General features: G+C 74.0%; 56 protein-coding genes and 1 riboswitch (1 of these 57 only partly in view). Of the genes, 39 read left to right on the top strand and 17 right to left on the bottom strand.

The features are described 5' to 3' along the window. From ABEB00_RS14790 to ABEB00_RS14800, 3 genes are all read left to right on the top strand, one after another. A partial coding sequence (locus ABEB00_RS14790) for a carbohydrate ABC transporter permease (RefSeq protein ID WP_345620058.1) occupies window positions 1–931 on the top strand: 931 nt, incomplete at its 5' end. Continuing rightward, window positions 928–1,800, top strand: a complete 873-nt coding sequence (locus ABEB00_RS14795; RefSeq protein WP_345620059.1) for a carbohydrate ABC transporter permease — start codon at window positions 928–930, stop codon at window positions 1,798–1,800. The genes ABEB00_RS14790 and ABEB00_RS14795, both read left to right, overlap by 4 nt. A 2-nt stretch (window positions 1,801–1,802) precedes the next feature. Next, window positions 1,803–2,837 (top strand): hydroxyacid dehydrogenase, encoded by a 1,035-nt coding sequence (locus ABEB00_RS14800; RefSeq protein WP_425586494.1) that lies wholly within the window; start codon window positions 1,803–1,805, stop codon window positions 2,835–2,837. Between the two features lie 49 nt (window positions 2,838–2,886). On the opposite strand, the gene ABEB00_RS14805 is transcribed toward ABEB00_RS14800, so the two are convergent. Continuing rightward, window positions 2,887–3,177: a zinc-ribbon domain-containing protein gene (locus tag ABEB00_RS14805; RefSeq protein WP_345620060.1), complete on the bottom strand. Its 291-nt coding sequence runs from the start codon at window positions 3,175–3,177 to the stop codon at window positions 2,887–2,889. 159 nt (window positions 3,178–3,336) lie between these two features. On the opposite strand from ABEB00_RS14805, the gene ABEB00_RS14810 reads away from it, so the two are divergent. Further along, complete coding sequence (locus ABEB00_RS14810) at window positions 3,337–4,770, top strand: WGR domain-containing protein (RefSeq protein WP_345620061.1); 1,434 nt, start codon at window positions 3,337–3,339, stop codon at window positions 4,768–4,770. 64 nt (window positions 4,771–4,834) lie between these two features. Here ABEB00_RS14810 and ABEB00_RS14815 read toward each other — a convergent pair whose 3' ends face one another. Then, on the bottom strand, window positions 4,835–5,257 hold the full coding sequence (locus tag ABEB00_RS14815; RefSeq protein ID WP_345620062.1) for a DUF350 domain-containing protein: 423 nt from the start codon (window positions 5,255–5,257) through the stop codon (window positions 4,835–4,837). A gap of 192 nt (window positions 5,258–5,449) precedes the next feature. On the opposite strand from ABEB00_RS14815, the gene ABEB00_RS14820 reads away from it, so the two are divergent. After that, window positions 5,450–5,887 (top strand): Fur family transcriptional regulator, encoded by a 438-nt coding sequence (locus tag ABEB00_RS14820; protein ID WP_345620063.1) that lies wholly within the window; start codon window positions 5,450–5,452, stop codon window positions 5,885–5,887. 96 nt (window positions 5,888–5,983) lie between these two features. Beyond that, complete coding sequence (gene katG / locus ABEB00_RS14825; protein ID WP_345620064.1) at window positions 5,984–8,203, top strand: catalase/peroxidase HPI; 2,220 nt, start codon at window positions 5,984–5,986, stop codon at window positions 8,201–8,203. Window positions 8,204–8,526: 323 nt separating this feature from the next. Here katG and ABEB00_RS14830 read toward each other — a convergent pair whose 3' ends face one another. After that, a complete protein-coding gene (locus ABEB00_RS14830) occupies window positions 8,527–8,739 on the bottom strand; it encodes a hypothetical protein (protein WP_345620066.1) in 213 nt (70 codons plus the stop codon). A 1-nt stretch (window position 8,740) separates the two neighbouring features. Between ABEB00_RS14830 and ABEB00_RS14835 the strand changes: the two genes are divergently transcribed. From ABEB00_RS14835 to ABEB00_RS14845, 3 genes are read left to right on the top strand one after another with little or no spacing between them, the layout of a single operon-like run. After that, window positions 8,741–9,109: a hypothetical protein gene (locus ABEB00_RS14835; RefSeq protein ID WP_345620067.1), complete on the top strand. Its 369-nt coding sequence runs from the start codon at window positions 8,741–8,743 to the stop codon at window positions 9,107–9,109. 53 nt (window positions 9,110–9,162) lie between these two features. Continuing rightward, window positions 9,163–9,852 carry a response regulator transcription factor gene (locus ABEB00_RS14840; RefSeq protein WP_345620069.1) on the top strand — a complete coding sequence of 230 codons (690 nt, stop codon included), beginning with the start codon at window positions 9,163–9,165 and terminating at the stop codon, window positions 9,850–9,852. Further along, complete coding sequence (locus ABEB00_RS14845) at window positions 9,849–11,153, top strand: ATP-binding protein (protein WP_345620070.1); 1,305 nt, start codon at window positions 9,849–9,851, stop codon at window positions 11,151–11,153. The genes ABEB00_RS14840 and ABEB00_RS14845 overlap by 4 nt, the downstream gene beginning before the upstream one ends. A 51-nt stretch (window positions 11,154–11,204) precedes the next feature. Here the strand turns inward: ABEB00_RS14845 and ABEB00_RS14850 are convergent, their stop codons facing one another. Continuing rightward, window positions 11,205–12,122, bottom strand: a complete 918-nt coding sequence (locus ABEB00_RS14850; protein ID WP_345620071.1) for a CAP domain-containing protein — start codon at window positions 12,120–12,122, stop codon at window positions 11,205–11,207. A 337-nt stretch (window positions 12,123–12,459) separates the two neighbouring features. Then, window positions 12,460–13,044 carry a tellurite resistance TerB family protein gene (locus ABEB00_RS14855; protein WP_345620250.1) on the bottom strand — a complete coding sequence of 195 codons (585 nt, stop codon included), beginning with the start codon at window positions 13,042–13,044 and terminating at the stop codon, window positions 12,460–12,462. Between the two features lie 337 nt (window positions 13,045–13,381). On the opposite strand from ABEB00_RS14855, the gene ABEB00_RS14860 reads away from it, so the two are divergent. From ABEB00_RS14860 to ABEB00_RS14940, 17 genes are all read left to right on the top strand, one after another. Further along, entirely contained in the window at window positions 13,382–14,374 is a 993-nt protein-coding gene (locus ABEB00_RS14860) for a sporulation protein (protein ID WP_345620073.1), read from the top strand. Between the two features lie 164 nt (window positions 14,375–14,538). Further along, a complete protein-coding gene (locus ABEB00_RS14865) occupies window positions 14,539–15,414 on the top strand; it encodes a protein kinase family protein (protein WP_345620074.1) in 876 nt (291 codons plus the stop codon). 5 nt (window positions 15,415–15,419) lie between these two features. After that, window positions 15,420–17,600, top strand: a complete 2,181-nt coding sequence (locus ABEB00_RS14870) for a protein kinase domain-containing protein (RefSeq protein WP_345620075.1) — start codon at window positions 15,420–15,422, stop codon at window positions 17,598–17,600. Between the two features lie 77 nt (window positions 17,601–17,677). Then, complete coding sequence (locus tag ABEB00_RS14875; protein ID WP_345620076.1) at window positions 17,678–19,777, top strand: protein kinase domain-containing protein; 2,100 nt, start codon at window positions 17,678–17,680, stop codon at window positions 19,775–19,777. 83 nt (window positions 19,778–19,860) lie between these two features. Further along, complete coding sequence (locus ABEB00_RS14880) at window positions 19,861–20,712, top strand: STAS domain-containing protein (protein ID WP_345620077.1); 852 nt, start codon at window positions 19,861–19,863, stop codon at window positions 20,710–20,712. Further along, entirely contained in the window at window positions 20,709–21,080 is a 372-nt protein-coding gene (locus ABEB00_RS14885) for an STAS domain-containing protein (RefSeq protein ID WP_345620078.1), read from the top strand. Before ABEB00_RS14880 ends, ABEB00_RS14885 begins: the two co-directional genes overlap by 4 nt. Further along, the gene (locus tag ABEB00_RS14890; RefSeq protein ID WP_345620079.1) at window positions 21,077–21,499 is read left to right on the top strand and encodes an anti-sigma regulatory factor; all 423 of its coding nucleotides are present in this window, start codon (window positions 21,077–21,079) and stop codon (window positions 21,497–21,499) included. Before ABEB00_RS14885 ends, ABEB00_RS14890 begins: the two co-directional genes overlap by 4 nt. Continuing rightward, entirely contained in the window at window positions 21,487–22,551 is a 1,065-nt protein-coding gene (locus tag ABEB00_RS14895) for an ATP-binding SpoIIE family protein phosphatase (RefSeq protein ID WP_345620080.1), read from the top strand. The genes ABEB00_RS14890 and ABEB00_RS14895 overlap by 13 nt, the downstream gene beginning before the upstream one ends. A 105-nt stretch (window positions 22,552–22,656) precedes the next feature. Then, window positions 22,657–24,036 (top strand): sensor histidine kinase, encoded by a 1,380-nt coding sequence (locus ABEB00_RS14900; protein ID WP_345620251.1) that lies wholly within the window; start codon window positions 22,657–22,659, stop codon window positions 24,034–24,036. After that, window positions 24,026–25,630, top strand: a complete 1,605-nt coding sequence (locus ABEB00_RS14905; RefSeq protein WP_345620081.1) for a SpoIIE family protein phosphatase — start codon at window positions 24,026–24,028, stop codon at window positions 25,628–25,630. Before ABEB00_RS14900 ends, ABEB00_RS14905 begins: the two co-directional genes overlap by 11 nt. A 99-nt stretch (window positions 25,631–25,729) precedes the next feature. Then, window positions 25,730–27,067, top strand: coding sequence for a phosphodiester glycosidase family protein (locus ABEB00_RS14910; RefSeq protein WP_345620082.1), 1,338 nt, complete (start codon window positions 25,730–25,732; stop codon window positions 27,065–27,067). A 339-nt stretch (window positions 27,068–27,406) separates the two neighbouring features. Beyond that, window positions 27,407–27,685 (top strand): acyl carrier protein, encoded by a 279-nt coding sequence (locus ABEB00_RS14915; RefSeq protein ID WP_345620083.1) that lies wholly within the window; start codon window positions 27,407–27,409, stop codon window positions 27,683–27,685. After that, a complete protein-coding gene (locus ABEB00_RS14920) occupies window positions 27,682–28,968 on the top strand; it encodes a beta-ketoacyl-[acyl-carrier-protein] synthase family protein (protein WP_345620084.1) in 1,287 nt (428 codons plus the stop codon). Before ABEB00_RS14915 ends, ABEB00_RS14920 begins: the two co-directional genes overlap by 4 nt. Before the next feature lie 33 nt (window positions 28,969–29,001). After that, window positions 29,002–30,012, top strand: a complete 1,011-nt coding sequence (locus ABEB00_RS14925; protein WP_345620085.1) for an ACP S-malonyltransferase — start codon at window positions 29,002–29,004, stop codon at window positions 30,010–30,012. 31 nt (window positions 30,013–30,043) lie between these two features. Then, a riboswitch (cobalamin riboswitch) is annotated at window positions 30,044–30,253 on the top strand. Window positions 30,254–30,311: 58 nt separating this feature from the next. Further along, complete coding sequence (locus ABEB00_RS14930; protein ID WP_486389427.1) at window positions 30,312–31,364, top strand: ABC transporter substrate-binding protein; 1,053 nt, start codon at window positions 30,312–30,314, stop codon at window positions 31,362–31,364. After that, a complete protein-coding gene (locus ABEB00_RS14935) occupies window positions 31,361–32,377 on the top strand; it encodes a FecCD family ABC transporter permease (RefSeq protein WP_345620086.1) in 1,017 nt (338 codons plus the stop codon). Before ABEB00_RS14930 ends, ABEB00_RS14935 begins: the two co-directional genes overlap by 4 nt. Window positions 32,378–32,433: 56 nt before the next feature. Beyond that, complete coding sequence (locus ABEB00_RS14940) at window positions 32,434–33,225, top strand: ABC transporter ATP-binding protein (RefSeq protein ID WP_345620253.1); 792 nt, start codon at window positions 32,434–32,436, stop codon at window positions 33,223–33,225. On the opposite strand, the gene ABEB00_RS14945 is transcribed toward ABEB00_RS14940, so the two are convergent. Then, on the bottom strand, window positions 33,207–33,827 hold the full coding sequence (locus ABEB00_RS14945; RefSeq protein ID WP_345620087.1) for a TetR/AcrR family transcriptional regulator: 621 nt from the start codon (window positions 33,825–33,827) through the stop codon (window positions 33,207–33,209). The genes ABEB00_RS14940 and ABEB00_RS14945 overlap by 19 nt on opposite strands. 50 nt (window positions 33,828–33,877) lie before the next feature. On the opposite strand from ABEB00_RS14945, the gene ABEB00_RS14950 reads away from it, so the two are divergent. The 6 genes from ABEB00_RS14950 (at window position 33,878) to ABEB00_RS14975 (ending at window position 40,440) form a co-directional block, all read left to right on the top strand. Then, the gene (locus ABEB00_RS14950; protein ID WP_345620088.1) at window positions 33,878–34,564 is read left to right on the top strand and encodes a siderophore-interacting protein; all 687 of its coding nucleotides are present in this window, start codon (window positions 33,878–33,880) and stop codon (window positions 34,562–34,564) included. 481 nt (window positions 34,565–35,045) lie between these two features. Further along, window positions 35,046–36,113, top strand: coding sequence for a phytanoyl-CoA dioxygenase family protein (locus tag ABEB00_RS14955; protein WP_345620089.1), 1,068 nt, complete (start codon window positions 35,046–35,048; stop codon window positions 36,111–36,113). Then, window positions 36,095–37,414 (top strand): DUF6271 family protein, encoded by a 1,320-nt coding sequence (locus ABEB00_RS14960; RefSeq protein WP_345620090.1) that lies wholly within the window; start codon window positions 36,095–36,097, stop codon window positions 37,412–37,414. Before ABEB00_RS14955 ends, ABEB00_RS14960 begins: the two co-directional genes overlap by 19 nt. Then, window positions 37,411–38,661, top strand: a complete 1,251-nt coding sequence (locus ABEB00_RS14965; protein WP_345620091.1) for a type III PLP-dependent enzyme — start codon at window positions 37,411–37,413, stop codon at window positions 38,659–38,661. Before ABEB00_RS14960 ends, ABEB00_RS14965 begins: the two co-directional genes overlap by 4 nt. After that, entirely contained in the window at window positions 38,648–39,214 is a 567-nt protein-coding gene (locus ABEB00_RS14970) for a GNAT family N-acetyltransferase (protein ID WP_345620092.1), read from the top strand. The genes ABEB00_RS14965 and ABEB00_RS14970 overlap by 14 nt, the downstream gene beginning before the upstream one ends. After that, window positions 39,214–40,440 (top strand): MFS transporter, encoded by a 1,227-nt coding sequence (locus tag ABEB00_RS14975; RefSeq protein WP_345620094.1) that lies wholly within the window; start codon window positions 39,214–39,216, stop codon window positions 40,438–40,440. The genes ABEB00_RS14970 and ABEB00_RS14975 overlap by 1 nt, the downstream gene beginning before the upstream one ends. Here the strand turns inward: ABEB00_RS14975 and ABEB00_RS14980 are convergent. From ABEB00_RS14980 to ABEB00_RS15030, 11 genes are all read right to left on the bottom strand, one after another. Further along, window positions 40,409–41,152: a L,D-transpeptidase family protein gene (locus ABEB00_RS14980; RefSeq protein ID WP_345620095.1), complete on the bottom strand. Its 744-nt coding sequence runs from the start codon at window positions 41,150–41,152 to the stop codon at window positions 40,409–40,411. The two genes, ABEB00_RS14975 and ABEB00_RS14980, sit on opposite strands and share 32 nt — an antisense overlap. Before the next feature lie 27 nt (window positions 41,153–41,179). Continuing rightward, complete coding sequence (gene ssuE, locus ABEB00_RS14985) at window positions 41,180–41,794, bottom strand: NADPH-dependent FMN reductase (RefSeq protein WP_345620096.1); 615 nt, start codon at window positions 41,792–41,794, stop codon at window positions 41,180–41,182. 73 nt (window positions 41,795–41,867) lie between these two features. Beyond that, on the bottom strand, window positions 41,868–42,647 hold the full coding sequence (locus tag ABEB00_RS14990; protein ID WP_345620098.1) for an alpha/beta hydrolase: 780 nt from the start codon (window positions 42,645–42,647) through the stop codon (window positions 41,868–41,870). A 75-nt stretch (window positions 42,648–42,722) separates the two neighbouring features. After that, a complete protein-coding gene (locus ABEB00_RS14995; protein WP_345620100.1) occupies window positions 42,723–44,063 on the bottom strand; it encodes an LLM class flavin-dependent oxidoreductase in 1,341 nt (446 codons plus the stop codon). A gap of 72 nt (window positions 44,064–44,135) precedes the next feature. Further along, window positions 44,136–45,008 (bottom strand): ABC transporter ATP-binding protein, encoded by an 873-nt coding sequence (locus tag ABEB00_RS15000; RefSeq protein WP_425586495.1) that lies wholly within the window; start codon window positions 45,006–45,008, stop codon window positions 44,136–44,138. Next, the gene (locus ABEB00_RS15005; protein WP_345620101.1) at window positions 45,005–45,973 is read right to left on the bottom strand and encodes an ABC transporter ATP-binding protein; all 969 of its coding nucleotides are present in this window, start codon (window positions 45,971–45,973) and stop codon (window positions 45,005–45,007) included. The genes ABEB00_RS15000 and ABEB00_RS15005 overlap by 4 nt, the downstream gene beginning before the upstream one ends. Beyond that, window positions 45,970–46,860: an ABC transporter permease gene (locus ABEB00_RS15010; RefSeq protein ID WP_345620102.1), complete on the bottom strand. Its 891-nt coding sequence runs from the start codon at window positions 46,858–46,860 to the stop codon at window positions 45,970–45,972. Before ABEB00_RS15010 ends, ABEB00_RS15005 begins: the two co-directional genes overlap by 4 nt. A gap of 1 nt (window position 46,861) precedes the next feature. Continuing rightward, the gene (locus ABEB00_RS15015; protein WP_345620103.1) at window positions 46,862–47,980 is read right to left on the bottom strand and encodes an ABC transporter permease; all 1,119 of its coding nucleotides are present in this window, start codon (window positions 47,978–47,980) and stop codon (window positions 46,862–46,864) included. After that, on the bottom strand, window positions 47,977–49,539 hold the full coding sequence (locus ABEB00_RS15020; protein ID WP_345620104.1) for an ABC transporter substrate-binding protein: 1,563 nt from the start codon (window positions 49,537–49,539) through the stop codon (window positions 47,977–47,979). The genes ABEB00_RS15015 and ABEB00_RS15020 overlap by 4 nt, the downstream gene beginning before the upstream one ends. Before the next feature lie 493 nt (window positions 49,540–50,032). Beyond that, window positions 50,033–50,938 carry a DsbA family oxidoreductase gene (locus ABEB00_RS15025; RefSeq protein WP_345620255.1) on the bottom strand — a complete coding sequence of 302 codons (906 nt, stop codon included), beginning with the start codon at window positions 50,936–50,938 and terminating at the stop codon, window positions 50,033–50,035. A gap of 101 nt (window positions 50,939–51,039) precedes the next feature. After that, complete coding sequence (locus ABEB00_RS15030; RefSeq protein ID WP_345620105.1) at window positions 51,040–51,522, bottom strand: RrF2 family transcriptional regulator; 483 nt, start codon at window positions 51,520–51,522, stop codon at window positions 51,040–51,042. A gap of 139 nt (window positions 51,523–51,661) precedes the next feature. Between ABEB00_RS15030 and ABEB00_RS15035 the strand changes: the two genes are divergently transcribed. The 7 genes from ABEB00_RS15035 to ABEB00_RS15065 form a co-directional block, all read left to right on the top strand. Beyond that, window positions 51,662–52,186: a cupin domain-containing protein gene (locus tag ABEB00_RS15035; RefSeq protein WP_345620106.1), complete on the top strand. Its 525-nt coding sequence runs from the start codon at window positions 51,662–51,664 to the stop codon at window positions 52,184–52,186. 130 nt (window positions 52,187–52,316) lie between these two features. Beyond that, window positions 52,317–53,309, top strand: a complete 993-nt coding sequence (paaA, locus tag ABEB00_RS15040; protein ID WP_345620107.1) for a 1,2-phenylacetyl-CoA epoxidase subunit PaaA — start codon at window positions 52,317–52,319, stop codon at window positions 53,307–53,309. After that, on the top strand, window positions 53,306–53,599 hold the full coding sequence (gene paaB, locus ABEB00_RS15045) for a 1,2-phenylacetyl-CoA epoxidase subunit PaaB (RefSeq protein WP_345620108.1): 294 nt from the start codon (window positions 53,306–53,308) through the stop codon (window positions 53,597–53,599). Before paaA ends, paaB begins: the two co-directional genes overlap by 4 nt. Window positions 53,600–53,647: 48 nt before the next feature. Continuing rightward, complete coding sequence (paaC, locus tag ABEB00_RS15050; protein WP_345620110.1) at window positions 53,648–54,478, top strand: 1,2-phenylacetyl-CoA epoxidase subunit PaaC; 831 nt, start codon at window positions 53,648–53,650, stop codon at window positions 54,476–54,478. Further along, the gene (gene paaD / locus ABEB00_RS15055) at window positions 54,472–54,987 is read left to right on the top strand and encodes a 1,2-phenylacetyl-CoA epoxidase subunit PaaD (RefSeq protein WP_345620256.1); all 516 of its coding nucleotides are present in this window, start codon (window positions 54,472–54,474) and stop codon (window positions 54,985–54,987) included. The genes paaC and paaD overlap by 7 nt, the downstream gene beginning before the upstream one ends. Beyond that, on the top strand, window positions 54,987–56,102 hold the full coding sequence (paaE, locus tag ABEB00_RS15060; protein WP_345620111.1) for a 1,2-phenylacetyl-CoA epoxidase subunit PaaE: 1,116 nt from the start codon (window positions 54,987–54,989) through the stop codon (window positions 56,100–56,102). Before paaD ends, paaE begins: the two co-directional genes overlap by 1 nt. Window positions 56,103–56,205: 103 nt before the next feature. Further along, window positions 56,206–56,520, top strand: partial view of a pyruvate carboxylase gene (locus tag ABEB00_RS15065; RefSeq protein ID WP_345620112.1) — the 5' end (the start) only. 3,060 nt of this gene lie beyond the right edge of the window; the window shows 315 of its 3,375 coding nt (coding positions 1–315); its start codon is at window positions 56,206–56,208; its stop codon lies off the right edge, out of view.

Here is a 56,520-nt window from a genome sequence, read left to right on the forward strand (position 1 = left end):
CGGCACCCCCCGTACCCCCCGCCGCTCCACCCCCGCCCGCAACGCCTCCGAACGGGCCCGGCGACGCGCCGCCGCGGCCTACATCGTCCCGTTCCTCGTCCTCTTCGCCCTCGTCATGGTCGCCCCGATCGGCTACGCGCTCTGGACGAGCCTGTTCAAGGAGGAGTCCGCGGGGCTCGGCTTCGGCGGGACCGAGAGCGTCTTCGTGGGACTCGGCAACTACACCGACGCCCTCGGCGACCCCGCGCTGCGCGACGCCTTCCTCCACATCGCGGCCTACGTCGCCCTCTACGTGCCCCTCATGACCTGCGCGGCCCTGCTGCTCGCCCTGCTGCTGGACTCGGCCGCCGCCCGCGCCAAGCGCCTGCTGCAACTGGCCCTCTTCCTGCCCTACACGGTGCCCACCGTCATCGCGGCGATCATCTGGGTCTACCTGTACTCCCCGAGCCTCAGCCCGGTCATGGACTGGTTCGGGGCGGTCGGCCTCAGCGTCGACTTCTTCTCCGCCCCGATGGCCGTCCCCGCCGTCGTCAACATCGTGACCTGGCACTACGTCGGCTACAACATGGTGATCCTCTACGCGGCGCTGCAGGCGATCCCCCGGGAGACCCTGGAGGCGGCCACGATGGACGGCGCCGGGGCGATCCGCACCGCGCTGCGCATCAAGGTGCCGCACATCCGGCCCGCCCTCGTCCTGAGCCTGCTGTTCACCTGTGTCGGCGCGGTCCAGCTCTTCAACGAGCCGTACATGCTGACCACCCAGTCGGAGGGCGTCAACCGGGACTGGTCGCCCGTGATGTTCGTGCACAAGGCGGCCTTCGTCGACCACCAGCAGGGCCTCGCCTCCGCCGCCGCGATCCTGATCGCGCTGCTGGCCGGCGCCCTCTCCTACGCAGTCACCGCACTCGGCAACCGCTGGAAGGCAGCATGAGCACGCACCCCGTCCCCCTGCACCGGCGACCGCGCGGATCGTGGACCGGCAAGGCCGTCGTCAACGCGGTCCTCGCCCTCTTCGCCTGCTACACCCTGATGCCCCTGGCCTGGCTGCTGGTCGCCAGTACCAAGGACCGCGGCGACCTCGTCGGCACGGGCGGTTTCACCTTCGCCGACTTCCACCTCCTCACCAACCTCGGTGACCTCTTCGGCCACGACGACGGCATCTACGGGCGCTGGCTGCTCAACAGCGTCCTGTACTTCGGGGCGGGCTGCCTCGCCTCCACCCTGCTCAGCACGGCCGTCGGCTTCGCCTTCGACAAGTACGACTTCCCCCACAAGGAGAAGGTCTTCGGCCTGGTGCTGCTGGGCGTCCTGGTCCCGGGCGCGGTCCTCGTGCTCCCGCAGTACCTCCTGGCGAGCCGGGCGGGCCTGGACAACACCTACTGGGCCGTGCTGATCCCGCTGCTGGTCAACCCGTTCGGCGTCTACCTCGCCCGGGTGTTCTCCGAGGGGTACGTCCCCGGCGAGGTGGTCGAGGCCGCCCGCATGGACGGCGCCGGCGAATGGCGGGTGTTCCGCTCGGTCGGGCTGCCGATGCTCGCCCCCGGCTTCGTCACCCTGTTCCTCTTCACCTTCACGGCGAGCTGGAACAACTTCGTCCTGCCGCTGTACATGCTGAGCGACGACAAGCTCTACCCGGTCACCCTCGGTCTGGCGATCTGGAGCAAGTCCTCCCAGCAGAACCCGGAGTTCTCCATGCTCACCGTCGTCGGGGCGCTGGTCTCGGTCGTCCCGCTGGTCGTCGCCTTCGTCTGCCTCCAGCGCTTCTGGCGCTCCGGACTGACCGCGGGCGCGGTGAAGTGACGATGACCGCACCTCACGGCACCCACCCCGGCCCGCGTCCCCGTACCGTCCTCGCCATGTCGCGCGAGACCCGGGACGCCCTGCGCGACGAGGGCGCCTTCACCCTGCTCCAGCAGGTCACCGACCTCGACCCCGGGCTGCTGGTCACCGACTTCGCGGACCCGTCCGCCGCCGCCGCGCTCACCCGCGCCGAGGTCCTGTTCACCCACTGGGGCTGCCCGCCGCTGGACGAACGGGCCCTGGCGGCGATGCCCCGGCTGCGTGCCGTCGTGCACGCCGCGGGCTCCGTCAAACACCATGTGACCGACGCGGTGTGGGGACGGGGCATCACCGTCTCCAGCGCGGCGGCGGCCAACGCGCTGCCGGTCGCCGAGTACACGCTGGCGGCGATCCTCCTCGCCGGCAAACGCGTCCTGGACAGCGCCCGCCGCTACCGCGAACGCCGCTCGCCCTACCCCTTGCTGCCCTACTTCGCCGGACACGGCAACCACCACCGCGTCGTCGGCGTCGTCGGCGCCTCCCGGACCGGCCGCCGCGTGATCGAACTGCTCCGCCCGTTCGACTTCACCGTCCTGGTCCACGACCCCTACCTGGACGAGGCCGGCGCCGCCCGCCTCGGCGCGCGTGCCGTGAGCCTCGACGAACTGGCCCGGCACAGCCATGTCGTCACCCTGCACGCCCCCGAACTGCCCGAGACGCGCCACCTGTTCGACGCCCGGCGGCTCGCCCTGCTGCCGGACGGCGCCACCCTCGTCAACACCGCGCGCGGTTCCCTCGTGGACACGCAGGCGCTGCTCACCCACCTGGCACCGGGGCGCCTGGATGCCGTCCTCGACGTCACGGACCCCGAGGTGCTGCCGGCCGACTCGCCGCTGTTCCGGCTGCCCAACGTGGTCCTGACCCCGCACATCGCCGGGTCGCTCGGCAGCGAGCTGCGGCGCATGGCCGACCACGCCGCCGCCGAGATCACCCGGTACGCGCACGGCCTGCCCTTCGCGCACGGCGTGGACCCCCGGGACCTGGCCCGCACGGCCTGACGCGGGCGCCCGCGAGCCCGCCGGCGCCCGCGGCCCCGCGGCCCCGCGGTCAGGACTGGTACGGCTGCTGCTGCGGCTGCCCGTACGGCTGGCCGCCGGGGCCGCTCGCGCCCTGCGCCCGCAACTGCTCGGCCTGCTCCTTGGTCAGCTTCTGCTCGGTACCGCAGAAGGTGCACTGCGTCAGGTACTTCGTGGAGAACGGGAACAGCGGCACGAAGAAGAGGGTGAACTTCGTGACGCGCTTCCTGAGGGTGTGCGCGGTGGGGTTCCCGCAGCCGCCGCACACCAGCGTCAGTATCGCGAGCTGGTACAAGTACCCCTTGGTGCCGAAAATGATCATGCTGGTCCCTTCCCGGATCGGTCCTGTCGCCAGGATCCCACGCGGCCGGGGGCGCGGCAGCCGCGGGTTTTCCGATCGATTGTCAGTGGGAGGCCCTACGGTTTTCCCAGTGGGCCGAGCGGAATTCGCCGCGGGGCCTGACCTGGGGAGAGGTCTGCCATGTCGAAGACGTATCTGGAGCTGTCGCAGGACGGCGGAGGTGCGCACAAGTACTACGAGGTCGCGGTCGACGGGCAGACCGTGACGGTGCGCTACGGCCGGATCGGCGCCGCCGGGCAGCTCCAGACGTCGACCTTTCCCACCGCCGCCAAGGCCCAGGCCGCCGCCGCGAAGAAGATAGGCGAGAAGGTCCGCAAGGGGTACGCGCCCGCCGTACCGGGGCAGCGCGCGCCCCGCGCGGTCAGCCGCCGCCAGGTGACCTCGGCGCCGTCGACGGCCCGCGCCGCCGCCCCGGTCCTGTGGCGGTTCCGCACCGGCTCCTCCGCCTTCGGCATCCACATCGACGAGGAGCGCTGCTGGGTGGGGAACCAGGCGGGGGACGTCTACACCCTGGACCACGGCGGCGAGGTCCTCGCCCGCTACCAACTGCCCGACGGCGTCAAGTGCCTGGTCGCCGACGACTTCTGGATCTACGCGGGCTGCGACGACGGCCGGGTCTACGACCTGTCGTCCAAACTCCCCTTCGCCGCCTACGACATCGCCGCCGACGTCGACATCTTCTGGCTCGACATCCACGAGGGGGTGCTGCACGTCGCCGACCGCGGCGGACGGCTCACCGTCATCGACCACGAGGACGAGCACCAGTGGTCCCGCGGCGGCCACGGGGAGCACGCCTGGATGGTGCGCGCCGACGACCGGGCCGTGTACCACGGCCACAGCCGCGGGGTGTCGGCCCATTCCCCGGACGGCGGAGCCGAGCTGTGGCACACGGCCACCCGGGGCGCGGTGCTCTTCGGCTGGCAGGAGGACGACTCGGTGTACGCCGGCACGGCCCACCGCGTGGTCCACCGGCTGTCGAAGACGACCGGCGCCGTCGAGGCGACGTACCAGTGCGACAGCCCGGTGTACTCGTGCGCCACCTCGCCGGGCGGCCGGTTCGTCTTCGCCGGGGACTCCGCCTCCTCGGTGTACTGCTTCGACCGGGACGGCACGCGGCTGTGGAAGCTGGGCACGGGCGGCGGCTCGGCGCTCTCCATGCAGTACCGCGACGAGCGGCTCTACCTGGTCACCACGGACGGCTCCCTGGTGTGCGTGGACGCGAGCGAGGCCGCGGTGACGGCCGCGCAGGCCGGCTCGGTGCCGCAGGCCCGGGACGTCAAGCTCGCGGCGGCGCTGCCCACCTACACCGCGGCCACCGCGGCGACCTCCGTGACGACCGTGACCGCGGCACCCGAGGGCTCGGTGGTCGTGGAGTGCGTGGGCGACGGCGGGCGCACCCGCATCCATGTGGTGACACCGGGCTACGAGCCCACGTGGAACGTGCAGTTCCCCCGGGCGATACGGGAGGCGGGCGCCCGGTACGTCGTCGACGCCGTGCACGCCGCCTCCGGCGGTTTCTACCGGGTCCGCGGCGACATCAGGCGGCTCCGGTGAGCTGACCGGCCCCTCAGCCGGTGCCCCGGCCGGCCCGGCCGCCCCGTGACGGAAGCCCGCCGCGTCAGGCGATGGCCGCCGAGATGACCGCCGAGACCGCGAGGTTGCAGGACGCCGTCACCCACACCGCGGGGTGCGGCTCGGAGTCGACCAGCGTCGCTCCCAGCCGCCCCGGCGTGATCACGTCCACCACCCAGAACGCCACGGCCATCATCACCAGCCCCAGCAGCCCGAAGCAGGCCGTGGAGACCAGCCCCTTGCCGAAGTCGTCGTACGTCGTCCAGATGGAGGTGAAGACGATGCCGCCGATGCCGAGCAGCGCCGAGCTGAGCACCATGGCGGCGTTGCGGTTGCGCTGCTCCCAGATCTGCCGCCCGAGCTTCCCGGGCGTCAGCACGTCCACCAGGACGATACCGAGGACCAGCAGGACGAGCCCGAGCCCGCCGTAAGCAGCAGCCCGGCCAAGTCCGTTGACGATGTCGCTCATGGGATTGCCGGCTCCGTAGCGTGAGAGATCGATCGTGAGTGATCGCGGTCAAGGCGATGCAAAATGTAGCGCACCCCTCTCGCGCCGGAGCCCCCGGATACGGGTGGTCGTCCGCAATCGCCCCGCGCGTCACCAAAGTTGAATCGCTTGTTCTCTTTAACTGTTCGTGTTTGGGGCGTAGGTTCAGCGTCCATGACGGCAGCCCGCTCACCGCACGCCGCCGAGGACCTGCGCCGCGTCGGACTGCGGGTGACGGCCGCTCGCGTCGCGCTCCTGGAGACGGTCCGGCACGGGGACCACCTCGGTGCCGAGGCTCTCGCCGCCGGTGTGCGCGACCGGGTCGGCCACATCTCCGTACAAGCCGTGTACGAGGCCCTCCACGCGCTCACCGCGGCCGGACTCGTCCGCCGGATCGAACCGGCGGGCAGCCCGGCCCGCTTCGAGGGACGCGTCGGCGACAACCACCATCACGTCGTGTGCCGCTCCTGCGGAGCCGTCGCCGACGTCGACTGCGCGGTCGGCCACGCACCCTGTCTGGCCGCCTCCGACGACCACGGTTTCACGGTCGACGAGGCCGAGGTCACCTACTGGGGTCTGTGCCCCGGCTGTTCCCCCGCAGGCAACCCCTGAGCACCGAAGCACCCCGCCCCGCCACCAGAACCCGCGCCACCAGAACCCGCGCCACCAGAACCCGCAGCACCAAGACCCATGCTCGGAAGGACTCTCATGACCGAGAACCACGACGCGATCGTCACCGACTCCAAGACGGACGGCGAAGGCGGCTGCCCGGTCGCGCACCGCGCCCCCCACCCCACACAGGGCGGCGGTAACCGCCAGTGGTGGCCGGAGCGGCTCAACGTGAAGATACTCGCGAAGAACCCGGCCGTGGCCAATCCGCTCGACGCGGACTTCGACTACGCCGAGGCGTTCCGCGGCCTCGACCTCGCGGCCGTCAAACAGGACATCGCCGAGGTGCTGACCACCTCGCAGGACTGGTGGCCGGCCGACTTCGGCCACTACGGCCCGTTCATCGTCCGGATGGCCTGGCACAGCGCGGGCACCTACCGCGTCAGCGACGGCCGCGGTGGTGCGGGCGCCGGACAGCAGCGCTTCGCCCCGCTCAACAGTTGGCCCGACAACGTCAACCTCGACAAGGCCCGCCGCCTGCTGTGGCCGGTGAAGAAGAAGTACGGCCAGAGCCTGTCCTGGGCCGACCTGCTGATCCTCTCCGGCAACGTCGCCCTGGAGTCGATGGGCCTGCGGACCTTCGGCTTCGGCGGCGGACGCGAGGACGTCTGGGAGCCCGAGGAGGACGTGTACTGGGGCCCCGAGACCACCTGGCTCGACGACGAGCGCTACACCGGCGACCGCAACCTGGAGAGCCCCCTCGGCGCCGTCCAGATGGGCCTCATCTACGTCAACCCCGAAGGCCCCAACGGCACTCCGGACCCGCTCGCCGCGGCCCGCGACATCCGCGAGACCTTCGCCCGCATGGCGATGAACGACGAGGAGACCGTCGCCCTGATCGCCGGCGGCCACACCTTCGGCAAGACCCACGGCGCGGGCCCCGCGGACCACGTCGGCGTCGACCCCGAGGCCGCCTCACTGGAGGAGCAGGGCCTGGGCTGGAACAACACCTTCGGCACCGGCAAGGGCGCGGACACCATCACCTCCGGCCTGGAGGTCACCTGGACCTCGACGCCCACCCAGTGGGGCAACGGCTTCTTCGACAACCTCTTCGGCTACGAGTGGGAGCTGACCCAGTCCCCGGCCGGCGCCCACCAGTGGAAGCCGAAGGACGGCGCGGGCGAGGGCACCGTCCCGCACGCCCACGACTCCGCCAGGCGGATCGCCCCGTCGATGCTCACCACGGACCTGGCGCTGCGCCTCGACCCGATCTACGAGCCGATCTCCCGCCGCTTCCACGAGAACCCGGCCGAGTTCGCGGACGCCTTCGCCCGCGCCTGGTACAAGCTGACCCACCGCGACATGGGTCCGAAGTCGCTCTTCCTCGGCCCGGAGGTGCCCGCGGAGACCCTGCTCTGGCAGGACCCGCTGCCGCAGCCCGAGGGCGAGGCGATCGGCGCCGCCGACGCCGAGGCGCTCAAGGCGAAGATCCTCGACTCCGGACTGACCGTCGCCGACCTGGTCTCCGCCGCCTGGGCGTCGGCTTCCACCTACCGCGGCAGCGACAAGCGCGGCGGCGCCAACGGCGCCCGGGTCCGCCTGGAGCCGCAGCGCACCTGGGAGGCCAACGACCCCGACCGGCTCGCCACCGTCCTCAGCACCCTGGAGGGCATCCAGCGCGACTTCAACACCGGCGCCCGCAAGGTCTCGCTGGCCGACCTGATCGTCCTCGCGGGCGGCACGGCCGTCGAACGGGCCGCCAAGGAGGCCGGCTTCGACGTCGAGGTGCCCTTCACCCCGGGCCGGGTGGACGCCTCGCAGGAGCAGACCGACGCCGAGTCCTTCGCCGCCCTGGAGCCGGTCGCCGACGGCTTCCGCAACTACCTCGGCAAGGGCAACCGGCTCCCCGCCGAGTACCTGCTGCTCGACCGCGCGAACCTGCTCTCCCTGAGCGCCCCGGAGATGACGGTCCTCGTCGGCGGCCTGCGGGTGCTCGGCGCCACCCACCAGCGGTCCCGGCTCGGTGTGCTGACCGACACCCCCGGCGTGCTGACCAACGACTTCTTCGTCAACCTGCTCGACCTGGGCACGACGTGGAAGGCGACCGGCGAGGACGCGGGCACCTTCGAGGCCCGCTCCACCGCCACCGGCGAGGTCAGGTGGGCGGGCAGCCGCGCCGACCTCGTCTTCGGCTCCAACTCCGAACTGCGCGCCCTCGCCGAGGTCTACGCCAGCGACGACGCGAAGGAGAAGTTCGTACGCGACTTCGTCGCCGCGTGGGTCAAGGTCATGAACCTGGACCGGTTCGACCTCGTCTGACCACCCCCGAGGCCGCGACCGCCCCGCGAGGACCACACGGAGCCCTTCCGTCCTCGCGGGGCGCCGGCGTGCTCAGGGGCTCGGTCCGCCACCCTCCCCGCACGCGGGGAGGGACTAGGGCCTGTCGTTTGGATCACGCCGCGGACGCGGGGTCTACAAGTCCCGCCGCCCCCCCCGCGACATGATCCAAACGACAGACCCTAGGTGAAGTCCCCCGACGGCCGGCCGGTGTCCCTCGTGGGCGGGACAGCCGTCCAGGTGGGCTCTCGCCGCCGGGCAGCCTTGCCACACCGTCCGCTGCCTCCTCGTCGTGCGGTTCCGCCTCAGAACGAGGTCTCGCGCACACTCGCCTGCTCGCGCGGCGCTGCCGTCGCCGTGATCTCCGAGCGGTGGCGGTCCGCCGCGAACGTCACCGTCAGCGTCTGGGCCGCGCTCTGGCGCGTACTCACGGTGAAACCCCGGTTCGGCACCGCCGAGACCAGGCACACCCCGCCGCCCCCGAAGCGCACGGTGACCTTGCCGCCCTCGGAGGGCACCGTGTACGCCCCGTACCCGCCCTCCTCGCACCCCGCGTCGTGCCCGGCCGGCTCCCGCTGCCGCGGGGCGCGGGAAGCGGCCGGGGCGGGCGTCGGAGCCGGACTCGTCCGCGGGGGCGCCGACGAGGTGGCCGGGCCGGTGCGGGCGGAGGTGCGGGACGGGGCCGGGGAGGGCTTCCTGCTGGTCGCCGACGGGCTGGGGGAGGGCTCGGCGCTCCGGCTCGGCGCCGGGTTCGACGCTGCGGACGGCCCGCCGGGCGCCGACTGCGCGACCGGCGCCGTCGGCCGGGTCGACCCCACCACGAAGTGGATGGTGAGGATGACGGCCGTCACACTGGCCGCCGTGCAGGTCAGCCAGATGATCAGGTAGCGCAGGAGGCGGGACACGACACCATGGTGACGCACCGGCTAACGTGCCTGCCCATGGCCTCCGTACTTGTCGTCGAGGACGACCCCGTGATCCGGGCCGCGCTGATCGAGGTCCTGACCGGGCACGGCTACGCCGTGAAGACCACACATCAGGGATTCGAGGCGCTGCGCGAGATCACCCAGAGCCCCCCGGACATCGTGGTGCTCGACCTCGGCCTGCCCGACCTCGACGGTCTCGACGTCCTGCGGATGATCCGGGGCATCTCCCGGGTGCCCGTGCTGGTCGCCACCGCCCGCGACGACGACACCGAAGTCATCCGGCTGCTCAACGCCGGCGCCGACGACTACATGGTCAAACCGTTCTCCGGCGGCCAGCTCGCCGCCCGCCTCGGCGCCGTGCTGCGCCGCTCCGCGCCCGCCGACGTACGGGCCGCCCGGCAGCCCGCCGTCCGGGTCGCCGGCCTGCGCGTGGACCCGACCGCCCGCACCGCGCACCTGGACGGCCGGGAGCTGGCCCTCACCCGCCGTGAGTTCGATCTCCTCGCCTACCTCGCCGCCCACGCCGACCAGGTCGTCTCCCGGCAGCGCATCCTCGCCGAGGTGTGGCAGCAGCCGTACCTGGAGGACCAGACCGTCGACGTCCACCTCTCCGCACTCCGCCGCAAACTGGGTGAGAAGGCGCGGCAGCCCCGCCTGCTGCACACCGTGCGCGGCATAGGCATCAAGCTGGTCAGCTCCCCATGAGACGCGCCCTCGCCGGTATCGCCCTGGCCGTCACCTCCATGGTGGCGCTCTCCTTCCTGGTGCCGCTCGCCCTGCTCGTACGCGAGCAGGCCCGCGACCGGGCCACCACCGCCGCCGAGCAGCGGGCCGCCGCCCTGTCGCCGGTACTGGCCCTCACCACCGGCCGCGCCGACGTGCAGCAGGCCGTCACCGAACTCGGCTCGGCCGACCAGCTCGCCGTACGGCTGCCCGGGGGCGGCCTCGTCGGCACCCCGCACGCGCCCCGCGAGGCCCTGGACCGGGCCGTACGCGGCCGCGAGACCCTCGCCCTGGACACCGCCGACGGCTGGACCTACCTCCAGCCCGTCGTCCTCCCGCGCGACCGGGTCGCGGTCGTGGAGGCGTACGTACCCGCGGCCGACCTGAACCGGGGCGTCGCCGCGTCCTGGGGCGTGATGGCCCTGCTGGCGCTGGGCCTGGTCGGCGGCTCGGTACTGGTCGCCGACCGGCTCGGCGCCCGCGTCGTGCGCTCCTCCCGGAGCCTGAAACGCGCCTCGCTCGCCCTCGGCTCCGGCGACCTCGACGTACGGGTGGCACCGGACGGGCCGCCCGAGCTGCAAGAGGCGGGAGCGGCCTTCAACACCATGGCCGACCGGTTCGTCGACCTGCTCGCCGTCGAACGCGAGCTGGTCGCCGACCTCTCCCACCGGCTGCGCACCCCGCTCACCGCCCTCTACCTGGAGGCGGACCGGATGGGCGGCACCGAGAGCGCCCGGCGCGTCACCGAGGCGGCCGTGCAGTTGGAGAGCGAACTCGACTCGATCATCACGGCCGCCCGCACCCCGCTGGCCGCGGCGCAGCCCCGGGGCGCCGCCGCGGCCACACCGTGCGACGTGACCGAGGTGGTCGCCGTGCGGCTGGAGTTCTGGTCGGTCCTCGCCGCCCAGCAGGAACGCCCCTGCGAGCGGTACTTCACCCCCCGGCCCACCCCTGTCCGCTTCGCCGAGGACGATCTCGCGGCCGTGGTCGACGCCCTGATCGGCAACGTCTTCCGGCACACCCCGCAGGGCACCGCCTTCGCCGTCCGCGTGGAGCGGGAGCAGCGGCTCGTACTGCTGACGGTGGACGACGCGGGTGACGGCGTCGCGGACCCCGGGGCGGCGCTCACCCGGGGCGTCAGCGTCGGCGGCTCCACGGGGCTCGGCTTGGACATCGTGGCGCGGGCGGCGCGGGCGGCGGACGGTGAGCTGACGATCGGCCGCTCACCGCTGGGCGGGGCACGGGTGCGGGTCTCCTTCGCCCTGGAAGGACCGGCGCGCTGACGGCGGTCGAGCCGAGGCCGGCCGCGCGGCCGGCTGCCGGGCCGGCGGCGGTCAGCGGCCCGTGCCGAAGTCCTGGGTCCACCAGGGGCCGCCGTCGCCGAGGTGGACGCCGACGCCCAGCTCCTCGAAGGAGCAGTTCAGTATGTTCGCGCGGTGACCGGAGCTGTTCATCCAGGCGTCCATCACCGAGGCGGCGTCGGACTGCCCCTGGGCTATGTTCTCGCCGAGCGCGGACCACTGGTAGCCGGCCGCCTCCACCCGGCCGGCCATCGTGGAACCGTCCGGTCCCGTGTGGGACATCACTCCGCTCGCGGCCATCACGTCGCTGTAGTCGTCGGCGGCCCGCGTCAGCTTGTCGTTGGCGGTGACCGGCGAGCAGCCCGCCGCCGCCCGCTCCTCGTTGACCAGCGCCAGAACCTGGGCCTCCGGACCACTGGACGAGACCGAGGAACCGGACGACCCGGAGGAACCGGACGACCCGGAATTCGACGAAGAGCCGGACGAGGACCCGGACCCGGACCCGGACCCGGAGCCCGAGGACCCCGCCGATCCCGTGGACCCGGAGGAGCCCGAGCCGCTGCCCGCGCTCCGCGTGGACGGCCGGACCGAGGACCGGGACGCGGCCGCGGCGGTCCTGCTCGGGCTCGCGCTCTTCGCCGGCTCGGGCTTCGCCCTCTTCTTCGCGGGCTTCGCGTCCGCGCTCGGTGAGCCGCTCGGCGTGGGGCTCGCGGAGGCCGACGCCGACGCGGACGAGGCGGACTCCACCGCGCTCCGCGCCTGCGCGTCGGCCGCGCTCGTGGTGACCCGGTCCGACCCTCCGTCGCCCGCACCCTGGCCGGTGACCAGCGTGATCCCCACACCGGCCGTGACCGTGACGGCACCGAGCGCCAGCAGGGTGCCGCGCGTCCGCCGGCCGCCGGAGGGGCGGGCGTGGGCGCGGGACGGGCGGACGGCTCGACGGGAACCCATACGTACGACACCTCGGCTGCTCGGTCGCGGAACGGTACCCGGTGGACGCGAGCGCCCACCGGGACCGTGTGGGGGCAGCCGAGAGCCTAGGACGGGCCGGGGGCCGATCCGGCCCCGCGAAGGTCAACTTCAAGAAGCCTTAAGAAAGCCGCCAAAGTCTCCTGAGGAAGCGCCCGGCGACCGGAAACCGCCGCGCCCTCGACCCGGGACACACCGGCCGAGGACGCCGAGGACGCCGAGGACGCCGAGGACGCCGGGGACGCCGGGGACGCCGGGGGCGGCACCACCGCGCCCGCCCCGGCCGTCACCTGCCGTCACCCGCGTGACCTGCCGTCGCTCAGACGCCGAACTCCGCCGGCGACAGGCCGAGCGCGACGCACGCCTCACGGACCGCGTACTGCTCGGAGGGCTCGAAGTGCCCGTCCGCGCCGGCGACGACGATGCCGGTCTGGATCACCGCTCGGGCCTCGGCGGGCTTCTTCGCCGCCTTGGCGATCACCTGGAGCGCCTCGGCCCGGCCCGCCTCGAAGTTGGTGAGGAGCCGGTCCACATGCTGGTTGAACCGCTGGCGGAGCTGGTCCGCCGGGAAGTTCTGCAGCACCTCGTTGTTGACGATCAGCTCCTCCACACGCTGCCGCTCGGCCTGCTCCACCTGCCCGTCGGCCGCGGCCACCAGCGCGCACATCGCCATGCTGGCGTCCCGGTAGGCCCCGCTCTTCAGCTCGGTCTTCACCGACGCCAACTGGGACTTGAACAGCCCGATCAACTGGGCCTTGGAGCCGCCGGAGGACGAACCCGCCCCGTGCCCCTGCTGGGCGTGGCCCTGGCCTGCGTACGGTGCCTGGCCGCCGCTCGTCCCCCGGTTGCCCTGGGACTGCTGGAGATTCTTGGCCTGGTCCTTGATCCGGTCCCACATTGCCACTGGTGCCACCTCGGCTTCTGCTGCTGCTCGTCTGGTCGTACGTCACGCCGCTTCGCGGCCCGTCCGGAGAACGCTTCCGGCGGTCACGGGGTTCCCCCTCGGCAAAGGAAGCGTAAACCCGCCCGGCGGCCGGGCGTTCACGCCACCACCTAGGCTGCTACCTGCACGTAGATACATGCGGGTAGGTACACGCACGTGAAACGACGGGGTGTTGACGCCCCGTCGAACGACTCGTGACATGAACCACCCGCCACAAGAACCACCCGCCACAAGAACCACCCGTCACAGAACCACCCGCCACAAGAACCACCTGCCACATGAAGGAGTGGACGCCACGATGGTGTTCAAACGACTGCTCGGCTCGCTCGGCGTGGGCGGACCCACGGTCGACACGGTCCTCGACGCGGGCCCGGCCCGCCCCGGTTCCCCGCTCACCGGTCTGGTCCGTCTCAAGGGCGGCACCGCCGACTTCGACATCGAGCACCTCGCCCTGGAGCTGGTGGCGCGCGTCGAGGCGGAGCACGAGGACGGCGAGAGCGAGGGCATGGTCGGTTTCGGCCGGTCCGTCGTCGGCGGCGCCTTCCGCCTGGCCGAGGGGGAGGAGCGCGACGTGCCGTTCAGCATCACGCTCCCGTGGGAGACACCGGTCACCGAGCTGTACGGGCAGGGACTCGGCATCGTGCTCGGCGTGCGCACCGAACTGTCGGTGGCGGGCGCCCGCGACAAGGGCGACCTGGACCCGCTCACCGTCGCTCCGCTGCCCGCCCAGGAAGCCGTCCTGGAGGCGCTCGGACAGCTCGGCTTCGGCTTCCGCTCGGCGGACCTGGAGTACGGGCGCATCGGCGGCACCGGGCAGCAACTCCCCTTCTACCAGGAGATCGAGCTGGCCCCCGCCCCGCACTACGCCCACCAGGTCAACGAGATCGAGCTGACCTTCCTCGCCCACCCCGGCGGCATGGAGGTCGTCCTGGAGGCGGACAAGCGCGGCGGCCCGCTCTCCGAGGGACACGACGCGCTCACCCGCTTCACCGTCGGGCATCAGGACGTGCGCGACTGGAACGCCGAGGTCGACGGCTGGATCCGGGAGCTGATCGACCACCGGGCCGCCTACGGCTCACACGCGTCCTACGGCCACGACGGCCACGACCCGCGCCACTTCGACGGCCACCACTCCGGGCCGGGCGTCGGCACCGCCGTCGCCGCCGGAGCCGCCGGACTCGCCGTGGGCGTGGCCGGCGGGATGGTGGCCGCCGAAGTAGTCGACGAGGTGGGCGACTTCTTCGAGGACGACGACGAGGGCGACGGCGGCGACGAGGGCGACGAGGGCTGATCCGTACGGCCCGGCCCGGCACGCCGGGCCCGGCCACCGGGTGGACGGCGCCCACAGCGGGACAGCACCGGCGGCGGGCCGCCCCCGGGACGGACGCCGCGCACCGGCCCAGTAGGCTCGGCCGCCGGTGAACGATCAAGGCCGGAACACGACAGGGGGCACGCGTGGAGGGGCTGCGGCAGGACGACCCGACCCGGATCGGCGAGTACACCGCGCTGGCCAGGCTCGACGCGGCCGCCGAGGCGCACCTCGTGCCGGAACGCCGCTACCTGGCGCGCGGCACGGACGGCGCGCGGACCGTGCTGGTGAGCCTGCCCCCGCAGGGCGCCGACCCCGGCCGCTGGGCGGCCGAGGCACGGTCCGCCGGCGGGCTGACCCAGCCCGGTTTCTGGCCCGCGGCGCAGCTCGGCGGCAACCCGGCCTTCCCCTGGTACGCCTCGCCGTACCGCCCCCTCCTGCCGCTGACCGCGGTCCTCGCCGCGCACGGCGGCCCGCTGCCCGAGGCGACGGTGCGCGCCGTCGGCGCGGCCCTCGCCGAGACCCTGGCCTCCGCGCACGTCCTCGCGGTGGTGCACGGCGGCATCTGCCCCGCCTCCGTACTGCTCACCGCGTACGGCCCGCTCCTCGGCTGCTACGGCGCCGCCCGCTGCCTCGGGCCCGACGGCGCGCCTCGCTCCGGTCTGCCCGGCCTCGACAGCGGGAGCCTCGCGCCCGAGGTGGCGGCGGGCGGCCCGGTCACCCCGGCCGGCGACGTGTACGCGCTGGGCGCGGTCCTGGCGTTCCTGTCGACCGGGTACACCGTGCCGGAGCGGGACGAGATCCCCGCCGGACTGCGCCGGCCCGTCGCGGCCTGTCTCTCCCGGGACCCGGCCGCCCGCCCCGCACCGGCCCGCCTGCTCGCCGAACTGGCCCCCGGTGCCGCCTACGGCAGCCACACCGCCGGCACCGAACCCCTGTCCCTGCCGGGCCGCGTCGTCGCGGCGCTCGCCGACCAGTCGGTGCGGCTGCTCGCCACGGAACTCCCCGCAGAGGTGCGCTGAACCCCATGCCGTCCGCTCTTCTCCACGACGACCCCGACGTCGTCGGCCCCTACCGCACGCTGGCGAGGCTCGGCAGCGGCGGCATGGGCACCGTCTACCTGGCCCGCACGGCGGGCGGCCGTACCGTCGCCGTCAAGGTGCTGCACCGGCGCCTCGCCTCCGACGCGGCGCTGCGCACCCGCTTCCGCCTGGAGGCGGACGCGGCACGCGTCATCGGCGGACGGTACGGGGCCGCCGTCCACGACGCCGACCCGTCCGCTCCGCTGCCCTGGCTGGCGACCGAGTACGTGGTCGGACCGCCGCTGGACGACGCCGTCCGGGCCGGCGGCCCGCTGCCGGAACCCGCCGTGCGCGCGATCGGCCTCGCCCTCGCCGAGGGACTGGCGCAACTGCACCGCTCCGAGGTCGTGCACCGCGATCTGAAGCCGTCCAACGTCATGGTGACCACGACCGGCGTGAAGATCATCGACTTCGGGGTGGCCCGCGCGGTGGGCGAGGAGCACCTCACCCGGTTCGGCGGCGCCCTCGGCACCCCCGCCTTCATGTCGCCGGAACAGGCCGCGGACCTCGAACACGGGGCGCCCGGAGACGTGTTCGCGCTCGCCGGCGTGCTGGTGTACGCCGCCTCGGGACACGGCCCGTTCGGCTCCGGACAGGCCACCGACCTGCTCTACCGCGTCCGCCACACCGAACCCGACCTCGGCGGCGTCCCGCCCGCACTGGTCCCGGTGGTCGCCCGCTGCCTGGCCAAGGACCCGGCGAGGCGCCCCACGACCGGGGAACTGGCCGCCGCGCTCGCCGACGGCACCCGCCCGCACCGGCCGGCCGTCCTGCTGGCGGACGTCCTGCCCGACGCCGTACTGCGCGAGATCGCGCGCCGCGCCGACGCCGTCTGGGGCGAGCCGCCGCGCCGGCTGCCGCCCCCGCCGCCCGACCTCGCGCCGCAGCCGCCCGCGGTGACCGCCCCCGGCATGTCCCGGCGCCGGCTGTTCGGCGTGACCGCCGGTGCCGTGGCCGCCGGAGCCGGCCTCGCGGGCGGCGGCGTATGGGCCTGGCTCGCCGCCCGGGACACCCCGGACGGCGGGGACGACGGCGAGAACGCCGCCCGCGTGGTCAAGGCCCCGGCCCGGCTCTGGACGATGCCCGTCCACATCTCCGCCGGCCGTGCGGACGTCCTGCCCGCCGGCACCGGTCTCGCCGTGCCGGCCGGCATCCTGCTGAGCGGGGCCAACGCCGAGAGCGGCGAAGCCACCTGGCAGGCGAACCTGGCGGACGGCTGGCGCTACACCGGCGACGGCACCGCGCTGTACGCGTTGCGCGACCCCGACGAGGGCGACGCGCTCGCGGTCTGCGGGATCGACACCGCCGACGGCACCCTGGGCGAGCCGCTCGCCGAACTGGGCGGCCTGGCCGGCGACGAGCCGCGCAACCAGATCCTCCGCGTCGACAAGAAGGTCGCCTACCTGACCGCGCGCGCCGCCTCCGGCGACGCCTGGTACCTGCTCGCGGTCGGCCTGGACGACGGCCGGGAACGCTGGCGCGCCCCGATCGACGCGGCCCGCCAGGTGAACCTGCCGCCACTGCTGTGCGGCGCGGTCGCCGGCGACCGTCTGGTGACCTACCGGGCCGATTCGGAGACCTCGTTCCTCTCCCTGGCGGTCCGGGCCGTCGCCGACGGCAAGGAGCACTGGTCGCAGACCACGCCCTACGACGGCCCGGCACCCGCGGAGATCGTCCACGACGAGCGCCACCTGTACTTCGGGTCGAGCGGCCTGGAGGCGGTCAGGATCAGCGACGGCGGGACCGGGTGGATCTTCGGCAACGGCCGCGACGCCGGGGACAGCGCCGGCGAGACCCGGCTCTACGGGGCGCCCGTCGTCCGGGACGGCGTCGTCTACTGCACCGAGGGCGACCGGGGCGTGGTGAGCGTCGACGCGGCCACCGGCACCCTCAACTGGCTGGAGAAGGGCCTCGCCGGCCGCGGACTCGTCCGCGACGAGGCGCCGGCGGTCGGCGAGAAGTACGTCTACAGCCTCGACGACAAGGGGCTGCGCGCGGTGGACCTGAGCACCCGCCGGGCGGTCTGGACGTACCCGACCGACGCCACCGTCCTGACCGCCGACAGCGAGCGCGGCCGTCTCTACGTCCGCGAGGAGAAGGAGACCTTCGCCCTGCCGCTCGCCTGACCGCCGCCCCTCCCCGGCCCCCGGCCCCCGTACAGCCCCCAGCCCCGGCCCCGCCCCCGTACAGAGAGAGACAGCCCGTGCGACCGCTCGGCCCCGGAGACCCCCTGCGGCTCGGCCCGTACCGCATCGTCGGCGTCCTCGGCGAGGGCGGTATGGGCAAGGTGTACCTGGGGCGGGACGCGGCGGGCGGACCGGCCGCGGTGAAGGTGCTGCTGCCCGAACTCGCGCACGACCGGCACCTCGCGGACCGTTTCGTCCGCGAGGCGCGGACCGCCCGCGCGGTGACGAGCGAGGGGGTCGCCCGCGTGCTGGGCGCCGAACCGGAGTCGGGGCGGCCGTGGATCGCCTCCGAGTTCCTGGCCGGCCCCACGCTGGACGAGGCGGTGCGGCGCCACGGACCGTTCGGCGACGCCCTGCTGCGCGAACTGGCCCGGTCGCTGGCCCGCACCCTCCAGGACATCCACGTCACCGGCCTGGTCCACCGCGACCTCAAGCCGCAGAACGTCGTCCTCACCTCCCGCGGCCCCCGGATCATCGACTTCGGCATCGCCCGGCCCGAGCACGGGCTGACCCTGACCCGGACCGGCCAGATCCCGGTCACCCCCGGATACGGGGCGCCGGAGCAGGTGCTGGGGCAGCGCGTCGGACCGGCGGCGGACGTCTTCTCGCTCGGCGCGGTCCTCGCCTTCGCCGCCTGCGGCCGGCCCGCGTACGCGGGCACCGAGGTGGCGGCCGTGCTCTACGAGGTGGTGCACGGCGCACCCGACCTGGACCTGGTCCCGCCGCCGCTGCGCGACCTGGTCGCCCCGTGCCTCGCCAGGGACCCGGCCGCCCGTCCGCTGCCCGGCCAGGTCGCCGACGCCGCCCTGCCCCCGGCCGGCAGTGAACGGTTCTGGACCACCGGACCGCTCGCCGACGACATCCGGCGGCGCGAGGCGGCGGCCCGGGAGCTGACCGGCGGGCAGCGGCGACCGGCCGGCACCGCGCCGCACCGGACACCGGACGGTCCGCGGCCCTCCCGCCGGCGCCTCCTGGGCACCCTGGCGGGCGGCGGCGCGCTGCTCGCGGCCGGCGCCGGCGGCGCGGTGTGGTGGCGCGGCGGCGTGGACGCCGGGTCGTCCGACCCGTTCGACATCCCGCCCGCCGTGCGGGTGGCGGCGGCGGAGCCGGCCGGTGACACCGGGGAGATCACACCGCTGTGGGGGCCGTCGACGGACGTCGCCGACGCCAACTCGCCGCGGCCGCTGCCGGTCCGTGACGTGGTGGTGTTCGCGGCGGCGGGCGGCGGGATCGCCGCGCACGGGGTCACCGACGGCAAGGAGCGCTGGCGGGCCGAGGCGCGCGCCGACGCGGGCTACCTGTCGGTCGGCGACCGGCTGGTCGCCACCGCCGACGAGGACGGGGTCCTGCGGACGTACGTCGCCGCCACCGGCGCCGCCAAGTGGACGGCCGACGTACGGGCGGACGTCCTGCTGGCCGCGGACGCCGGCCATGTCTACCTCCTCACGGACGAGGGCGCCCTGCGCTGCGTGGCGACGGCCGACGCCCGGGTGCGCTGGACCCGCCGCCCGCCGGTGGCACTCACCGGCCGGCCGGCGGCGGCCCTCGGCGCCGGACTGCTCGTGGTGTGCGGCGGTTCCGGCGACGTGGCCGCGGTCCGCGCCGAGGACGGGGCGAAGGCATGGGTGCGCGAGGGGCAGGCAGCCGCGGCCCTGGCCCCCGCCGTCGGCAACGGTGTGGTCCACCTCGGCGGCCACACCCTCGCGGCGGTCCGGGCCGAGGACGGCGAGGAACTGTGGTCGCGCGATCCGCTGCACGCGGTCCGCGACGACGGCTATGGCTGGGGCCCGCCGACCGTCGCGGGCGGGGAGGTCTACGCCGTGGACAGCGAGGCGCTGCGCCACCTGAGCGCGGACGGCGACCCGGTGAGCGTCGGCTTCGTCAAGGGAACCGCCCCGCCGTGGCAGCCGCCCGTGGTCCAGGCGGACAGCGTCTGGGTGGTGGAGAGCGAGGACACCGGAGTGAGCGGCCTGCCCCGCTCCGCGGGCGCGGAAGCCGCCCTCGCCACCGCGCTGACCTACCCCCTCACCGGCGGAGCGGGCCGTACCGCCGCGGGCGACCGCAACCGGCTCTTCGTCCTCAACGCCGGGACACTGGTGGCGCTGCCGGTGTACTGACGGCCGTGCGGGTCCGCTCGGTTCGTACCGTAAGCTTCACAGGTCAACCTGGCACGAAATATGAATACCGAAGGGGCGCCTGAATGGTGAAGCGAGACGACTCTTTGGACCTGGTGGGGCTCTTGACGGTCGACGGCCAGGACCTTGCCGCGACGTGGGTCGCGGAGGTCGCGGGGTCGTTGGGCGGTCGCGTGGGCTCCGCGGAGCTCGACCGCGAACTGCGCGAGCTGTACGAGGCCCTGGTGGAGGCGCTGCGGCACGGCGCCGTCGACGCCCACTCCGAGCGGATGTCCGAGGTACGCGCCCTTCTGGTCGAAATGTCCAGGAACCGGGCGCGGCAGGGCTTCTCGCCGAGTGAGACCGCCGTCAGCGTCTTCGCGCTGAAGCGGGTGCTCGAACCCGTCCTGGAGAACGGCTCCGCCGAGGCGGTACGCGCCTACCTCCAGCTCGGCCGCATCCTGGACGGCCTCGGCCTGTTCACCATCGAGACGTACACCCAGACCCGCGACGAGATCATCACCGCCCAGGCGGAACAGCTCCTGGAGCTGTCCACCCCGGTGGTGCGGCTGTGGGACGGGGTCATCGCCGTACCGCTGGTGGGCACCCTGGACTCCGCGCGCACCCAGGTGGTGATGGAGAAGCTGCTGCAGGCCCTGGTGGACACCGGCTCGGAGCAGGCGATCATCGACATCACGGGGGTTCCCGCGGTCGACACCCAGGTCGCCCAGCACCTGCTCAAGACCATCGTCGCCGCCCGGCTGATGGGCGCCGAATGCACCGTCTCGGGCATCAGCCCGCAGATCGCGCAGACCATCGTCGCCCTCGGTATCGAGTTCGAGGGCATCGTGACGAAGGCCAGCCTGGCCGACGCCCTCAAGCTGGCCCTGCGCCGCTCCGGCGTGGACCTGGTGGCCCATGGGAGCGCGCAGCGATGAGCGAACGCATTCCGATCCTGCGGATCGGAGACACCCTGGTGGTGTCCGTCCAGTTCGACCTGGAGGACCAGACCGTCCTCAACCTCCAGGAGGACCTGGCCGAGCAGATCGTGGAGAAGTCCGCCCGCGGTGTCGTCATCGACATCAGCGCGCTGGAGATCGTCGACTCCTTCGTGGGCCGCATGCTGGCGACGGTGGCCGCGATCTCCCGCGTCCTCGACGCCCGCACGGTGGTCGTGGGCATGCGCCCGGCGGTGGCCATCACCCTGGTCGAACTCGGCCTCTCGCTCGGCGGGGTCAGCACCGCCCTGGACCTGGAGAAGGGTCTGGCCAAGCTGCGCCGGTCCTCCGATTCGGCCCCACGGTGACAGCGCCCTGGTCAGCCGGTGAGGAGCCGCAGACCTACCCCATCGGGCGCAACGGCGACCTCGTCCACATCCGCCAGGCCATCCGGGCGCTGGCCCAGCGCTGCCGGCTCTCCCTGGTCGACCAGACGAAGATGATCACCGCGGCCAGTGAGCTGGCCCGCAACACCCTCATCTACGGCGGTGGCGGCACGGTGCGGGCCGGCCTGGTCCAGTCGGGCGGCAGGCGCGGCGTCGGCGCCGTCTTCGAGGACTCCGGACCCGGCATTCCCGACATCGAGCAGGCGATGACCGACGGCTGGACGTCGGGCGGCGGGCTGGGGCTCGGCCTCAGCGGCACCAAGCGCCTCGTCGACGACTTCCAGTTGGACACCGCCGTAGGAGAGGGCACCGCCGTGACCATCATCAAGTGGGTCAGGTGAACACTGCCACGATCCTGGACTGCGAAGACGTGGCGTGGTTCCGGGACGGCCCGTCCTTCTCCGCCTCCGCCCGGGGCGCGGCCGCCACCCTCGCCCGGCGGCTGGGCTTCAGCAGCCACCGGGCGGGCGAGGTCGCACTCGCCGTCACCGAGGCGGCGACCAACGTGAACCGGCACGCCGTGGACGGCGCGCTGCTGCTGCGTGCGGTGCGCACCGCCGCCGAGGCCGGGGTGGAGTTCCTCACCGTCGACTCCGGTCCCGGCATCCCCGACGTCGACGCGGCCCTCGCCGACGGGACCTCCAGCGCCGGCACCCTGGGCATCGGCCTGGGCGCCGTCTCCCGGCTCGCCGACCACTTCGACCTGCACTCCGTCCCCGGGCGCGGCACCGTCATGACGGCTCAGTTCTGGCCCCGCGCCACGGACGTCAGGGGTGTCCCGGCGAAGCCGGACCCCGCTCCGGCCTCCGGCCTGACCCGGCCCATCAGCGGGGAGACGGTGTGCGGTGACGCGTGGGCCGTGCGCAGCGTTCCCGACAACGGCCCGGACGGCCACGCCCTCATGGTGATGCTCTGCGACGGACTGGGCCACGGTCCGCTCGCGGAGCGCGCGAGCCGGGCGGCGGTCCGCGCCTTCCAGGACACCCGTGACCTCCGTCCGGAGGGCGCGCTCGAAGCGGTGCACCGCGCACTGCGGGGCACCCGCGGCGGAGCGGTCGCCGTGGCCCGGATCGAGCCCGCCGCCGGGCGGCTGCTGTACTGCGGCATCGGCAACGTCAGCGGTTTCCTGGTGGGCGAGGACGGCCGCCGGGCCCTGCTGTCGGCGCCCGGGATCGTCGGCGCGCACATGCGACGGCTGCGGACGTTCGAGGAACGCCTCCCCGAGCACGGCGCCCTCGTGATGCACTCCGACGGGCTGACCGAGCGCTGGGACCAGGCGACGCTGCCGGGACTGCTGCGGCACTCACCGCTCGTCGTGGCCGGACAACTGCTCCGTGAGGCGGCGGTACGGCGGGACGACGCCAGTGTCGTCGTGGTCAAGGGAGCATGGTGAGAGGCGAGGGGTGGGGTGACCGTGACGGCCGGCGAGCGTGAACCGGGCTTTCGCGGCGGCACCTCCCGCCCCACCGAAGCCGCCGCCGACCGGACCGCCGAGCCGGTGGCGGCCTTCGCGCTCACCTCGGCCCAGGACGTCTTCGGCCTGCGGCGCGGCGCGCAGCAGGCCGCGGCAGTCCTGGAGCTGGAACGGCAGGACCAGGTCCGCCTGGCCACCGCCGTCAGCGAGCTGGGCCGCGACCGGCTGGCCTCCCGCGGCCTGAAGGTCTCCTTCGGACTGGACACCGCGGAACAGCCCGCCGCTCTCGTCGTCACCTTCTCCTGGGCGGGCGGGCCGCCGCCGGCCCAGGAGACCCTCGACCTGGCCGCGAAGCTCGTCCGGCTCGACCACGAGGCCGACGCCGGCGGCGGCCGTATCGTCATCACCCAGCCCCTCCCCGCGGAGGCCGCCGACGCCGCCGGACAGCGGAGCCGGCTGGCGGAGACGCTCGGCGGCGACGCCCGGTCCACCGAGGCGGACGACCTGCGCGCCCAGACCCGCGACCTGATCGCCACCCTGGAGGAGACCCGCGCCCAGCGCGAGGAGATGCGCCGGCTCAACGAGGAGCTGGAGGAGACCAACCGCGGCGTGCTCGCGCTCTACTCCGAGCTGACCCAGGAACTGGAGGCCACCAACAGCGGTGTGGTGGCGCTCCACTCCGAGCTGGAGGACAAACGTCACCAGTTGCTGGAGGCGAGCGAGGCCAAGACCCGCTTCTGGACCAACATCAGCCACGAACTGCGCACCCCGGTCAACTCCGTCGTCGCGCTCTCCACCCTGCTCCTCGCCCCCAGCTCCCAGGCCCTCACCGACGAACAGCGCGAACAGGTCGAACTCATCGCCTCCTCGGGGCAGACCCTGCTCGCCCTGGTGAGCGACCTGCTGGACGTGGCGAAGGCCGAGGCCGGCCACCTGGAGATCCACCCGGAACCGGTGGACCTGCGCCTGGTCGTCGCCCACCTGCGCAGCCTGATCCTGAGCAGCCACGACCACGAGCGCGTCACCCTGGTCACCCCGGGCCTCACCGGGCAGCCGGCGCTGGTGACCGACGAGACGCTCCTGGTCCGGATCCTGCGCAACCTGCTCTCCAACGCCATGAAGTTCACCGAGCGGGGCGAGGTGCGCCTCGACGTCGACATCGACCCCGAGCCGTCGGCGGCCGCCATCCTGTTCACCGTCACGGACACCGGCATCGGCATCCCGCCCGAGGAGCAGGGCCGGGTCTTCGAGGCGTTCTACCAGGTCCGCGGCGCCCAGCAGAGAAGACAGCCCGGCACCGGCCTCGGCCTGCCCTACGCCCGTACCCTCGCCGAACTGCTCGGCGGCTCCCTCAGCCTCACCAGCACCGTCGGCACCGGCACCCGCGTACAGGTGCGCCTACCCGATCTCGGACCCGGGTACCCGAAGGAAGCCGAGGCCGAAAGGGCGGACCGTGACGAGTAGAGCGCAGGACCATGTGCCGGCGACCGTCCTGGTCGTCGACGACAGCGAGGCGAACCGCTACATCCTCACGAGCTGGCTGCGGCGCGCGGGACACCTGGTCATCGGCGCCGCCACCGGCGAGGAGGGACTGGCCGAGCTGGACACCGCCCCCGAGCTGCTGCCCGACCTCGCCATCATCGACGTCCTGCTGCCCGACATGAGCGGCTTCGAGGTCAGCGAACGCCTCAAGAGCGACCCGCGCACGGCCCATCTGCCGATCATCCAGATCTCCGCCGCCGCGATCAGCCCCGACGACCACGCCGAAGGACTGCGCCGGGGTGCCGACGCCTACCTCGACCAGCCCATCGACCCCGGCGAACTGCTCGCCACCGTCGCCGCCACCCTGCGTTACGCCCGGGCCCGCCAACGTGCCGAACGGCTCGCGCACCGCCTCTTCGCGCTCAACCGGGCGACCCTGGACGTCTACAGCGCGGTCGGTTTCCACTCCTTCGCCTCGGCGGCGACCGGCGGCGCGGCCACCGTCCTGTCCAGCCCCGCCAGCGCGGTGTTCCTCTCGCCCCAGGCGCAGGCCGTGCACAGCATGATCGACGCACCCCTGGCCGCCGTACAGACCCGGCCCGCCCATCCCGGCCTGCTGGACCGGCTGGCCGCCCACGGCCTGCAGCAGGACACCGGGGTCACGGTGGTGCGGATCCCGCACGGGCAGTGGCAGGCCCTGCTGCCCGCCGACCACCTCCCCGGAGACATCGCGCTCGCGGTCGCCCGGACCAAGCGCGGCCGTCCCCCCGTCTGCATGGCCGTCCCCGCGAGCGTCCTGCGCGGCGCCGACGACGAGCAGCTCCTGCAGCAGCTCGCCAACGCCAGCGCCCTGGCCCTCGAAGCGCTGCGGACCTACAACGAGGAACACGCCCTCGGGCTCGCCCTGCAACGCTCCTTCCTCCCCAAGGAACTGCCCGCCGTCCCCGGCGTCGAGCTGGCCTTCCGCTATCTCCCGGCCTCCGAACACGCCGAGATCGGCGGCGACTTCTACGAGGCGGTACGGACGCCGGGCGGCCTGCTGCTCGCCATCGGGGACGTCGTCGGACACTCCGTGACCGCGGCGACCGTCATGGGCGAGGTCCGCCACGCGCTGCGCGCCTACGCCATCGAGGGCCACCCCCCGCACCGCATACTGGAGCGTCTGGAGACCCTGCTCGGCCAGTCGCAGCCCGGCATCACCCTCACCCTCTGCCTGGTCCTCGTCACCCCGGACCACCGTCACCTGCACATCGCCAACGCCGGTCACCTCCCGCCCCTGGTGATCGACCCGGACCAGGGGCCGTGGTTCCACCACCCGCACGGCCCGCTCCTGGGCATGGGGCTGTCGCACCCGCCGCCCACCGTCGTGGACATCACGCGCGGCACCTCCCTGCTGATGGTGACCGACGGTCTCGTGGAGGTGCGGTCCGTCGCCCTGGACACCACCCTCGCCGAGTTCCGGACGGTGGTGGCCGACGGGCCGGACGATCTCGAAGAGCTGTGTGATCTGCTGCTGGCGCGCTTCGGGAAGAACAAGGGCGACGACATCGCCCTGATCACCGCCCGGTTCGAGTGAGCGGGACGAAGCGGCGGGGCTCAGCGTTCATCCGCGCGGAGCCGACGGATCAACTCCCGGGCCGGTGCGCGTTGGCCGGGGTCCGCCAGTATCGCGTGCATGACATCTCTCTCGAAGAGTTCCGCGGGGTGGCGCGCGCTGGCCGTCACCGCCGCCACGCTCACCGTGCTGGCGGGCGCGACCGGCCAGGCGGGTGCGAGCGGACGTACCGACGCGAGCGGACAAGCCGGTGCGAGCGGCCGGACGGGTGCCGTCCCGGCCGCGCTGCCGCTCGGTGACGCCGACCTGGTGGAGACCCGCGGCAGCGAGACCCTGGCCGACGGCGTCACCCTCACCCGCATCGTGCGGGGAACCGAACCCGCCCCCGCCGACCAGATCAACACCACCACCCGGGGACCGTGGGCGGTCAACGTCCTCACCATCGACCCCCGCAGGGCCGACGGGCACCTGAAGGCCACCCACGGCCCCGACCTCGCCCGCACGGAGAAGACCACCGACCTGGTCAGCGGCGCCGGGGCGCTGGCCGGTGTCAACGCCTCCTTCTTCACCTTCACCGCCAGCGCCCTGTACCCCGGTGACCCGGTCGGCCTCGGCCTGTACGGCGGGAAGCTGCTGAGCGAGCCCACCGGAGACGCCACCGAGGCCGACTTCGTCGTGGACGCCCGCACCGGCAGGACCCTGACCGGCCGGCTGAGCTGGACCGGCGGCGTCCACAACCGCCGGACCGGGGCGGCACTGCCGCTGGAGTACCTCGACCACCCGCCGGTCGTCCCCGCCGCCTGCGCCGGCCTGCCCGACCAGAGCGGGTGCGCCGACTCCGGCGACGTGGTCCGGTTCACCCCCGAGTTCGCCGACGCCACCCCGTCCGGCGCCGGCGTCGAGGTGGTCCTCGAGCGCCGCGGCTGCGTGGTGCGCACCGCGACCACCCGGGGCACCCGGCTGACCGGCCGTCAGACCTCCTTGCAGGCCACCGGGAAGGAGAGCGCGGCCCTGCTGGACCTGGCGGGCGGCGGCTGCCTCACCACGACCTCGGAACTCACCGACGAACAGGGCAGACGGATTCCGGCGCGGGACGGGCTGTTCGGCGTCAACGGGCGCTACCGCCTCACCCGGGACGGGCGGATCGTGGTGCCCGACGGCACCGGCAGCTTCTTCGAGCGCAACCCCCGCACCCTGGCCGGCACCACCCGGGACGGAAAAATCGTGCTGGTCACCGTCGACGGCCGGATGACCGGCAGCGTCGGCACCACCATGGCCGAGACCGCCGCCGTGGCCCGGTCGCTGGGCCTGCGGGACGCCGTCAACCTCGACGGCGGCGGCTCCACCGCCATGTCGGTGCGCGGCGCCCTGGTCAACCGGCCCAGCGGTACGGCGGAACGCCCCGTCGGCGACGCCCTCGTCTACGTAGAGGGCCGCTACCGGCCGGGCCGCGACTGACCGGCGGCAACCGACCGACCGTGACCGGCCGGGCCGTTCCGCGCGGCGGCCGTCATCGCCGTTGCGCGCCGGTTCTTTACGCGCCGGCCGCCGCGCACCCTGCACGCGCCCGGGGGCGCCTGTGAGTGAAGGGCGGCCGGGTGACTCCGGGGGCGCCCCTCGCGTGCTTCTGCCGCCCCGCCGTCCCTCCTCGAACGGCGGTTACCGCCGCGGCTGCTCGGAAAGGCTGTCGCCGTGCATCCGGCAGGCGCCGGTGCCACGTCGGAACACCCGGGCCGGACGGTCCTCCCGCCTCCCGGCCCGGGTGCGCGACGTGTGGACGAGGAAAAGGAGCGTGTCATGCCGATCAACGCCGAGGAACGAGAGCTCTTCGACGAGCTGCGCGAGCTGCTGGCCGCCACCGTGGAGGACGTCTCCGCCGACGAGGTCGGTCTCGACTGCCACCTCAAGGACGACCTGGGCGTCGACTCGCTGGCCCTGCTGGAGCTGGTCGCGGCGATCGAGGACCGGTGGCACGTCCAGGTGCCCGTGGCGGAGGCGGCGGGGCTCGCCACGGTCCGCGAGATCGTCGACCACCTCTCCTCCGTGGTCGCCGCCCCGGCCGGCGGCGCCGCGTGAGCCCATGGCGGGCGGCGGCACCGGACCGCCACCGGACGGAGGCCGTCGTCACGGGGCTGGGCATGACCACGGCGCTGGGCGGTGACGTCCCCTCCACCTGGACGGCGCTCCTGGAGGGGGCGTGCGGCGTCGAACGCGTCGACTACGGGGTGCCGGGCGGCCCCGCGCAGATCTATCCGGCGGCACCGGCCGCCGTCGACCCCGCCTCGGTGCTGTCACCGGTGAAGGTGTCGCACTGTGACCGCTCCGCACAGTTCGCGCTGGTCGCGGCCCGCGAGGCGCTGCGGGACGCGGGCCTGCCGGACGGGCCCTCGCTCGTCGAGCGCGGCTCCCGGGTCGTGGTGGCCGTCGGCGTGGGGCTGGGCGGGCTCCTCAGCATCCTGGAGCAGAACCGCCGGCTGGAGGCGGGCGGTCCGGCCCGGGTCAGCCCCCGGGCCATCCCGGTCATGCTGCCCAACCACCCGGCCGCCGAGGTCGGCCTGCTGGTCGGCGCGAGGGCCGGGGTGCACACCCCGGTCAGCGCCTGTGCCTCCGGCGCCGAGGCCGTCGCCCAGGCCCTCGAACTGATCCGGGACGGCCGCGCCGACGTGGTGGTCGCGGGCGGCGCCGAGGCCGGACTGCATCCGCTGGTCTTCGCCGGGTTCGCCCGCCTGCGGGCACTCTCCCGGCTCAGTGAGGACCCCGACCGGGCCTCGCGCCCCTTCGACGCGGACCGCGACGGCTTCGTGATGGGGGAGGGGGCCGGGATACTCGTGGTGGAGAGCGCCGAGCACGCCGCGGCCCGCGGCGCCCGCGTGCACTGCCGGCTGACCGGCGCGGGCATCACCAACGACAGTCACCACGTCGCGCAGCCCGCCCCCGGCGGCACCGGCTGCGCCGCCGCGGTGAGCGCCGCGCTGCACGACGCCGGACTGGAGCCCGCGGACGTACGGCACGTCAACGCGCACGCCACCTCGACACCCGTGGGCGACCTCTGCGAGGCCCAGGCGCTGCACACGGCTTTCGGCAAGGCGCTGCACGACGTGGCGGTCAGCGCGCCCAAGGCGGCCCTCGGACACACTCTGGGCGCCGCCGGGGCGATCGAGGCGGTCACCACCGTCCTCGCCCTGCGCGAGAGAACCGCACCGCCCACCCGCAGCCTCGAACGCGTCGACCCCGCCATCGAACTGAACGTCGTCGGCCGGCACCCCGAGTCGCTGCCGTCCGGCCCGCTCGCGGCGGTCAGCACGAGCATCGGCTTCGGCGGCCACAACGTCGCACTGGCCTTCGCCAACGCCTCATGACCCACCCCTGCGGCGCCCCGTCGGAAATCGTCGATGTCCCCCGGTGAACCGGCCGCCGGGGACGGCCGGCCGCGCACGGTGCTGATGTGTCCCGGGCAGGGAGCCTACCTTCCGGGCGCCCTGCGTCACCTGCGCGAGGTCCCCGCGGTCGCCGAGGTCCTCACCGCCGCGGACGCCGCCGCGGCGGGCCGGGGCGATGCCGCAGCGCCGGTCGGCGCCCTCCTCACCGAGGAGGGCGCACCCGGCCCCGAGGAACTCCTGCGCGCCGACCCCCTCGGGTTCGACCTGGCCACCTACGCCGCCGCGGTCGCCGCCGCCACCCTGCTCCTCGGCCTCGCCCGCCACACCGGCACCCGGGTCGACGCGGTGCTCGGCCACAGCGTCGGAGACCTCGCCGCCCTCACCGCGGCCGGGGTCCTCACCGTGCGCCAGGGAGTCCGGCTGCTGCGGGTCCGCGACCGCCTGCTGCGTACCGCAGGGCTGCCCGCCGCCGGAATGCTGGCCACCGACCTGACCGCCGACCGCGCGGCGGAACTGCTCCGCGCCTCCGGCCTGTCCGAGGTACGGATCGCCGCCCACAACGCCCCCGCCCAGGTCGTCCTCGCCGGGCCCGCCGCCCCGCTGGACCGGGCCCGGCGGGCGGTCCTCGACAGCGGCCACCGCGCCACCCCCCTCACCAGCCGCACCGCCTACCACCACCCCCTCCTCACCGACGTCCACCGCGCCTTCCGGGCCCTTCTGCGCGGCCAGCCGCTGCGGCCCCCGACGCTCGCCGTGCACACCGCCGCCGGCCGCCCCGCCCGCACCCCGGCCCAACTGCGCACCGCGGCGGCCGCCCACCTCACCGAACCCCTCGCCTTCCCGCGGGCCCTGCACGCCCTGCACCGGGCCGGGTTCACCACCTACCTCGACGGCGGCCCCCGCGCCCTGCTGGGCGCCCTGGCCAAGGCCACCCTGCCCGGTTGTGCCGTCGCCGCGCCCCTGCGCACGGCCGCCGGCACCGACCGGGTCCGGGCGCGGCTCGCCGCCGTCACCGCGGGCTGACCGGGCCGCCCGAGGCCACCGACCGGGAGGTTGGTACGCTGCGCAGGCCAGTCGTGCCACATCCGTGGTCGGGGAATCCGGTGTGAATCCGGAACTGACGCGCAGCGGTGAGGGGGACGGGCGGGGCACTGAAGCCACTGGGACAGACCACGCCGGACACCGCGCCGGCGCACACCTCCCGGGAAGGCGCCTCGTCCGGACGAACCCGAGTCCGAAGACCTGCTGGCACCTCCGCGTCCGCGCGGAGGTCGACCGTAGGCCAGGCTCCGCGTCCGAGCCCCGAAAGCTGAGGCATTCCCGTGTTCCGTTCCCCCGTGCGCCCCGTCGCGCTCCTGCTCACCTCCGCCGCGCTGCTCACCGCGTGCGGCTCCGCCCAGGACCCGGACGGGACGGCGGCCGGCGAGGCGGCCGGGTCCGCCGCCACCGGCTACCCGCTCACCCTCGGCAACTGCGGCCACGAGGTCACCCTGAACTCCGCGCCGCGGCACGCCGTCTCCCTCAACCAGGGCTCCACCGAGATCCTGCTCTCCCTGGGCCTGGCGGACCGCCTCGCCGCCACCGCCACCTGGACCGACCCGGTGCTGAAGGGGCTGGAGAAGGCGAACGCCTCGGTGCCGCGCCTCGCCGACAACGCCCCCTCCTTCGAGAAGGTCCTGGACACCGAACCGGACTTCGTCACCGCCTCCTTCGTCTCCACGCTCGGCACCGGCGGTGTCGCCACCCGCGAGCAGTTCGAGAAACTGGGCGTGCCCACGTACGTCTCCCCGTCCGACTGCGCCGCGGGCAAGGACAACGACAGCGCCGGCGACGGTTCCCGCTCCACGCCGCTCACCCTCGACACCGTCTACGGCGAGATACATGACCTGGCGCGCGCCTTCGGCGTCGAGGAGCGCGGCGACAAGCTCGTGGCCGGCCTGAAGGAACGGGTGCGCGAGGCCACGGACGGCCTGGACGCCTCCGGTGTCTCCCTCATGTACTGGTTCGCCAACTCCCAGTCGCCCTACCTCGCCGGCTGCTGCGGCGCCCCCGGTGCCATCACCCGCGCCGTGGGCGCCGAGAACGTCTTCTCCGACACCCACGACGAGTGGCCCCAGATCAACTGGGAGACCGTCGCCGACCGTGACCCCGACGTCATCGTCCTCGGCGACCTGACCCGCAAGTCCCAGACCGCGGAGACCGCGAAGGCGAAGATCCGCTTCCTGGAGACCAACCCCGCCACGCGCAACCTGGAGGCGGTGAGGAAGAAGCGGTACGTTCTGCTCAGCGGGCAGGCGATGAACCCCTCCCTGCGGACGGTCGAGGGGATCGAGCAGGTGGCCACCGGTCTGCGGGACCTCGGGCTGGTCAAGTGACAAGCGCCCGGACGCCCCTGCTCACCGTCGGCGGACTCCTCGCACTGGTCGCCTCGGTGGCCGTCGCGGTGACCATCGGACCGGCCGACATCTCCCCGGCCGACGTGTGGGCCTCCGTCGCCGCCCACCTAGGGCTGGGCGAGTCCACGCTGCCGCCGCTGCGGGACGGCATCGTGTGGGACCTGCGCATGCCGCGCACCCTGCTGGCCGCGGTCTGCGGGGCGGGCCTCGCCCTGTGCGGGGCGGTCATGCAGTCCCTGCTGCGCAACCCGCTGGCCGACCCGTTCGTGCTCGGCGTCTCCTCCGGCGCCTCGACCGGGGCGGTCGCCGTGATCGTGCTCGGGGTGGGCGGGGGAGCGGTGTCGCTCTCCGCCGGGGCCTTCTTCGGCGCCCTGCTCTCCTTCGGGCTGGTGCTGCTGCTCAGCCACACGCTCGGCGGGAGCGTCGACCGCGTCGTGCTGTCCGGGGTGGCCGTCATGCAGCTCTTCTCGGCGCTCACCTCGTTCACGGTGCTCACCTCGGCGGACGCCGAGACCACCCGGGGCGTGCTGTTCTGGCTGCTCGGCTCGCTCACCGGCGCCGACTGGACGCAGGTGCTGCTCTGCGCCGCGGTACTGGCCGGCGTACTCGTCGTCTGCCTCCTGAACTCCTCCACCCTGGACGCGTTCACCTTCGGCGAGGAGGCCGCGGCCGGCCTCGGCGTCCGGGTGGCCCGCACCCGCCTGATCCTCCTGTGCGTCACCGCCCTGCTCACCGCGGCGCTGGTGAGCTGCGCCGGGGCGATCGGCTTCGTCGGACTGGTCCTGCCGCACGCCACCCGCGCGCTCACCGGGGCCGCCCACGCCCGGCTGCTGCCCGTCACCGTCCTCACCGGCGCCGTCTTCCTCGTCTGGGTGGACACCCTCGCCCGTACCGTCCTCGACCCGCAGGAGATCCCGGTGGGAGTGGTGACGTCCCTGATCGGCGTGCCCGCCTTCGTGGCCGTGCTCTACCGGGGAAGGCGGCGGACGTGAACCGGGCAGCGGCCGCGAGGAAGCCGGCGGGCGACCTCCCGGGCGCCGGGGAAGCGGTGGCGGGGACGGCCGGGCTGCGCGCCGACCGGGTCGTCCGCCGTGCCGGCGGCCGGATCGTCGTCGACGGCGTCACCCTCGCCCCCCGACCGGGCGAGACCGTCGGGCTGCTCGGCCCCAACGGCTCGGGCAAGTCCACGCTGCTGCGGCTGCTGGCCGGCGTCCTGCACCCGTCCGCCGGTGTCGTCACCCTCGACGGCCTGGTGCTCGACCGGGTCGGCCGCCGGGTCGCGGCCCGCCGTATCGCCACCGTCGAACAGCAGGTGCACACCCAGACCGAACTGACCGTCCGGGACGTCGTCGCCCTGGGCCGCATCCCGCACCGCAGCCCCTGGGCGGCCGGCTCGGCCGCCGACGGCCCGGCCGTCGCCGCCGCGCTGGACCGCAGCGGCCTGGCCGGACGGGCCGGCCAGTCCTGGCACACCCTCTCCGGCGGCGAGCGCCAGCGCGTCCAGATCGCCCGCGCCCTCGCCCAGGAGCCCCGCGAACTCCTGCTGGACGAGCCCACCAACCACCTCGACATCCAGCACCAGCTCGACCTGCTGGAACTGGTCGTGAGCCTGCCGGTCACCACCGTGATCGCCCTGCACGACCTCAACCTCGCCGCGATGTACTGCGACCGGCTGCTCGTCCTGCGCGAGGGCCGCGCGGTCGCCGAGGGCACCCCGGGCGAGGTGCTGACCCCGGCGCTCATCGAGGAGGTCTACGGGGTACGGGCCGAGGTCACCGACGGCCCCGGCCACCCGGTGATCCGTTTCCTGCGCCGGGAGGCTCAGCCGCCGGTCAGGTAGCGGGTGAGCATGGCGACGAGTTCGTTCTCGAACCGTTCGAGGTCGACGGAGCCGGGGTCCGCGACGACCTTGTGGACCACCAGCTCGATCGTGGCGACGACGAGCCGGCCGGCCACCTCGGTGTCGGCCACCCGCACCTCGGGACGCCGCCGCAGCAACTCCCGTACGTGGTCGAGGTGCTCCTTCTCGTACGTCTTCACCTTGGCGAGCAGCTCGGGGGAGCGCGGGGCCTGCTCCATCATGACGCGCAGCAGCCGCGGGTCGTCGAGGTGGTTGTCGATCGCGGCCCGGACGGAGAGCCGGAGCACCCCTTCCAGCGAGTCGGGCAGCCCCTGCTCCAGCCGCCGCTCGACGAAGTCCCGCCCGGAGTCGAGGTGCCGGGTCACCAGCTCGAGCAGGATCGCGTCCTTGTTCGGGTAGTACTGGTAGAGCGAACCGATCGAGACCCGGGCCTGTTCGGCGATCCGGTTGGTGGTCCCCGCGGCGTAGCCGTACTCGCCGAAAACGTGAGCAGCCGCGTCGAGGATGCGCTCACGGGTCAGCTCGGCCCGGACCTGGCGGGGCTGTTTACGTGGGCTTGTGCCGCGTCGATCGGACGCCATGGAACCTCCTGGCCAGCACCGTGAAAGCGAGTAGCGAACGACCTGAACAATTGCTCACCCTGCGCGTCAACGGCTCCGCCCGCCCCACCGACGAACCCGACGTCCTCGCCCGGATGGAGACCGAGGGCAGGCGTCCGGTGCTGGCCGTCGTCGTGGAGGTGAGCGAGGTGTACTTCCACTGCGGCCGCGCCGTGGTCCGGTCCCGGCTGTGGGACCCGGCCGGCCAGGCCCTCGCCGACGAGGTGCCGTCGGCCGGCGAGATCGTCACCGCCCAACTGGGCGTCCTGGGCGCCGGGCGCCCACATCGACGTGCGGCTCCCCAACTGGCTGTGTGTCCCGGGCCCGGTCCCCGCGACTCGTCCTGGACCTGTGAACCGTGCGCACCGCGCTGGCCCGCCCCCTCCGCCCCACCCGACGACGGGAGCGAGACGAGAACAAGCATGCTGCCCAAGGTGCGCACCCCCCGGACCCGACGCATGATCACGCTGGAGGTGCGCGGGACCGAGCGGCTCAGCCCGCACTTCTCGACCGGCACGCTCGGCGGCCCCGAACTGGCCCACCTCGACGCCACCGGCCTCGACCAGACCGTGCGGCTGTTCTTCCCCCGCGACGGGCAGGACGGGCTGTGGATGCCCAGCCGCAACAGCGAGGCGTGGATGGCCGAACTGCTGATGATGCCCAAGTCCGACATCGCCTTCTTCGGCTACTGGCGCCGGGGCCGCGCCGCCCTCGGCTGAACACCCGCCCGGCCGGGCGGCCGCCCCGGGACACCCGGCACCGTACTGCCGCCACCTCCCGGGACGGGTGATCCGCGGGCTCGGGCGGCCCAACTCGGTCGCCGGTGAGAGGTGTTGACAGCCTCACTTGGTCTAGTCCATTGTGAGCGCACGTTCGGCGTGGGGCATGAGTGACCGGTGTTCCACGCCGGGCGTACCAGAGGTGACCGACGCGTCCGCCGTGCGGCAGGGCCCCGGCCGCCGCACCCGTGACGACCGAATCGGAACGAGGTGTGACGGGCCGGGGAACCGGCACGGTCCGCGCCGGGAACCGCCATGCGTCCCGCCGCCCTCGCCGCCCCGCTCCGCCACCCGGCCCCGAGCGGGAACCCGCCGCCCTCCTCCCCTTCTCCGTGCCCGACCCGGCGTACGTACCCGGCGCCACCCCCTCGCACAGACCGCCGCCCACGGCCCGGGCGGCGGTGACCACTTGGAGCACCACATGGCGACACCCGACCCCTACCTCCACCGAGCAGCCTCGGACGTCCCCTACTTCAGCGCGGACGCCGACACCTACCTCGCCCGCACCCCCCTTCGCGACCTCGACAAGCGGCGCCCGCTGCGGGTGCTCTCGGAAAAGGACTTCGCGCACTGGCAGACGTACGGCTACGTGGTCGTCAAGGAAGCGATCGCCCCGGCCGCCGCCCGGCGCCTGCTGGACTTCGCCTGGGAGTTCCAGGGCCTGGACCCCGGCCGCCCGGACACCTGGTACGAGGAACGGCCCTACCGCGGCGACCTCGACCGCGAACTGCACATCTACGGCTTCGTGGAGGCGTACCACCACCAGCTCATCTGGGACAGCCGGCAGACCCGGCGGGTCTACGACGCCTTCGTCGACGTCTGGGACTGCGAGGAGCTGTGGGTCACCCTGGACCGGCTCAACCTCAACCCGCCCAACGTCAGGAACCGCGACCGCGCGCTGATCGAGGAGCGGGACCGCGGCTTCGACATCAACCTGCACTGGGACGTCGACACCACCCTCGGTGTCCTGCCGCAGCGCGTACAGGGCATCATCGCCCTCAGCGACACCGAGCCGGACCACGGCGGCTTCCAGTGCTGCCCCGAGCTCTTCCACCGCTTCGACCGCTGGAAAGCCCTCCAGCCGGCCGACCGCGACCCGATCCGCCCCGCCGTCGACCGCGCCGAACTGCCTGTCATACGACCTGAGTTGAAAGCCGGTGACCTGCTCGTCTGGAACGGCCTGCTCGCGCACGGCGTCGCCCCGAACACCTCGAAGGAGGGCGTGCGCGCGGTCCAGTACCTGTCGATGATGCCCGCGCTGGAGTCCCACCGCTCGCTGCGCCGCTCACGCGTCGACTCCTGGCGCACCCTCGCCACCCCCGAGTGGAACGCCACCCTCCTCGGCGACGCCGCCCGGCCCGAGTCCGAACGCTATCCGACGGCCGAACTGAGCGAACTGGGGGAGAGGTTGCTGGGGCTGAGGTCCTGGCACGGGGAGAGCCACGCCGACGAGGTCACCGGGGACGCCGCATGCGCCGCATCTGTCTGACCCTCCCCACGAACCGGGCCTGCCCGGAGACCATCGCGGCCCTCGGCGCGGAGGCGGCGTACGCCGCCGCCCACTTCGACGTCGAGGTGCGGGTGCTGATCCTCGACTCCTGCCCGCCACCCGTACGGGCCGGGCACACCGAGGCGGTCCGCCGCCTGCCCGCGCACCCCCGCGTCACCGTCCACCACCTCGACGAGGACCGGCAGCGCGACTTTCTCCGGCGCGTCACCGCCCGCTCCGGCTCCGCCAAACCCGAACTGCTCCTGGACCTGCTGCTGCCGGACACGGTCTCCTACGGGGCCTGCACCGACCGCGCCTTCCTGATCGCCGCCGCCCTCGGCTGCGAGTCCGTCCACCGCCGGGACTCCGACAGCCGCTACCAGGTACTGGACGGCCGTACCGTCTTCCCCGTCCACCACGAACTGCGCGCCCTCGGCAGCCACGCGGCCGACGCCGCGCCCAGGGTCACCCGCACCGACCTGCCGGCGTCCGCGGCCGGCCGCCGGGTGGCGATGGTGGCAGCCTCGTTCATCGGCGAACTCTCCGTGGACCTGGCCGAGATGCGGGCCGCCGACCCGGAGGTGTACCGGGACGTGGTCGGACTGTGGGCGCCCGCCCACTGGTCCGCCGAGCGCAAGCGGGACCTGGCGGCGGAGTCCTTCCTCGGCGCGGGCACCGCACCGTTCACCGCCGACCACGCGACTCTCACCCTGGTCGACCCGATGCGTGTCGACATGTGCAACATCAGCTTCCACGGCGTGCACGAGCGGGTGCCGCTGCCGCCCGCGCGGGACACCATCGGCAGCGACTACTTCCTGATCCACCTGGTCCACTCCGCCGGCCTGCCCGGCGTCCTGCACAACCGGCACATCGTCAACTACCACACCGGCGAGCGCAGGACCGGCCCCGGCTTCCGCGCCTACCAGACACGCTTCGTCAAGTTCCTGCTGTCGATGCGCTACTTCCACCACGTCTACGACCGGATGGCCGCGGCCGGGGAGCAACTCCTGGACGACGACGGACGGGTGCGCGCCGCGCGGGTCGCCGCGCTCGTCCGGGAGAGCACCCTGCTGGACCGGGCGGAGAACACCGGCCGGCTCGACGCCGTCGACCGCGCCTACCGGCGCCTGGGCGGCCGGTACGCCGACGTCGCCGACCTGCTGGCCGCCCGCCGCGAACGGCTCCTGGACGAGGCACGCGACGACATGAGCGACTTCGCGCTGCTCACCGAGGCGTGGGAACCGCTCGTCGCCGCCGCCGGGGCCACCCCGCTCACCGCGCCGGCCGGACGGCCCGGATGAGCACGGCCACCCCCACCGTGCGGCCGGCGGACACCCCCGGGCTCAGCGCCCCGCTGGCCGCGGCGCTCACCGCGGCCACCGACGACCGGCTGGTCCTGGACCTCGCCGGCATCGAACACCGCTACGACACACTCCGCCGCGAACTGCCGGGCGCCGAGGTCCGGTTCGCGATGAAGGCGTGTCCGGTGGACGAGGTCCTCGCCGCCCTGGCCCGCCGGGGCGCCGGCGTGGACGCGGCGAGCCCCGCCGAGATCGAACAGGCGGCGCGGGCCGGGGTCCCGGCGGCCCGCACGCACTACGGCAACACCGTCAAGTCCGACCGGCACATCGCCGCCGCCCACCGGCTCGGCGTCCGCGCCTTCGCCACCGACAGCCTGGAGGACGTGGCCGCGCTCGCCGTCCACGCGCCCGGCGCCCGGGTCTTCTGCCGGGTGGCCACCGCGGGAGCGGGCGCGGTGTGGGGCCTGTCCCACAAGTTCGGCTGCGCGCCCGCGGACGCCGTCCGCGTCCTGGAACGGGCCCGCGAGCGCGGACTGGTGCCCTCGGGCCTGTCGGTGCACGTCGGCTCCCAGCAGATGACCGCGACCGCCTGGCGGACCGCCCTGGAGGACCTGGCCGGCGTCCTGCGCGCCCTGCGCTCGCGCGGTGTCCGCCTCGACCACGTCAACCTCGGCGGCGGCCTCCCCGCCCTCGGCTACCTCGACCGGCACGGCACCCCCCTCCACCCGCCACTGGACAAGATCTTCGCGGTCGTCCGGGAGGGCATGGCCCACCTGCGACGCGTCCACGGCGGCCCACTGGACTTCGTGATCGAACCGGGCCGGCACCTCGTCGCCGACCACGGCGCCATCCGCGCCCACGTCGCCCGCCTCACCCACCGCCGGGGGCCCGACGGCACACCCCGGCACTGGCTCTACCTGAGCTGCGGCAAGTTCAACGGGCTCTACGAGATGGACGCGCTCCAGTACCGGCTGGTCTTCCCCGGACACCTCCCCGCACCCGGCCGTACCGGCGGTGATCTCGTCCCGGCGGTCGTCGCGGGCCCCACCTGCGACAGCGACGACGCCTACTCCCACGAGCACGGCCTGGTCCGGGTGCCCCGCGCACTGGCCTCGGGCGATCCGGTCTGGGTGCTCTCCAGCGGCGCCTACGCGACCAGTTACACCACCCTCGGCTTCAACGGCTTCGCCCCGCTCCCGTACACCGTCACCGGAACACCCGAAGGCGGCGCCCGTGACCGGGCATGAAGGCGGCTCCCGCGAGAGGGCCGTGCGGATCCGCCGTATCCGCGACGGTGACTGGGACGCCGTGGTGGCGCTGGAACGCACCGCCTACGCCGGGCTGGGCCTGGTCGAGGGGCGGGCCGCGCTCCAGTCCCGCGCGGCGCTCTCGCCGGACACCTGCTTCGTCCTGGACGCCGACGGCCGCACGGCCGGGTACCTGCTGGCACTGCCGTACCCGGCGTTCCACTGCCCCGGCCTCGGACAGGACGAGGCGCCCCGCCCCGCGGCCGGCAACCTCCACCTGCACGACCTCGTCGTCGCGCCCGCCCTACGCCGCCGGGGGCTCGCGCGCCACCTGCTGCGCCACCTCACCGCCGTCGCCCGGGGCCGCGGCGACACGCACCTCTCGCTGGTCGCGGTGGGCGGCAGCGACCGGTTCTGGGCGGCCCGCGGGTTCGCCGCGCACCCGGGCGCCGCCCCCGTCGACGGTTACGGACCCGGCGCCGTCTACATGTCCCGGCCGCTGCCGGCGGCCCGGCCCGCCCCCACCTCCGCCCCCGTCCGCGAAGCGAGCTGATGCGCGTGTCCCCGTTCCACGACCCCTTCCGGCGCGGCCAGGCGGCCATCGCCGCGCTCTTCTGCTCGCTCGGCTTCCAGTACGCCACCTGGGCGTCGAGAATCCCGGCGCTCAAGACCGAACTGGGGCTCTCCCCGGCCCAGGTCGGGGTGCTGCTGATGGCCGCGGGCGTCGGCGCGGCCGTCTCCTTCCCGCTGGTCGCCCATCTGATGAGACGCCTGGGCTCCCGGCGCCTCGCCCTCCTCTCCCAGCTCTGCCTGGCCCTGGCACTGCCCGCCCTGGCCGCCGCCCCCGACTACCGCACGGCCCTGCTGGTCATGTGCGTCGACGGCGTGCTGGTGGGCTGTCTCAACGTCGCCATGAACGCGCAGGGCGCCGAACTGGAGGCCCGGCACCAGCGGAACACCATGGCGAAGCTGCACGCCACCTTCAGCGCCGGATCGCTCCTCGCCGCGCTGGTCGCCTCCGCCATGAACGCCGTGACCCCGTCGGTCGGAGCGCACTTCGCCCTCGCCCTCGCCCTGCTCGTGGCGCTCGGTCTGAGCGCGCGCACCGGACTGCTCCCCGACGCCGCGCCGGCCGGACCGGCCGGACCGGCCGGCGGCGAGCGGCGCCGCCGGTGGTCCCTGCCGACCCGGCTCACGCTGTGGATGTGCTGCGCCATGGTCTTCGGCACGGTCGCCGAGGGCGCGATGAACGACTGGTCCACCCTGTATCTGGAGGACATCGCCGGCGCCTCCGCCGAACTCGCGCCGCTGGGCATCGCCGTGGTCTCCGGGGCGATGCTCGTCGCCCGGATCTTCGCCGACGGCTGGCGGCTGCGCTGGGGCGACCGGCGGGTCGTCCTCACCGGCAGCGCGCTGGCCGCCGCCGCGCTCGCCCTCGCGCTGGTCGGCGGCGGTGTGCTGCCCGCCCTGCTCGGCTTCGCCTGCGTCGGACTGGGCGTCGCCGCGGTGACGCCGTGCGTGTACGCGGCGGCGGCCCGGCAGGGATCGGACGCGCTCACCCTCGTCGCCGCCATGGGCACCACCGGCCTGCTGGCCGGGCCGCCGCTGATCGGCTTCCTGGCCGACGCGAGCGACCTGGCGTGGGGTATGGGCGCGGTGGCCGCCTGCGCCCTGGTGGTGTCCCTGTGCGCCACGCGCATCCGCTGGGAGCCGGCGCCCGCCGGGAAGGGCGCGGACACCGCGCCGGCTACTCGGCCAGCACCGCCCGCGGCCCCATGACCACGACCGGTTCCCGGTCCGGGTCCAGGGCCCGCAGCAGCACCCGCATGTGCTCCGCGCTCAGCGACACGCACGCGTTGGTGGGACCGCCGTGGTCGACGTGGACCCACACACCGCCACCCCGGTCCTCCCCGAGCGGGCGGGTCTCGTCCAGCGGGGTCGTGCCGGTCACCCGGTTGTAGTCGACGGCGACCACGTAGTCGAAGGAGCCCTCCAGCGGTTCGCCGAGGTGCCCGGTGCCCGACGCCTCGAACTCCGGGTCCTGGTCGTAGGGGAGCCGGGTGTCCGGGTCGGGCAGCCGGCCGCCCGCGTCGCTGAGCGAGAACACGCCGACCGGTGTGCGCAGGTCGCCCGCCCAGTGGTCGAGGGTCCAGCCGCGCAGCCCGTTGTGGGCCGGCCACGGACCGGCGGCCAGTCGCCACCGGTCACCCGGGCCGCCGCGCTCGTAGAGGACCGCCCGCGCCTCGTTGCTCAGCTCGGTCGCGCCCCGCACCACCAGCGCCTGCCGGGACGCCGCGGGGATCCGCGCCGCCGTCTCCGGCCCCAGACCGGGGACCGTGCGGGGGCCGGCCGGGCTCGGGGAGCCGCGCCCGCCGGGAGCGGGGGTGCTCCGCGAGGAGGCGTCCCGCGGCTCGGCGGCGCAGCCGGTCAGCAGCGCGGTGGCGCACATCGCTGCGCTCGCCCCGAACGCCAGGGTTTTCCTCACGGTCATGGACCCTCCGACTTGTGCGTGCACAAGTCATTGGTTGACCGCTTGGGGGAGCGGGTCTCCCGTCATGCGCCCGCCTCCCCCGGATGGCGCAGCGGGCACGAGGTCGAACGTGCGGTACGACACCGCCGTCGAGAAGCGGTCCGTGGCCTCGGCCAGCGCCCCGGCCGCCTCCGGCGCCACGGTCACCGAACCGTCGTCGCCCACGGTGATGCTCCGGTCCAGGGTGAACCACCCCGGCACGATGTGCGCGGCGCCCATCGAGCTGAGCACCGGACGCAGGGCGTAGTCGATGGCCAGGACGTGGGCGGTGGACCCGCCGGTGGCGAGCGGCAGCACCGTCTTGCCGGCCAGGGCGTACTGCGGCAACAGGTCGAGCAGCGACTTCAGCAGGCCGGAGTAGGCCGCCTTGTAGACGGGCGTGCCGATCACCACCCCGTCGGCCTCCTCGAACAGGGCGGCCGCCCCGACGATCGCCGGGTGCCCGAAGTCGGCACCGAGCAGCGCGTCGGCCGGCAGGGTACGGACCTCCAGCGAGGTCACCTCGTGGCCCTGCGCGCGCAGCCGGTCGTCCAGGTGACGCAGGAGGCGTGCGGTACGGGAGGAGGCGGAGGGGCTTGCCGAGACGGAGAGGATACGAGCCATGGCTGGCCTTCCGGGGGAGGGGACGGGGTGGGTGGCCGGGCGCGGGGGCCGGGCGCTCGGGCGGCGGGCGGGCTCACCAGGCGCTCGACTCCACGGTGACCAGGGGCGCCAGGTCGTTGCGCAGGTTCTCCAGGAACGTCACGATCTCGGCCGCCACCGAGCGGTGCTGGAGGTCGTTCAGGACGTCGTGGTGGGCGCCGCGGACGACCGCGAGGCGGGCCCGGGGCAGGGCGGCGGCGGTGTCCGCGAGGGCCGCGCGGTCCGCGAGCGGATCGGCGTCCCCGACCAGCAGCAGGGCGGGGACGGTGAGGGCAGCGCCGTGGGCCGCCGCGAGCAGCGCCTCGGGCACCGCGTGGTCCAGGGAGCCGCGGCGCACGCCCCGGTCCTCGGTGAGCGTGCCGCGGTGGGTGGGGCAGGAGGTGCGGACGTCGAGTTCGTCCTCCCAGGTGCCCGCGGCCGCCGTGCCCGCTGCGGCCGTCCGGCCCGGCAGTCCGGCCAGCACGACGGCCTGCGGCCCGTCGCCCCCCGGCAGCCCGGGGCCCGCGAGCAGCGCGGCGAGGGCGGCGGCGCCCGAGTCGGCGCCCAGCAGGACGACGGGGTGCGCCACACCGTCCTCGGCCGCGGTCCCCGCCACCGCCGCGGCCAGCCGGGCCCCCAGACGCCGGAGCGAGCCGGGCACGTCGTCGGCGTCGACCTCCGGGGTGTCGACCACGCGGACGCGGTAGGCGTCGGCCGCCAGCCGCCGGCCGAGGCGGCCGTAGGTCTCCCGGGACTCGCCGCGGCCGGGGACCACGAGGACCGTGCCCCGGGTGCGCAGCCCCTCGGGGGCGTGGTGGTCGGTGTACTCGGTCATGTCACTCACCTTCTGCGGATGCGGATGCGGATGCGGGTGCGGGTGCGGGTGTCGGTGGGTGCGGCTGCCGGCTGCTCAGCCGTTCTGCGAGGTGCGCGCGGCGGTGTGGCGGTTGGCCGGGACGGGCAGGCCGAGGTGGCCGCGCAGGGTGTCCGCCGTGTACTCCGTGCGGAACAGCCCGCGCTTCTGCAGCAGCGGGACGACGCCGTCCACGAACAGCTCCAGTTCCTCGTCGGTGCGGAAGGCGAGGTTGATGCCGTCGAAGGCGCCCGCGTCGAACCACTCCTCGATGGTCCGGGCGACGGTCTCGGGCGCCCCGACGAACGGCGAGCGGCGGAACTCGTTCACGGACTCGGCTGCTTGACGCAACGTCAGGTTCTGTTCCCGGGCCCGCTCGATGAGCTTCGCGGCGCCGGTGCGGCCGCCCTTCTCCGCGAGGTGTGCCACGTCCGGGAAGGGGGCGTCCAGGTCGTGCGCGCTGAAGTCGTAGGCGCCGAAGGAGCGTCCGAGCAGGGCCAGGTTGCTCGCGAAGTCGTTGTCCTCCTCGAAGATCTCGCGTTCCCGGCGCCGGGCCGCCTCGTCCGTGGCGGCGACCACCGGACCGCCGTGGATGAAGATCTTGATGTGGTCGGGGTCGCGGCCGTAGGCGGCGGTGCGCCGCTTGACGTCGGCGTAGTACTCCCGGGCCTGCTCCAGCGACCCGCCCGGCGCGTAGATGCCCTCGGCGACCTGCGCGGCCAGGTCCCGGCCCTCCTCCGAGACACCCGCCTGGAAGATCACCGGCTGGCCCTGCGGCGAGCGGGAGATGTTCAGGGGCCCGGCCACCTTGAAGTGCTCGCCGGCGTGGTCGAGCGCGTGCAGCCGCTCCGGGTCGAGGAACACCCCCCGCGCCACGTCGGCCGGGAACGCGTCGTCCTCGTAGGAGTCCCACAGTCCGCGCGCCACCTGTACGAACTCCAGGGCGCGGCCGTAGCGGGTGGCGTAGTCGAGGTGCTCGTCGAACCCGAAGTTGCGGGAGGTCCCGGTGTCGAAGCTGGTGACGACGTTCCAGCCGGCCCGCCCGCCGCTGATGTGGTCCAGCGAGGCGAACCGCCGGGCCAGGTTGAACGGCGAGTTGTAGGTCGAGCTGGCGGTGCCCACCAGGCCGAGGTGCCGGGTGTGGGTGGCGACCGCCGACAGCAGGGTGAGCGGCTCCAGCCGGTTGAGGTAGTGGGAGGGGTAGGTGGCGTTGATGAACTGGCTGTCCACGATGAACAGCGCGTCGAACAGGGCGTGTTCGGCGGCCTGGGCCTGCCGGATGTAGTAGCCGATGTCGATGCTGGCGTTCTTCGCGACGCGCGGGTCCTTCCACAGGCCGTGCTGGCCGGGACCGCCGACGCCGTAGGGGTGCAGCGCGAGGTGGATCGTGCGGGTCATGAGTCTTCCTGTCTGTGTGTCTGTGTGTCTGTGCGAGAGGTGTGCGGCGGGTGTGCGGGGCGGGGCGGGTGGTCAGGTGGGCAGCAGGGCACGGAGTGCGGCGCGCTCGGCGCGGTCGGCGGGGGTGCCGCGCAGGGTCGGTGCCGAGCCGACGAGCAGCCGGGTGTAGACGTGCTCCGGGCGGGTGACGACGTCCCGGGCGGTACCGGTCTCGACCAGTTCGCCCCGGTGCAGCACGGCGATCCGGTCGGCGACCCCGGCGACGGAACCGAGGTCGTGGGAGATGAGGACGAGGGCCGTCCCCTCGGCGCGCAGTTCCTTGAGGATCTGCAGGATCTGCACGCGGTTGGCGGAGTCCAGGGCGCTGACCGGCTCGTCGAGGATGACCAGGCGCGGTTCGGTGATCAGCGCCCGGGCCACCGCGACCCGCTGGCGCTGTCCGCCGGAGAGTTCACCGGGCAGCCGGTCGAGGAGGTCGCCGGTCAGCCGCACCCGGTCGAGGAAGGCGCGGGCCCGTTCCCCCGCCTCCCCGCGCGGCACTCCGCGTACGAGCAGCGGCTCCGCGAGGGAGTCCGCGACGGTGAGGTCCGGGTCGAGGCTGCGCAGCGGGTCCTGGAAGACGTACTGCACGACACCGCGGCGGCGCAGGGCGCGCCACCCGCGCGCGCCTAGGGAGGTGACGTCCTGACCGTCGAGGGTGATCGACCCGGCGGAGGCGGGGACCAGGCCGAGCACGGTCCGGGCCAGGGTGGACTTGCCCGATCCGGTCTCGCCGATGACTCCGACGGTCTCGCCCGGCAGCACGCTCAGTGAGACACCGCGCAGCGCGCCGCGGCGCCGGCGCCCGCGCCCGTGGTGCACGTCGAGGCCGGTGACCTCCAGCACGGGACCCGCCGTCCCCTCGGCGCCGACGGTCGGCAGCTCCTGCGAGGGCCGGGAGGTCACGGTGTCTCCTTCGGGGGTTTCGAGTACTCGGGGTGCTTCGGGTGCTCGGGCGTCCCGGGGGCCTTCGGGCGCACGGAGGTCTCCGGGGCGAGGAACTTGTCCAGGCCGTAGCTCTCGTGCTCGTCGACGAGCAGGCGGGTGTAGTCGTGCCGGGGGTCGTGGAGCACGGAGCGGGTCGGGCCCCGTTCGACCACCTCGCCGCCGCGCATGACGAGCACCTCGTCGCAGAGCTGGGCGACCACGGCCAGGTCGTGGGAGACGACGACGAGCGCCAGTCCGGACCGCTCCCGCAGGTCGGCGAGGAGGTCGAGGATCTCGGCCTGGACGGTGACGTCGAGCGCGGTGGTGGCCTCGTCGGCGATGAGCACCCGGGGCTCCGCGGCGATCGCCGCCGCGATCAGCACCCGCTGGAGCATGCCCCCGGACAGTTCGTGGGTGTACTGGCCGTAGACCAGCTCAGGGTCGCGCAGATGGACCGCGCGGAGCAGTTCGACGGCGCGGTGGCGGGCCGTGCGCCGGCTGAGGCCCTGTTTGACGCGGACCACCTCGGCGATCTGCGCGCCCACCCGCACCGAGGGGTTGAGGTAGGAGGCGGGGTCCTGGAAGACGGCGCTGACGGTGGCGCCCCGCAGCGCCGTCCACCGGGCCGGCGTCAGCGTCGAGATGTCGGTGCCCTCGATCTCGATCAGGCCGCCGCTGATCTCGAAGTGGGCGGGCAGGATGCCCAGCGCGGCCCGGCAGGTGAGGGTCTTGCCGCTGCCCGACTCGCCGACGATGCCGACCGCCCGGCCCGGTGTGAGGTCGAAGCTCACCCCGTGCACGATCTCCCGGCCGGTCGCCCGGTCGGTGACGCGGACGTCGCGCACGGAGAGCACCGGCTCCACCGGCGGGTCGGACGCCTCGGGGCGCCGCGCCGCGGACGTACCGGCCCGGCGGCCGAGGAGGTTTCCGGACAGGGTCGTCATCGTGTGCCTCCGACGGGAGCGGGGCCGGACTTCGCGGACCGGTGGGCGCGGGCCGCGCGGCCGGCGACGAGGGCGCGGCCCGCCTCGCCGGAGACGTCCCGGATCGCGTCGGCGAGCAGGTTGCCCGCCCAGACGGTGACCATGATCAGCAGGGCCGGGGCGAGCGGGGCCCAGGGACGCAGCCCCAGGTAGCCGAGGTCGGAGGCGAGCAGTCCGCCCCAGGTCGGCTCCGGCGGCTGTACGCCGATACCGAGGAACGTCAGGCTGGAGACGATGACGAAGCCGGTACCGACGGTCTGCGCGAACGCCACCGCGACCGGCGGCAGCACCTTGGCCCAGACGTGGCGCCGTACGATCCAGCCGACGGACGCACCGGAGACGATCGCCGCCTCCACGTACTGCGAACGGGCCACGGCGAGCGTGGCGGCCCGCGACACCCGGTAGAACAGCGGGGAGACCAGCACCCCGGTGACGAGCATCGCCTGGGTCAGACCGTTGCCCAGCAGGGCGATCACGGCGACGGCGAACAGCAGGAAGGGCAGGGCGACGAGGGTGTCGGCCAGCCGCAGGGTGACCCACTCGAACGGCCGGCCCAGATGGACCGAGAGGATGCCCGGGACCGTACCGACGACCAGGGCCGTGACGGCGACCTCCAGCGAGCCGGCGACGCTGACGCGGGAGCCGTCGAGCAGTCGGCTCAGCACGTCCCGCCCGAGGTGGTCGGTGCCCAGCCAGTGCGCGCCGGAGGTCCCGGCGAGAACGTTCTGGCTGGTGGCGAGGGGGTCCTGCGGGGCGAGCAGCGGGCCGAGGACCGCGAGCAGGGCGATCAGGCCCAGGACGGTCACGGCGATCCGGCCGGAGGTCAGGCCGAGGATGCGGCGCACCATGTCACACTCCTCGCTGCGCGGCCGGCGTGACGCGGGCCAGCACCAGGTTGACGATGAGGTTGAAGGAGACGACCAGGGCGATCGACACCACCAGGACGCCCTGCACGGCGGGGACGTCACCGGCCTGCGCGGAGTCGTTGGCGAACCGGCCGAACCCCTGGAGCCCGAAGACCCACTCCGTGACGACGGAGGCGCCGACCAGGGCGGGGAACTTCAGGCCGAGCGTGGCGAGCGTCGGCCCGAGGCCGTTGCGCAGGACGTGCGCGAAGAAGATCCGCCGGGGACTCAGTCCCCGTACCACCGCGCCGGTCACGTAGTTCTCGCGGTAGGCGCCGATGAGGCTGCCGCGCAACTGCCGGGCCACGTCCGCGACCACGTCCAGGCTGAGGGCGAGGGCCGGCAGGGTGATGTGCGCGAGCCACGGCCCGACCCCCTGCGCGGCGGGGACGTACCCGGCGGAGGGGAACAGGCCGAACCCGACCGCGAGGACGGCGACCAGCACGATCCCGACGACGAACGCGGGCATCACCGAGATCACGGTGACGAACCCGGTGACCGCGCGGTCCACCCAGGTGGTGCGGCGCAGCGCCGCCAGAGTGCCGAGCGCGAACCCCGCCGTCACGCCGATGACCAGTGCGAGGACCGCGACGGAGAGACTGACACCGAGTCCCAGGCCGATGAGGGTGGAGATGTCGGCGCCGTTGGTCCAACTGGCACCCAACTGCCCTTGCAGGACACCGGTGAACCAGTCCCAGTACTGCGCGAGGAAGGGCCGGTCGAGTCCCCACTGCGCCTCCACCCGGGCGATGGCCTCCGGGGTCGCCTCCTCGCCCAACTGGATACGGGCCGGGCTCAGGCCGCTGAGCGAGCGCAGCGCGAACGTCACGAACGTCGCCACCAGGAAGACCGGCACGAAGAGCGCGACCGACCGGGCGAGGGTGGCCAGGACACGGACCAGGGCGAGCCGCGCGCGGGCGGCGGCCGCCCGGCGCCGGGCGGTGCCTTCACGGTCCGCGGTGACGTCGCGGGCGGCGAGGGCTTCTCGGCCGGTGCGGGCCTCCCGGCCGTCGCCGGGTTCGCGTCCGGGGGCGGGCGGGGCCGGTGTGGGGGTGGCCGTCATCGGCTGCCGCCGATGGTCACGCCGGTCCAGTTCAGGTGGGCCGGGTTCTTCGGCAGGCCGGAGACCGCCTTGCTCTTGGCGATGAGGTTGGGCTGGGAGTACGTGAAGACCAGTGCCCTGCTCTCCAGCCCGGCGCGGGTCGCGGCCTGGAGGACCTCGGGGTAGTCCGGGGAATCGAGGGGAGTGCGGCGGACCTTGGCCACCGCCGCCTCGAAGCCGGCCGGCTGGTAGGGCGAGCTGAGGTTCAGCGGGCCGTCGGGTCCGAAGTGCGCCGTCAGTGTCTGCACCGCCGAGTCGCGCCCGGTGGTGCTGTAGAGCGAGAAGGTCAGGTCCTTGGCGAAGAACGGGGTGGCCCAGTTCTTGTCGACCTTGATGGCGACCTCGATGCCGACCTTCCCGAGCTGCGACTGGACGATCTCCGCCTGCGGGTCCTCGGCCGGGATCACCAGGTCGAGCTTGATGTCACCGGCCTTGAACCCCGCCTCGGCCAGCAGCTTCCTCGACTTGGCCGGGTCGTAGGGGTAGCGGTTCTGCGACTTCGGGTCGTAGGCCACGTACCCCTTCGGGAAGGGCTGGTCGGTGGCCTCCCCGTAGCCGAAGGTCAGTTTGTCGACGAACTCCTGGCGGTCGATCGCGTACCGCACCGCGTCGACGACCCGGTCGTCCTTGAACGGCGCCTTGTTCACGTTCAGGCTGATGTTGGAGGCGTTGAAGCCGGGCTGCACGAAGACGTCGAGACCGGCCTTCCGGGCGCTCCCGGCCTGGCTGGGGGCGATGTCGGCGAAGTTGTAGACCCCGGTCTGAAGACCGGAGACGACGGTGGAGGTGTCCGGCGCGGAGGTCAGTTCCACGGTGTCGATGTGGATGTTCTCCGCGTCCCAGTAGTCCGGGTTCTTCTTCAGCACGGCCTTGGTGCCCGGGACGATCTGGGTGACGGTGAACGGGCCCGCGCCGACCGGGTTCTGGTCCAGCTTCTGCGGGGACTTCGCCGCCCGGGGGCTCGCGATCTGCAGGACCCGCTCACCGAGCAACTGCGGGATCTGGTAGTCGACCTGGGTCAGGTGGAAGACGGCGTCGAGGCCGTCCGCCCGCACCGACTTGATCGAGGTCAGGTCGCCGAAGAGGGCCGAGTTCCGCTGTTTCTGGGCCCGTTCGACGGCGGCCTTGACGGCCGCGGCGTCCACCGGTTCGCCGTCGCTGAACTTCAGCCCGGAGCGCAGGTGGAAGGTGATCTCGTCGCCCTCGTCGTTGTAGCTCCAGCTCTCCGCCAGGTCCGGCACGGCCTCGCCCTTCTCGTCGACCTTCGTCAACGAGGCGTAGACGAGCGCGAGTTCGCGGAACTGGGCGCCGCTGCCGCCGACCACCGGGTCCCAGTGGGCGGGGAAGTAGGTCGAGGTCCACTTCAGGGTGGCGCCGCCGCCGGCCGAGGCGTCACCGCCGCAGGCGGCGAGGGCGGGCACGAGGACGGCTGCGAGCACGGTGCCGAGCGCGGCGGTGCGCAGGCGGACGGAGGAGGGGCGGCCCAGTCTCGGGCGTCGGGGCGTGAGGCGTCCGGACATGTGTCGTCTTTCTGGAGGAACCGGCCGCGTCGGGGCGGCCGGAAGGACGGTGAAGGGCAGGGGGCGTACACCGCCGGGCCCCGGCCGGGTACCGCCGTCGTCCCGGCCGCGCCGCGTGGCGGGCATGCCGACGGGAGCCTTGGAGGGCACGTCGGACACACCCCGTCGAGGGCGGGGCGGCACGGGGTACGCGGCGGCGGACCGGTGGCGGGGGAGGGGAGGCGGTGGCGCGACGCGAGGAGAGGGAGGGCTCCGGGTACGCGGTCCGCTCGCGCGGGGCGCGGCTACGGGAGGACGCGGAAGGTCAGAGCCTTGAGGACCGGGGGCGGCGGTCGGTCAGCGACAGAGAGCGCTGCAGGTGCGCCGCAGATCCACGTAGCGGCACACCACACCGGGGTGCGTCGTGAGCATGCGGCCATCCTGTGGGCAGGAAGCGACGGCTGTCAATGGACACCTGTCGATGTCTCATTGCCCGGGACGGCATGACGGCTGATCAGAGGGCGGGCGGCGGCGTGGCCGGCCCGCCGCCCCGGGTGGCGGGGTGCACCGCGGCCTCGTCGGGGTGCAGCCACAGCGGCCCGCCCGCGGTGTCCACCCGCACGGCACCGGCCGGGGGCCACGGCCCCCGGGTGAGCAGCCTCCGCTCGGGTTCGGTCAGGCTCCGGTACCGCTCCAGCGCCCGCGCCGGGGACAGGGCGTCGTACGGTGACACCGCCCCGGGGCACACCGCGTCGACGGCGGCGGCGTACGCCTCGTAGGGCCGCCACCCGGGCACCGCGCGGCGTCCGGCCGGGCCCGACACCAGCACCGTCGGCAGCGCGTACCGGTGGCCGCCGTCGTCGGTCTCCTTGGCCGCACCCGGGTGCGGCGAGCCGGCCGCGGGCACCGCCAGCACCTCGCGGACCGGCCGGCGCGCCTCCGCCCGGTCGGCGCGGACCTCGGCCAGGACGGCGGCGCCCGCCGCGTCGGCGGCCAGCCTCGCCGGATCCAGGCCCGGCACGCCCCGCGCCGCGGCGAGGGCGAGTGCGGGCGTGTCGGCCGGCTCCCCGAGGACGAACAGGGTCTCCCGCAGCCGCCGCAGCACCCGCTCGGCCACCTCCTCGCCCTGGCGCCGCGCGGCCTTGGCGACCAGTGAGGCCGGCCACGAGGACGCCGCGACCCGGCTCAGCCGCGCCGCCCGCGGGGCGCCCGTGTGCGCGCTGACGTCCTCGACGTACCGCGCGTACCAGGCGGTCTCCGCCGCCGGGTCCGGCGGCGGGTCGTCGTCGTGGTCGAAGAGGACGCCGTACACCCGGCGCCGGCGGACCCGGCCGCCCAGCGCGGCGCCGAGGCGGCGGAGCACCGGCTCCGCACCCCACGACCAGGGACAGAGCGGGTCGGTGTACTCCACCACCTCCACGTCCGCCCGCGCCGTCTCCTCGGCCCTCGCCGTCCGCGCCGCGCTCGTCTCCCCGGGTGTCCCCGGCGCCCCGGTCCCGGGCCGTCGCCCCGTCCCGGAGGTCACGCGGCTCCTCTGGCCGCCGGGTGCCGCGGCTCCTCGGGTACGGGTACCTCGTCGGACGCGGGTGCCTCGCGGGCGTGCCGCACGGCGGGCAGCAGCGAGGACAGGCTCGTCCCGCCCAGGACCGCCACCGCGTCGGCCTCGATACGGCGCCACACCCCCGGCAGTCCGGCCGCGGGGCCGGGGTAGTCCAGTGCGGCCAGCCCCTCCCCGCGCAGGGTGAGCACCGCGCCGTCCACCGCGCGGGTGACGTCGAGGAGGCTGATCTCGTCGGCGGGCCGGCCGAGCCAGTAACCGCCCTCGCAGCCGCGCTGGCTGCGCACCAGCCCGGCCCGGCGCAACTCGCCCACCACGGACTTCAGGAACCGGAACGGGATCTGCTGCGAGGAGGCGATGCCCTCGCAGGTGAGAGGGCGGGCGGGTTCGCGCGCGAGCTCCAGCAGGGCCCGCAGGGCGTAGTCCGCCTTCGCGGAGATATGCATGCCCCCATCATGCCCCGGCGCCGCTCCCGACGCGGCGGCTTCGGACCGGTTGCCGCCTACATTGCGGGAACATTGCCGCAGGTGAACCACAATGGACACCTCTTGACATCCTTTTCCGGACGGCTCTAGCGTCCCGCCCATGAGCGACCCGTTGACGACCGCCGGCGAAGGCTTCCATCCGCACCTCCCCGACCTCCCCGACGCCCCCGGCCGGCCGGTCACCCCGCTGCGCGCCCGCCTGCACCACGTCCGCGCCGACTCCCTGGACGACGGGACCGCGCAGACCGGCGGCATGCGCCGCTTCGCCGCGGTCAGCGGCCGGACCGTCGGCTCGGAGAAGCTGTGGATGGGACAGACCCACGTCGCCCCCTCGACCTCCTCCTCCGACCACCATCACGGGGAGTCGGAGACCGCCATTTACATCGTCGGCGGACACCCGGAGTTCGTCTTCCTCGACGACACCGGCGGCCCGGACGCCGAGCCCGAGGAGATCCGGCTGCGCACCGCCCCCGGCGACTACGTCTTCGTCCCCCCGTTCGTGCCGCACCGCGAGGAGAACCCCGACCCCGCCGAGGAGGCCGTGGTGGTCATCGCCCGCAGCACCCAGGAGGCGATCGTCGTCAACCTCCCCCGGCTGTACGCCGTCCCGTCCGAGGGCGTCTGACCCCCGCCGTCCCGCGGGGCGGCGGAGAGGCGGGGCGCAGAAACCCGGGTGCGAGAGGTTGCCGGACCCCCCGGGTCCCGGCGTACCATGGACCGAACGAACGGTCGGTTGGGATTGGTGGTCGGTGGGGATGACGGCAGAGCAGGCCGGTCCGGCGGCGGAGCGCGTGCCGCCGGACCTCCAGGAGCGCTTCGACGCGACGCTCGCGCGCGACCAGCGCGTCGAGCCGCGGGACTGGATGCCCGAGGGATACCGCCGGACACTCGTCCGGCAGATCGCGCAGCACGCCCACTCCGAGATCATCGGCATGCAGCCGGAGGGCGAGTGGATCACCCGCGCGCCGTCGCTGCGGCGCAAGGCGATCCTCTTCGCCAAGGTGCAGGACGAGGCCGGCCACGGCCTGTACCTGTACGCGGCGGCCGAGACCCTCGGCGCCGACCGCGAGGATCTGACCGAGCGGCTGATCGAGGGCCGCCAGAAGTACTCCTCGATCTTCAACTACCCGACCCTCACCTTCGCCGACGTCGGTGTCATCGGCTGGTTCGTGGACGGCGCGGCGATCTGCAACCAGGTGCCGCTGTGCCGCAGTTCGTACGGCCCTTACGCGCGGGCGATGGTCCGGATCTGCAAGGAGGAGTCCTTCCACCAGCGGCAGGGCTACGAACTGCTGATGACGATGGTGCGCGGCACCGCCGCCCAGCGGGAGACGGTGCAGGACGCGGTAAACCGGTGGTGGTGGCCGTCGCTGATGATGTTCGGCCCGCCCGACGACGCCTCGCCCAACTCGGCGCGCTCGATGGCGTGGAAGATCAAGCGGCACACCAACGACGAACTGCGCCGCCGCTTCGTGGACATGACGGTCCCGCAGGCCGAGAGGCTCGGCGTCACCCTCCCCGACCCGGAGCTGCGCTGGAACGAGGAGCGCGGACACCACGACTTCTCCACCCCCGACTGGGCGGAGCTGGCCGCCGTCATCAAGGGCGACGGGCCGTGCAACGCCGAGCGGGTCGCCCGGCGGCGGGCCGCCCACGAGGAGGGCGCCTGGGTGCGGGAGGCGGCGCTCGCCCACGCGGCCAAGGTGTCCGCCCGCGCGGCCGCCGAGCGGGAAGGAGCGAGGGCATGAGCGAGAGCGGACGGAGCTGGCCGCTGTACGAGGTGTTCGTGCGCGGCAAGCGGGGGCTCAACCATGTGCACGTCGGCTCGCTGCACGCCGCCGACGACCGGATGGCCCTCACCCACGCCCGGGACCTGTACACGCGGCGCAACGAGGGCGTGAGCATCTGGGTGGTGCGCTCCGCGCACATCACCGCCTCCACCCGGGACGAGAAGGACCCCTTCTTCGACCCCAGCGCGGACAAGGTGTACCGCCACCCCACCTTCTACGACATCCCCGATGACGTCCCGCACATCTAGGGCGTGTTCCGAAAGCAGCGTCGTCGGAACCACCCCCAGGAGGCCGGCATGAGCGACGACCACGTCTACCTCACCCTGGCCGAGGGGCACGAGGACGACACCCGCTGGGCCTACGGCACCGGCTTCGAGGACCCGCTGCACGGCGTGGACACCGCCGTGCCGGACGCGGTGGACCGGGCGGAACTGGCCGCCCTGTGCGTGGCGCTGGCCGACGACGCCCTCGTCTCGGCGCAGCGCCTCGCGCAGTGGACCACCCGGGCCCCCGAACTGGAGGAGGAGGTGGCGCTCGCCAACATCGGGCTCGACCTGCTGGGCCAGGCCCGCCTGCTCTACGCGCGGGCCGGCCAGGTCGACGGCACCGGCCGGGGCGAGGACGCCTACGCCTACTTCCGCGGACCGGACGACTTCCGCAACGTCACCCTGGCTGAACTCCCCAACGGCGACTTCGCGTTCACCGTCGCCCGGCTGCTGGTGTTCGCCGCCTGGCGGCTGGCCCACTTCCAGCGGCTCGCCGCCGCACCCGACCCGGTGCTGGCCGCCGTCGCCGCCAAGGGCGCGAAGGAGCTGGCGTACCACCGCCAGTACGCGGCGCAGTGGGTGGTCCGGCTCGGCGACGGCACCGAGGAGTCGCACCGGCGGATGCGCGCCGGCCTCGACGCGGTCGCCCCGTCCGTCCGCGAACTGCTCGACGCCCACGACGCCGGCCCGGAGCTGCGCGCCGTCCTCACGCAGGTGACCGAGGCGGCGGGACTGCCGCTGCCCGAGATCCCGCCCGCCCCCGCCCGGTCCGGCCGGGCCGGCCACCACACCGGCCATCTCACCCCGCTGCTGACCGAGTTGCAGAGCGTGGCCCGAGCCGACCCGGAGGCGACCTGGTGAGCGCGCTCATCGACGTCCGGCGCGCCCGGCACATCGCCGGGCAGGTGCCCGACCCCGAACTGCCGATGCTCACCCTCGCCGACCTCGGGGTGCTGCGCGAGGTGCGGGCGGAGCCCGACGGCACGGTCGTCGCCGCCCTCACCCCGACCTACTCCGGCTGCCCGGCCATGGCCGAGATGCGCGCCGCGGTCGCCGCCCGGCTCACCGACGCGGGCTGTGCGCGAGTGGAGGTGCGGACCGTGCTGGACCCGCCGTGGACCACCGACTGGATCACCCCCGAGGGGCGCCGCAAGCTCGCCGCGCACGGCATCGCCCCGCCCGGACCGGCACCCCGGCCCGCGCCCGGCCCCGTACCGCTCCTGCTGTCCGAGACCCGCCGGGCCGTGCCGTGCCCGCGCTGCGGCGCGCCCGACACCGAGGAGACCTCCCGTTTCGGCTCCACCTCCTGCAAGTCCCTGTGGCGCTGCCGGAGCTGCCGGGAGCCGTTCGAACACGTCAAGGAGATCTGATGGGTGACCTGTCGGCGCCCGGTGGTGTGAGCGCCCCGGTACGCCGGGCGCGGCGCCGCCCGGCCTTCCGCACCCTGCGGGTGGCCGCCGTGCGACGGCTCTGCGAGGACGCGGTCGCCGTCACCTTCGACGTCCCCGGGAAGTGGGCGCGGGAGTACGCCTTCGCGCCCGGCCAGTCGCTGACCCTGCGCCGCGAGGTGGCGGGCCGGGACGAGCGCCGCTCGTACTCGATCTGCTCCCCGGCGGGCAGCGCGCCGCGGATCGGGGTGCGGGCGGTGCCCGGCGGACTCTTCTCGTCCTGGCTGGTGAACGAGGTGAAACCCGGTGACACGGTGGAGGTGATGACACCGACCGGCGCCTTCACCCCCGACCTGACCGTGCCCGGCCACCACGTCCTGATCGCGGCCGGCTCCGGTGTCACCCCGATGGTCTCCATCGCCGAGTCCGTCCTCGCCGCCGACGACACCTCCCGGGTCACCCTCTTCTACGGCAACCGGCGTACCGGTTCGGTGATGTTCGCCGACGAGCTGGCCGATCTGAAAGACCTGTACCCGGCCCGCTTCCAGCTCGCCCACGTCCTGTCCCGGGAGCCGCGCGAGGCGGAGCTGCTCAGCGGCCGGCTGGACGCGGACCGGCTGGCCACCCTGGTCGACGCCCTGGTCGACACCCCCGGCGTCGACCACTGGTGGCTGTGCGGCCCGCACGGCATGGTCGTCGACGCCCGGACCGTCCTCACCGGGCGCGGCGTACCCGCCGACCGCGTCCACCAGGAGCTGTTCTTCGCCGGAGACGAACCGGCCGCCGCCGTGCACCGGGCCGAACCGAGGGCGGACGGCCCGGTCAGCGAGGTCACCGTCGTCCTCGACGGCCGCTCCACCACCTCGCCCCTGCCCCGCGACGTCACCCTGCTCGACGCCGCCTCCCGGGTCCGCCCCGACCTGCCGTTCGCCTGCAAGGGCGGTGTCTGCGGGACCTGCCGCGCCCAGGTCACCGCCGGCCGGGCCGACATGCGTCGCAACTACGCCCTGGAGCCGGCCGAGACCGCGGCCGGATACGTGCTGACCTGCCAGAGTTTCCCGGTCTCCGACACCCTGACCGTCGACTACGACACCTGAGCGGCGACCCCGGCCGGCGCCGTGAGTGGCCCGGCTCACATGGCGTAGTCGGGACGCCGACGACACGATGGTCCTCGTCACCGGACGGCTGGAGGGATCGACAATGTTCCGCAAGGTGCTGGTCGCCAATCGCGGAGAGATCGCGATCCGCGCGTTCCGCGCGGGCTACGAACTGGGCGCTCGAACCGTCGCCGTCTTCCCGCACGAGGACCGCAACTCGCTGCACCGGCTGAAGGCCGACGAGGCGTACGAGATCGGCGAACCGGGACATCCGGTGCGCGCCTACCTCTCCGTCGAGGAGATCGTGCGGGCGGCGCGCCGCGCGGGCGCCGACGCCGTCTACCCCGGCTACGGGTTCCTCTCCGAGAACCCCGACCTGGCCAGGGCCTGCGAGGAGGCCGGCATCACCTTCGTCGGC

Source organism: Streptomyces ziwulingensis (assembly GCF_039542605.1).
GTDB classification, from domain to species: Bacteria; Actinomycetota; Actinomycetes; order Streptomycetales; family Streptomycetaceae; genus Streptomyces; species Streptomyces ziwulingensis.

Coding starts and splice junctions, on each gene's coding strand:
- ABEB00_RS14805 (WP_345620060.1), bottom strand. CDS start 3,177: ATGATCATTTTCGGCACCAAGGGGTACTTGTACCAGCTCGCGATACTG.
- paaB (WP_345620108.1), top strand. CDS start 53,306: ATGAGCGAGAGCGGACGGAGCTGGCCGCTGTACGAGGTGTTCGTGCGC.
- ABEB00_RS15010 (WP_345620102.1), bottom strand. CDS start 46,860: ATGGTGCGCCGCATCCTCGGCCTGACCTCCGGCCGGATCGCCGTGACC.
- ABEB00_RS14955 (WP_345620089.1), top strand. CDS start 35,046: ATGGCGACACCCGACCCCTACCTCCACCGAGCAGCCTCGGACGTCCCC.
- ABEB00_RS15005 (WP_345620101.1), bottom strand. CDS start 45,973: ATGACGACCCTGTCCGGAAACCTCCTCGGCCGCCGGGCCGGTACGTCC.
- ABEB00_RS14885 (WP_345620078.1), top strand. CDS start 20,709: ATGAGCGAACGCATTCCGATCCTGCGGATCGGAGACACCCTGGTGGTG.
- ABEB00_RS14870 (WP_345620075.1), top strand. CDS start 15,420: ATGCCGTCCGCTCTTCTCCACGACGACCCCGACGTCGTCGGCCCCTAC.
- paaA (WP_345620107.1), top strand. CDS start 52,317: ATGACGGCAGAGCAGGCCGGTCCGGCGGCGGAGCGCGTGCCGCCGGAC.
- paaE (WP_345620111.1), top strand. CDS start 54,987: ATGGGTGACCTGTCGGCGCCCGGTGGTGTGAGCGCCCCGGTACGCCGG.
- ABEB00_RS14820 (WP_345620063.1), top strand. CDS start 5,450: ATGACGGCAGCCCGCTCACCGCACGCCGCCGAGGACCTGCGCCGCGTC.
- ABEB00_RS14925 (WP_345620085.1), top strand. CDS start 29,002: ATGTCCCCCGGTGAACCGGCCGCCGGGGACGGCCGGCCGCGCACGGTG.
- ABEB00_RS15030 (WP_345620105.1), bottom strand. CDS start 51,522: ATGCATATCTCCGCGAAGGCGGACTACGCCCTGCGGGCCCTGCTGGAG.
- paaC (WP_345620110.1), top strand. CDS start 53,648: ATGAGCGACGACCACGTCTACCTCACCCTGGCCGAGGGGCACGAGGAC.
- ABEB00_RS14915 (WP_345620083.1), top strand. CDS start 27,407: ATGCCGATCAACGCCGAGGAACGAGAGCTCTTCGACGAGCTGCGCGAG.
- ABEB00_RS14945 (WP_345620087.1), bottom strand. CDS start 33,827: ATGGCGTCCGATCGACGCGGCACAAGCCCACGTAAACAGCCCCGCCAG.
- ABEB00_RS14815 (WP_345620062.1), bottom strand. CDS start 5,257: ATGAGCGACATCGTCAACGGACTTGGCCGGGCTGCTGCTTACGGCGGG.
- ABEB00_RS14960 (WP_345620090.1), top strand. CDS start 36,095: ATGCGCCGCATCTGTCTGACCCTCCCCACGAACCGGGCCTGCCCGGAG.
- ABEB00_RS14795 (WP_345620059.1), top strand. CDS start 928: ATGAGCACGCACCCCGTCCCCCTGCACCGGCGACCGCGCGGATCGTGG.
- ABEB00_RS15035 (WP_345620106.1), top strand. CDS start 51,662: ATGAGCGACCCGTTGACGACCGCCGGCGAAGGCTTCCATCCGCACCTC.
- ABEB00_RS14965 (WP_345620091.1), top strand. CDS start 37,411: ATGAGCACGGCCACCCCCACCGTGCGGCCGGCGGACACCCCCGGGCTC.
- ABEB00_RS14850 (WP_345620071.1), bottom strand. CDS start 12,122: ATGGGTTCCCGTCGAGCCGTCCGCCCGTCCCGCGCCCACGCCCGCCCC.
- ABEB00_RS14800 (WP_425586494.1), top strand. CDS start 1,803: ATGACCGCACCTCACGGCACCCACCCCGGCCCGCGTCCCCGTACCGTC.
- ABEB00_RS14995 (WP_345620100.1), bottom strand. CDS start 44,063: ATGACCCGCACGATCCACCTCGCGCTGCACCCCTACGGCGTCGGCGGT.
- ABEB00_RS14810 (WP_345620061.1), top strand. CDS start 3,337: ATGTCGAAGACGTATCTGGAGCTGTCGCAGGACGGCGGAGGTGCGCAC.
- ABEB00_RS15020 (WP_345620104.1), bottom strand. CDS start 49,539: ATGTCCGGACGCCTCACGCCCCGACGCCCGAGACTGGGCCGCCCCTCC.
- ABEB00_RS14845 (WP_345620070.1), top strand. CDS start 9,849: ATGAGACGCGCCCTCGCCGGTATCGCCCTGGCCGTCACCTCCATGGTG.
- ABEB00_RS14980 (WP_345620095.1), bottom strand. CDS start 41,152: ATGACCGTGAGGAAAACCCTGGCGTTCGGGGCGAGCGCAGCGATGTGC.
- ABEB00_RS14975 (WP_345620094.1), top strand. CDS start 39,214: ATGCGCGTGTCCCCGTTCCACGACCCCTTCCGGCGCGGCCAGGCGGCC.
- ABEB00_RS14990 (WP_345620098.1), bottom strand. CDS start 42,647: ATGACCGAGTACACCGACCACCACGCCCCCGAGGGGCTGCGCACCCGG.
- ABEB00_RS14910 (WP_345620082.1), top strand. CDS start 25,730: ATGACATCTCTCTCGAAGAGTTCCGCGGGGTGGCGCGCGCTGGCCGTC.
- ABEB00_RS14880 (WP_345620077.1), top strand. CDS start 19,861: ATGGTGAAGCGAGACGACTCTTTGGACCTGGTGGGGCTCTTGACGGTC.
- katG (WP_345620064.1), top strand. CDS start 5,984: ATGACCGAGAACCACGACGCGATCGTCACCGACTCCAAGACGGACGGC.
- ssuE (WP_345620096.1), bottom strand. CDS start 41,794: ATGGCTCGTATCCTCTCCGTCTCGGCAAGCCCCTCCGCCTCCTCCCGT.
- ABEB00_RS14860 (WP_345620073.1), top strand. CDS start 13,382: ATGGTGTTCAAACGACTGCTCGGCTCGCTCGGCGTGGGCGGACCCACG.
- ABEB00_RS15015 (WP_345620103.1), bottom strand. CDS start 47,980: ATGACGGCCACCCCCACACCGGCCCCGCCCGCCCCCGGACGCGAACCC.
- ABEB00_RS14840 (WP_345620069.1), top strand. CDS start 9,163: ATGGCCTCCGTACTTGTCGTCGAGGACGACCCCGTGATCCGGGCCGCG.